A 56,896-nucleotide genomic window follows, 5' to 3' on the forward strand; every position below is an offset into this window, starting at 1 on the left:
GCTGACCGTTGGTTCGCTGGCGATTGCCGTGGTGGCGTGCGTGTGGCTGGTGGAGCGGGTGGCCGATATCAAGCTGATTTCGGCCTGATGCCGGCTCGCTAGCGTTGCTGGCCCGCCACTGCCGGGCCACAAGTCGCGGCAATCGGGCTACAATACGAACAATTCTCAATCGCATCAAGGCCTGTCTGTCCTGTGGACCGTGGCATGGAAAGGTTGCATGCTACGCCCCGAACTGGAACTGCACCGGCAAATCGAAATCCTCTACAGCGACCACCATGGCTGGCTGCAGGGCTGGCTGCGCCGCAAGCTGGGCAACGCCTTCGATGCGGCCGACCTGGCGCACGACACGTATCTGCGCATCCTCGCGCGGGGCCGCGCGCCCGAATCCGGCGAATCGCGCCAGCATCTGGCGCAGATCGCCAACGGCCTGGTGGTGGACCTGTTCCGCCGCCGGCATATCGAAGCCGCCTACGCGGACGCCATCGCCGCGCAGCCGGAAGCGACCGTCCCCACGCCGGAAATGCGCGCGCTGATCGTCGAAGCGCTGCTGGAAATCGACGCCATCCTGGCCAGCCTGCCCACGAAAGTGCGCGACGCCTTCCTGCTGTGCAAGCTCGAAGGCATGGCCTACGCCGACATCGCCGCGCGCCTGGGCGTGTCCGTCTCGTCCGTAGAAAAATACATCGCCCGCCCTGCTGGCCTGCTGCGCGGCGCAATGCGCATGAGCCAGCAATTGGACGGCGCGCCCATCGCCCCCGCCGCGTTGCAACGCGCCGCCGAGTGGATGGCGCGGCTGTGGGCGGAAGATGCCAGCGCGGCCGACGCGGATGCCTGCGCCGCCTGGCGCGCCGCCCACCCCGAGCACGAGCGGGCCTGGGCCCGGCTGCAGCGCTTCTCCCGGCAATTCGACGCCCTGCCCCGCGAGGTGGCGCGCGGCGCGCTGGCGCCGGTTCAGCCCCGTACCACCGGCCGCCGGCGCGCCTTGCAGTTACTTGGTTTGATCGCGGCGGGCGGCGGCACGGCGCTGCTGGCACACGAAGCGGGCCTGTGGCAAAGCACGGGCATGAGCATGGGCAGCGATTACCGCACGGCCGTGGGCGAGACGCGCGCCATCGTGCTGGCCGACGGCACGCAGGTGGTGCTCGACACGGCCAGCGCCATCGACGTGCGCTACGGCGCCGGCGAGCGGCGCATCGTGCTGCGCGCCGGCGCCATCCTCGTCACCAGCGCCCACGAACACGTGGCAGTCTACCGCCCGCTGCTGGTGGCAACGCCGCAGGGCACGGCCACGGCGCTCGGCACGCGCTTCTCCGTGCGCCTCGGCGATGGCGTCAGCCAGGTCGCCGTGTTCCAGGGCGCCGTGGCCCTGCAGCCTGCCCGCGCCGGGGCAAAATCCCTGCATCTGCAGGCGGGCCAGCGCGCCGGCTACACGCGGCAGGACGTGCAAGAGGTAGCGAGCGTGGAAGACAGCGCCGCCGCCTGGGCACACGGCAGCCTGGTGGCCGAGCGCATGCGCCTCGATGACTTGCTGGCGGAGCTGGGGCGCTACCGCCACGGCGTGCTGCGCTGCGACGAGTCCATCGCCGGCCTGCGCGTGACGGGCGTGTATTCGCTGCGCGACACGGACCGCTCGCTGGCCAACCTGGCCCTGAGCCTGCCCGTGCAATTGCGCTACCGCACGCGCTACTGGGTCAGCATGGGCCCGCGCCAGGCTTCCTGAACAAGACATGCAAAATAAATGAAAAAACCTTGAGGGTTTTGGCTTTTCGTTCGGAATACGGGAAGAACGAATTTTTTCCCGCCACTTTCCAAGGATTTGCACCATGCCCCCTCGCCTGACCGCTCCCGCCCCCAAGCTGCGCCCGTTTCCCCTCGCCGCCGCCATCCAGGCCCTGTTACTGGCAGGTACCGCCTTTGGTACCGTGGCCGTCACTGCCCCTGCCGCCCGCGCCCAGGCGCTTGAGAATGCGCAAGCCAAGCGCCAGTACGCGGTTCCCGCCGGCCCGCTGGAGCGGACCCTGACCGCGTTCGCCAGCGCGGCCGGCGTGGAACTGTCGGCCGATGCGGCGCTCCTGCAGGGCAAGCGCAGCGCCGGCCTGGCGGGCAGCTACACGGTGCGCCAGGGCTTCGAGGAACTGCTGCGCGGCCACGGCGTGCGCCTGGTGGCGGGCGCCAACGGCGCGTATGCGCTGCGGGCAGAGACAGCACCTGCAGCAGCCGGCGCCCAGGCCAGCGCCACCCTGCCCGCCATCACCATCCATGCCAGCAGCGAACGCGAAACGGCGACAGGCCCCGTGCGCGGCTATGTGGCGCGGCGCGCCGCCTCGGCCACCAAGACCGATACGGCGCTGAACGAGAACCCGCAATCCGTCTCGGTGGTCACGGCCGATGAAATCAGCGACCGCAATGCCGAATCGCTCGACGAAACCCTGCGCTACACGGCTGGCGTGACGCCGAACCAGCGCCCGCTGGGCAGCGACGATTCCTCGCTGCTGCGCGGCTTCACCATCGAGACGAACGGCATCCTGCAGGACGGCTTGCGCAATTCGGGCCGCACCTTTGGCGCCTCGATCGAGCCGTATGGCCTGGAACGCCTGGAAGTGCTGCGCGGCCCCGCGTCCGTGCTGTACGGGCAGATTCCGCCCGGCGGCATGGTCAACGCCGTCAGCAAGCGCCCCAGCGCGGATGCCGTGCGTGAAGTGGGGATTGAGTACGGCAGCTACCAGCGCCGCCAGCTGAAAGCCGACGTGGGCGGCGCCCTCGACGCGCCAGGCGCCTGGACGTACCGGGTCGTCATGCTGGGCCGCGAAGCCCATACGCGGCTGGAGCGCGACCGCGACAACCGGCTGTACTTCGCGCCTACGCTCACCTGGCAGGCAGGCCCCGCCACGCGTCTGACCCTGCTGGCCCGCTACGAGCAGGACAACCAGCAGTACGCGTTTCCCAACCAGCTGCTGCAGCCTGGCCCGCGGGGCCAGGTCGACCCAAGCGTCAACCTGATGGGCGATGATAACCGCTTCAAGCGCCGCAATACCATGCTGGGCTACGAATTCGAGCACAGCTTCAACGATACCTGGTCGCTGCGCCAGAACCTGCGCTATACGCGCCTGAAGAACGACCGCACGGACATGTTTCCCCTGGGTCTGAATGACGATGGCACCGTGGAGCGCTATTTCATGCCCGTCGATACGGCGTCGAAGAGCCTGTTCGCCGATACCCAGCTGCAGGCGCGGTTTGCCACCGGCGGCCTGGCGCACCAGGTGCTGCTGGGCGCCGATTACGCGAACATCCGCAACACGGACGAATACCGCCACCAGAAAGGCTTTATCGCGCCGATCGACCTGTACCAGCCCGTGTACGGCAAGCAGCCGCTGGTGCCATCGAAGGCGCCCACGCGCGCCGATGCGCCGTCGCGCCAGCTGGGCCTGTATGCGCAGGATCAAATGAAATGGGACCGCTGGGTCGTGACGGCCGGCCTGCGCCGCGACAAGGCCACGCAGTCGCGCGACGTCACCGACCTCCACAGCGGCGCCATCAAACCCGACTTCCACCAGTCGCCATCGGCCACCACGGGCCGCGTGGGCGCCGTCTACCTGTTCGATGGCGGCTGGGCGCCGTATGTCAGCTACGCCACCTCGTTTTCGCCCGAACTGGGCATCACGGCCACCGGCGACGCCCTGAAACCGTCGCGCGGCAAGCAGTTCGAAGCGGGCGTGCGCTATGAACCCGCGGGCCAGCGCGCCAGCTACACGGCCGCCGTCTTCGACCTGGTGCGCGACAACGTCACCACCTCCGACATCGGCAACCCGGGCCGTTTGCAGCAAACGGGCCAGGTAGGCTCGCGCGGCGTAGAACTGGAAGCGCGCACGGAGTTCGCCAGCCGCCTGAGCCTGATCGCGCAATACACCTACCTCGCTACGGAAGTCAGGAAGAGCAATAACGGCGACCTGGGCTTGCAGCAAGCGGGCGCGCCGCGCCACAGCGCCTCGGCCTGGGCCCGCCAAGCGTTCAACCTGGGCACGGCGCTGCCCGCGTATGCGGCGCTGGGCATGCGTTTTCTCGGCACCATGCGCTCGAACTCCGACGGCGAGAACCTGAACATCCGCAATGGCGGCATCACGCAGTGGGACGCGGCGCTGGGCGTGTCGCGCGGACCGTGGCAGTTTGCCCTCAACGTCAACAATGTGCTCAACAAACAGACCCTGTATGACTGCGGCTACCTGCCCAACCTGTGCTACCGCAATGCCGAACGCACGGCCAACGTCAGCGCCATGTACCGGTTCTGATGCCATCGCTGCAAATACGGCCGGCATTGGCGGCCATGCACCGCTATGCCGGCCTGCTGATGGCCGGCTTCCTCATCGTGGCCGGCGTCACGGGCAGCGCGCTCGCGTGGAAGGATGAACTGGAAGCGGCCCTGCTGCCCGCCGTCTTCCGCGCGGCGCCGCCAACGCCGCGCGCCGCGCCGCTCGACGCCCTGCTGCTGCGCGAACGGGTCGCCGCGCGCTTCCCGCAGGCGCAGGTCAGCTACGCGCCGCTGTCCGCGCCAACAGGCCACAGCATGGTGTTTTACCTGCGCCCGGGCGACGAATCACCGCTGGCCAGCGATGAAGTGTTTGTCGATCCGTACACGGGCGCGCTACTGGGCCAGCGGAAATGGGGCGAGATCGGCCAGGGCGCCATCAACCTGCTGCCCTTCATCGAGCGCCTGCACTATGCGCTGGCGCTGGGCGATACGGGCTTGCTGATTTTCGGCCTGATTGCCATCGTCTGGACCATCGACTGCTTCATCGGCGCCGCCCTCACCTTCCCCGCGCGCCTGAAAAAACGCTCGCCCGGCAGCAAACCGTGGCTGCTGCGCTGGCGCCCGTCGTGGCTGCTGCGCCGCCATGGCGGCAGCTATAAACTGGTGTTCGACCTGCACCGCGCGGGCGGCCTGTGGCTATGGGCCATGCTGCTGGTCTTCGCCTGGAGCGGTGTCGCCTTCAACCTGTACGGCGCGTATGCGGCCGTGATGCATCCGCTATTTCCCCATCAGCCAGCCGAGGAAGTGGTGGCGCGGCACACGCCGTCGCCGGGGCCGCGGCTGGACTGGCCAGCGGCGCGCGCGCAGGGCCGCAGCCTGATGGCGCAACTGGCGCGCAGCGGGCACTTTGCCATCCTCGAGGAAAACGCGCTGGCCTACGAGCGCGGACTGGGCGTCTACAGCTACAGCGTGCGCAGCAGCCGCGACGTGCGCGAACACAAGGGCCTGACCACCGTCTTCTTTGACGCGGCCAGCGGCCGGCAACTGGCCGCCTGGCTGCCCACGGGCGAGGCCAGCGGCGACACGATCCGCAGCTGGATCAGCGCCCTGCACATGGCCTCCATGTGGGGCTGGCCCTTCAAACTGTTCATCTGCGCCATGGGGATGCTGGTGGCGGGCTTGAGCGTGACGGGGGTGCTGATCTGGCGCCGCAAGCGCCAGGGCAAGGCCAAGATTCATTAGCATGACTTATAAGACCATGCCGATTACAACGGCTTATCAACGGGTGGGTGACGCCGTAAAGTAGCTCCTGTCAATTACCGAAGGAGCCAGCCATGCATCGCGTCACCCTGAACAACGGCATCAGCATGCCCGTCGCCGGCTACGGCGTCTTCCAGATACCCGACCCGGCCGAGTGCGAACGCGCCGTGATCGACGCCATCGCCGCCGGCTACCGCCTGATCGACACGGCCGCGTCCTATCTGAACGAGGCGGCCGTCGGCCGGGGCATCCGTCACAGCGGCGTGGCGCGCGAACAGCTGTTCGTCACCAGCAAGCTGTGGGTGCAGGACACGGGCTACGAGCGCACGCGCGACGCCATCGAGCAGTCGCTGCGGCGCTTGCAGCTCGATTACCACGATTTATTCCTCATCCACCAGCCATTCGGCGACGTGCACGGCTCCTGGCGCGCCATGCAGGATGCGTATCGCAGCGGCAAGCTGCGCGCCATCGGCGTGAGCAATTTCCAGCCCGACCGCCTGATGGACATCATCGCCTTCAACGACATCGCGCCCGCCGTCAACCAGGTCGAAGTGAACCCTTTCCACCAGCAGGCCGACAGCGTGGCCTTCATGCTCGAGCACGGTGTGCAGCCGCAGGCGTGGGCGCCGTTCGCCGAAGGCCGCAACAAGCTGTTCACGAACGAGTTGCTGCTGGGCATCGCGGGCAAGCACGGCAAGTCCGTGGGCCAGGTCGTCCTGCGCTGGCTCACGCACCGGGGCGTGGCCGTGCTGGCCAAGACGGTGCGCCGCGAGCGCATGGCGGAAAACCTGGCGATTGACGATTTTGACCTGGACGAAGCCGACATGGCTGCCATCGCCCCCCTGGAAACGGGCGCCAGCAGCTTCTTTTCGCACCGCGATCCCGCCATCGTCAAGTGGATGGCCGAACGCAAGCTTGATATTTAAGGGAAAACACACATGCCAACAAAAGATACAAGCACGGGCCGCCGCGGTTTCCTGCTGGCGGCGGGCAGCCTGGCCGCCACGCCATTGATCGCCCAGGCGCAAGGCCAGGCCGCCGCAAGCGCCCCGCTCCCCCTCGCAGGCAAGCGCAAGCTGGGTACCCTGGCCGTGTCCAGCCTGGGCCTGGGCGTGCAAAACATGAGCCGCACCTACCAGACGACGGTGCCCAGCCGTCCCGAAATGCATAAAATTATCCGCACGGCCTGGGAACGGGGCGTCACCCTGTTCGACGCGGCCGAGGCCTACGGCCCGCACGAGGTGGAGAGGATACTGGGCGAAGGCGTGGCGCCATTTCGCAACGAGATCGTCATCGCCACCAAGTTCGGCTGGAATATCGACCAGCAGACGGGCGAGCGCCGTCCCGGCACCAACAGCCGCCCCGATCACGTCAAGCTGGTCGTCGACGGCATGCTCAAGCGCCTGCGCACGGATCGCATCGACTTGCTGTACCAGCACCGGGTCGACCCGCACGTGCCGATCGAAGACGTGGCCGGCGCCGTGCAGGACCTGATGCGCGAAGGCAAAGTGCTGCACTGGGGCCTGTCCGAGATGGGCGCCAATACTTTGCGGCGCGCCCATGCAGCCCTGCCCGTTTCCGCCGTGCAGAGCGAATACTCGATGCTGTGGCGCGGGCCGGAAGACGGCGTGCTGGCCCTGTGCGAAGAGCTGGGCATCGGCTTCGTGCCGTGGAGCCCGCTGGGCGTGGGCTTCCTGGCGGACGCCATCGACATCAAGACCCGCTTTGCCGAGGGCGACATCCGCCAGGTGGAATCGCGTTTTTCACCGGAAAACCTGCCGCACAACCTGGCGCTGGTGGAGTTGGCGAAGACGTGGGCGGCGCGCAAGCAGGCGACACCGGCGCAGATCGCCCTGGCCTGGCTGCTGGCGCAGCGGCCGTGGATCGTGCCCATCCCCGGCACGACGCAGATGGCGCACCTGGAAGACAACCTGGGCGCGGCTGGCGTGCGTTTTACGGCGCCGGAGCTGGCCGAACTGAACCAGGCCGTCGCCGCCATCGCCATCCGGGGCGCGCGCCTGCCCGATGCCGTGCTGGCCTACTCTGGCGTGGAAGCGGCAGTGCGGCCTATCCTCAGGGAAAACCGATAAACGCCTGCGGCACGGCCTGCGTCAGCCACACGCCGTTGTCCGACACATAAAACACGTGGCCCTGCGCCTGCATGGCGGCCGCATCGACCGTCAGCACGACGGGCTTGCCATGGCGCGCGCCCACGGCCACGGCCGTTTCGAGGTTGCTGGACAGGTGCACGTGATTGCGCGCTCCGGGCAGCAGGCCTGCCGCGAGGATCGCCTCGACAAAGCGGCTGGCCGTGCCGTGGTACAGCATGGCGGGCGGCGTGGCGGGCGGCAGATCGATGTCGACGGCGGCCAGCGAGTGCCCCTGGTTGGCGCGGATGCGCAAGCCGTCGCCGCTGATGGCGTAGCGCGACTTGCTGTCGCGCGCCACCACGTCATCCAATTGTTCACGCGAAAGGCGGCGGCCATGCTGGGCCGCTTGCGCCAGCAACTGGCCGATGTCGGCCCAGCCCTGGGCATCGAGCGCGAGGCCGATTTTCTCGGGCGCGTGGCGCAGTATGAGGGAAAGGAATTTACTGGTTTGTACTAGGTGATCGATCATGCCCCAGTTTAACGTTGTCAGAACGCATATGACAAGGTCAGGCGCGCGGAACGCGGTTCCACCGGATGAAAATGCCGGTCGTTCACCCCGTCCGCCCCCTCCCCGGGCAGGCGCGACGCATAGTAGTAATCGATGTCGCTGGCGCGCTTGTTGAACAGGTTGAAGACGTCGAGCGACAGCCGCGTCTTGCGGTTGAGCTGGTAAGCGAGGCGCGCATACGCGAGCGTCGTCGAGGCGGAGCGCACGCTATTGTCCTCGATCAAGGGACGCGGGCCAAAATAGCGCAGCTGCAAGGCGCCCGACCACGGTCCCCGGTCCGTCACCGTCACGCCGAACGACGCCACCTTGCCGATCGCGCCGGGAATGAAGTTGCCGGCCGTATCGTTTTGCGTGTAGCGCGAGCGCGAGGCGGCCAGGTCCAGGTCGAATTGCAGCCACGGCGCGGCAACATAATGGTTGTTCCACTCGATGCCATGGCGGCGGCTGGCGCGGCTGGGCTGCGTTTCGCCCGCGTCGCCGACGAACAGCAGTTCCGACGCGAGATCGAGGCGCCACAGTGCCAGCGACTTTGCAGGCCCGGCAGCCATTCCGTGCGCGCGCCCAGTTCCATGCCCCTGGTCGGCACCAGGGGCGTGACGGGAGCGGAAGGCGTGCCATCGGGCAAGCGCGTCTGCGTCGTGCCCCGCGCATCGTTGCTATGGAAACCCTTGCCGTAGTTCACGAAAAATTCCGTCTGGCTCCACGGACCGAGTATCAGGGACAGCTTCGGCGACACCACGTGGTCCTGCGCCGTACCGCTGTTGCCGGCTATGCTGCTGGCCACCTTGAAACGGTAGGCGTCGTAGCGCAGGCCCGCCACGGAACGCAGCCAGGGCAGCCATTGCATCGTGTTTTCGCCGTACAGGCCGATGCTGACCTCGCGCACCTTGTCTTCGCGCACCGTGCTTTGCCGCACTCTATCCACCGTGTTGTACAGACCCACGGGCGACAGGCGGTCATAACGGGCCTGCACGCCGAGCTTGTTGCGCATGGAAAACCCCGCCAGCTCCGTGGTCCAGCTTTCGCTGGCGTTCACGCCCGCCACCGTGCGGCGCTCGCTTTGCTGGAACTGGTCGCCGGTGGCCGGGTTGGCCAGGAAATACGTGAAATCGCTGTCGAGTTCCAGCTGCGAGCGGATCAGATAGGCGTCCAGTTCGAACAGCCGGTTTTCCGTGCGGCGGCGCTGCGCGTACGACAGGCTGGTGCGCGACGTGTCGCCGCCGTCGCTGGGCGCCAGCGAGCCGAAGCGGCCGATCTGGCCGGACGCTATGGCGCGCAGCGGCACCTGGTCGGTGGCGTTCCAGCTATTCTTGTAGGCCATGCCCGTCACGCTGTATCCGTCGTCTTGCGTGCCCTGGCTGTAGCGCAGCACGCCGCTGACCTTGCGCACGCGCTCCGGCACGTCCCACGGACCGTTGTTGCGGTTCACTTCCAGTCCGTACAGCAGGGTGCCGGGGCCGGCAGCGACGGAATCGGCCACGACGCCCCGCACATAGCCGTGCTGGCCCACGGACACGCTGGCCTGGCCTTGCGGCAATCTGTCGGCCAGGCGGATGCGCGCCGCGCCCGCCGAGGCGAAATCGCCTTCGCCCGCGAAATACGGCCCCTTCTTGTAGTCGATGCGCTGCACCAGCTCGGGAATGAGGAAATTGAGGTCGGAATAGCCTTGCCCATGCGCATGCGTGCGCATGTTGACGGGCATTCCGTCGACGTAGGTGGCGAAATCCGTGCCGTGGTCGAGGTTAAAGCCGCGCAGGAAATACTGGTTGGCCTTGCCGTCGCCGCTGTGCTGGGTGACGATGAGTCCCGGCACGAATTCCAGCAATTCGCCCGTGCGCAAGGCGGGCCGGTTGACGATCAGGTCCCGGGTGATGACGCCCTGGCTGGCCGCGTCCGAGGTGCCGACGGCGTTGTCGTAATGGCCCGTCACGCGCACGGTGCGCGACGCATCCGTGGACGATGCGGCCTCCGGCGCCGCCGCCTTGCCGGCGCCGGCCAGCAGCAACAAGGCACAAGCTGCCATCTGTTTTGCGTTTTATCAATTGCATCGCGCCTCCCCTTTTTATGATGTCAGTACAGGCTCCTACGGGATATATACGCGGCAGGCCGGCTGCCTGGATTCAGTCTTTTTCAAGGAGCGACCGTGGACCTGAACGACAGCGCCGACAAGGCGGGCAAAACGGCCACGGCGGCCGTGCGCAAGCGCGACGTGCTGCCGTATATCCTGCTGTTCATCTTGCTGGCGGGCTTGCTGGCCGTGCTGGCGGGCGCCCTGCTGCCGCCGTACTACCACGCCGTCCCTGCCCTGCTGTGGAGCCTGGGCTTTTGCGTCAGCGGCATGCTGCTGGGCTTTTTGTTCGGCATACCGCGCAGCCTGCCGTCGGGCACCGTCAATGCCGCGCCGCCCGACGAGCGGGCCAATGGCAAGGGCCGCCCCACGGACGAACCGCCCGCCGCCGGAGCCGAGGCGGCGGCCGGCAACCCCAGCAATACATTGTTCCTGGGCACGCCCACGCCCATGGAAATCAATTCAAACCTGGTGGAAGTGTCGGACTGGCTGACGAAAATCATCGTCGGCGTGGGTTTGATCGAGCTCAAAAGCCTGCCCGGCAGCGCGCGCAGCATGGCCGCCTTCATCGCGCCCAGCCTGGCCACGGACACGCCCACGGCCATGGCCATCGTCGGCGGCATCATGCTGTTCTTTTCCGTGCACGGGTTTTTGATCGGCTACCTGCTCACGCGCATTTACCTGTCCATCATGATCAAGCGCGCCGACAGCCTCGTCAAAAACGAATCCGTGCGTCTGGAAAGCGGCAAGGAAATCGAGGTGACGGAACTGAGCCGTTTGCAGCAAAAGTCGCTCGACGACATGCAGGAAGCCGTCACCCAGCTGCTGCTGGCCCATCCGCCGGACGGCGGCGCCACCGTCACGGCCCTGGCCGGCATGCCGACGGCGGAAAAGCCGTCCAGTCTCGTGCTGTGGCTGGACGACCACCCGCGCAACAATACCTTGCTGGTGGAACAGCTGGAACGGGAAAACATCAAGGTGGACCAGGCCGTCTCGACGCGGCAGGCACTGACCATGCTGCAACAGAAGCCCTATGCGCTGCTGATCACGGACATGGCGCGGGTGGAAAACCGCCGGCGCATCAAGGATGCGGGCGTGCGCACGGTGCGCGAAGTGCGGCAGGCACAGCCTGCATTACCGATCATCGTGTATTGCAGCAAGGATACGTTGGCCAGCTACGGCACGGAAGCGGAAGCGGCCGGCGCCCGCTTCATCACCACCTCGGGCACCAGCCTGCTGGCCAGCGTCAACAAGCTATTGCACGAAGAACGCGGGAATGGCGGTCAACCGTCTAGCTCGTAATGGTAGCTGCCCACATAATGCAGCGAGCTGCGCTGCGGGTGCGCCAGTTGATTGGGCGCAAACACGCACACGGCCGTGTCGGCCAGCACTTTCTGCCCATCCGCGTCCGCGCAGGCCTGCGCCAGCCAGCTATCGCCATACGACGCGCCGTCGAGCAACTCTCTGCCAGCGGCGCGGGCGCGGCCAGCAGCGCGCTCTCGATGCAGGCCGGCTCGTACTGCGTGAGGCCCGTTTCCAAGAAGAATGGCGACGGCACGGCGTCGCCATCTTCCGTGTAGGCGGGCGCCAGATAGGCCTGCAGCGCTTCCCAGCTGGCAAAGCGGCCGCTGCAGGCAAACACGTGGACGGTGGACACGCTTACAGCTTTTCCATCTTTTGCCGCACGGCCGGCGCCGTCGAGGCCGTCGGCGCCAGTTCCAGATAGGTTTTATAGGCCGCTTTCGCCTTGGCGGCATCGCCGGCCTTGGCATAGGCATCGCCCAGGTTCAAATAGGCAATGGCGCGCGACGGATCCATCTTGACCGTGTTTTCAAACCAGCGGGCCGCTTCGCGGTATTTTTCCTGCTTGTAGAAAACAAAGCCCAGGTTGTTGGCGGCCAGCGCGAAGTCGGGGCGCAATTTCAGCGCTTCCGTAAATTGCGCTTCCGCCTGCGCGTACTGTTTCTCTTTGTACAACTGCAAGCCCCGGTCATTGGCCCGCTGCGCCAGCTGGCGCGTCGAGGTCGGTACGGCGCCCGGCGTGACGATCTTCTGTTCGCCGCCCTGCAAATCCTTCACCGTCACGCTGGCCGCTTGCGGTTTGGCATCGAGCTTGCTGTTCAGCGCGATGGCTTCCGTCGACAGCTGCGTCGTGTTCGGGCTGAGGAATTCCGTCTCGCCCGGCAATTCGAAGACGAAATCGCCCCCTTCCGAACCGGGCAGGCTGCCGAACGCGGGCGTCTGGTTCGATACGCTGGACACGGCCGGCGCCACATACGCCGCCAGTTCCGTGGCCGTAATGAGGCCGTCGCCGTTCAGGTCGCCTTTGCCCGCCAGGCCTTGCAGCAGGGTCCATGTAAACACGGAATGCCCGTTCGGCCCGCCGTCGGCCACCAGCTGGTCGCCGCCGCCGGCCGTCAGCATTTGCCGGCCGATGCGCTTGGCGTTGTCGCGCAGGAAAGAACTGGAACCGGCGCCGCGCGTGAGGCCCAGGCCGCTGTAGCAGGCGTCCATGACGAAGAACGCATGCTTGGCCGTCAGGCTTTCCGCAATATTCTGGATTTCCGTCATCGGAATCGCATCCGTGGCGAACTGCGCCGGGTCGGAATCGACGGGCACGATGTAGCCGAGGTCGCGCCCGGAACTGAGCTTGCGCGTGGCGCCGTGGCCGGCGAAGAAGACGAAGATGCGGTCATTCTTTTGCACGCCGCCATGGGCCAGCTTGTCGTGGAAGGCGGCCAGAATATTGTTGCGCGTCGCTTCGCCATTCTTCAGGGTCACGACGCGCTCGGGCGCGAACGCGAATTTCTCGATCAGGGTTTCACGGATGCCTTGCGCATCGCGCACCGCATATTGCAATTTCGGCCACTTGGCGTAATCGTCGATGCCGATCACGACGGCCCAGGAATTGGCGTAACCGGTGGTCACAGGCACTTTCTCGGGCGCGGGCGCCGTGCTTTTTGCCACCTGGAAACTGGTGCCATCCCAGCCCGCGAATTGATAGCCTTCGGCGATCAGCTTGTCGAGCACGGCCGGCAAGGCTTTCACCGTGCGTTCGTGGATGTCGTGGAACAGGACGATGCCGCGCCCTGCCTTGTCGACGGACGCCAGCACGCGGTTCGTGATCGAGCTGGGCACGGGGTCGGCCCAGTCCAGCGAATCGATATTCCACATCACGGATTTCAGATGCGCATCGGCCAGCGCGGCCATGCCTTCGCTGTTGCGCGCGCCATACGGAAAGCGGAACAGCGCGGCCCGCTCGGGGCTGATGGCTTTTAGTAAGGTGTCCGTGCCGAGGATTTCGCCTTTCAGCTTGTCGCCCGTCTGCTTCGATAACTGTGCGTGGCTGAAACTGTGGTTGCCCACGGCATAGCCCTCTTTCATCAGCTTGCGGCTCACTTCCGCGCCCGCGTTCAGCTTGGCGCGGCCTTCCGCGTCCAGGCTTCCTAGGTTGCGGCCCACGTTGAAGAACACGGCCGGCACGCCATACTGTTTCAGGATGGCGCTGATTTCTTCCGTATAGCGGCGGTGCGGGCCGTCGTCAAAGGTCAGCACGATGGTTTTCTTCGGCAAGCCGAGGCCGAAAATTTCCGCCTCATCTTTTTTTGGCGCCGGCTTGGCTTCGGGCACGGAACCGGCCGGAGGCACTGCATACGGTACGACGATGCCGTTTTCCTTCAGAATCTGTTCGCGGCTGTACAGTTTTTTCAGCTGCGCCACGTAATCGTCCCACCGTTCGCGCTTGAGTTCGATTGCGCGCTGGCCCAGGTTGCCGAAGATTTGCCGGATTTCCTTCTCGTAATTGCGCTCGATCTCGCCCAGCGCATCGAGGTCTTCGGAAATGCGCTTATGCAGCTTGATGGCCGGCAAGGACGAATCCTTGGCCACGTCGGCCAGCATGCTTTGCAGCAGCTCGCGGAAAGCCAGGCGGTCCGCATCGTACAGGCCGGGATCGGATTCGATATACGTCAACAGACTGTCGAGCGCTTCGAAGCGGCCCGGATTGATGGGTGCCGTCAATTGATCCAGCGCAGCATCGAGCCTGGCGATCCGTTCCTGGTTTTCATGGAACAGCGCCTGCCCCACTTTACGGGCTTCGTCGCGCGCGCCTTCGGGCATGCTTTGCTCGTCGGCCAGCAGCACGATGATCTTGCGGAAATTGCCCAGCAAATCGCGGAACTGGGCGGCCACGGCGGCCGTATCGACGGTGGATTGGGGCGCGGCGGCCGGGCTGCCCGAGGCCGGGGCGCCCGGCGTGGCGGTGGCGGCGGGACGGGTGTAGCTATAAATGCCGGCCCCAGCGGCGAGAGCCACGACGACGGTGGCGGCAATCTTGATCGGCTTGGAAGTCACAGGCTTGTCATTCCCTTCACATACTATGCATACAATTCAGATGGCGCGGATGCGCTCGATGCATAATTGTAAAGCACGCCTGGTACAAGCCCGGCCCGCACACATGAATTTCGGGCAATAATATCGCTGCACACCTTCATAGATAGTGAAAACGGAAAAGACGATGCACAAGAAACTCTGCGCCGCGGCGCTGATGCTGGGCGTGGCCCTGATGCTGCTGCAACTGCGCGCGCATGCGGGCGACGGCACGGACAAGGTCGTGGCCGGGCGCGTGTGCCTGCCGCACTGAGCCACGCCCAAGCTTCCGCTACACTTTCGCAGGCTCCCAGTAATTGGCCAGGCCCAGCTTTTTCAAGCCGGCCGCCACGAAGCGCGGCTCCAGCAATTCTTCCGCCGTCAACGGTAGTCGGATCAGTTTTTGTTCCTGCGCAAACGCCAGCACCCGGCGGTAATGGCGGTACACGGCGTCGTCGTACAGCGGCGACCAGCGCTCCTTCCACTGCAGGCCCGGATCGTCGTAGCTGCGCCGCACCACGCTGTCGGGCGTGCCGTTGCGCGTGCCATCCTTGATGATCGCTTCGCGGTTGCCATCGAGCGCCGCCCAGTGCTGGGCCCGCAGCCAGGCCGTGGCGACCAGTTCGGCGATGTCGGGATGGGCTTGCGTAAAGTCGCGCCGCGCCCACAGCTCCGCCCGCATCTTGCGTTCCGGCAAGCCCTTGCTGGACCAGATGATGCGGCCGATGCCCTTGTCTTCCAGCGGATAGCCATTGATCATGAACAAGGCGTCGACGGCGCCCGTGGCCAGCGCGGCAGTGCCCGGCTTCAAATCCATATTGATCAGACGAAAATCCGTGGGCGACATGCGCTGGTCGGCGATCAGCTGGCGCAAGCCCAGTTCCCACGGCCGGCCCCGGTGCACGCTGATGCGCTTGCCCTTCAGGTCGGCCAGGGACGTGGCACGCGAACCGGTGGGCACCAGCAGGAACTGGTCCGTGCCCCGCCCCGCCGGCACGATCACCTGCGTGCGCACGCCGCCCGCGTTGAGTATGACGGACGGCAAGTCGCCATACGCGGCCATGTCGATGCGCCCGCTGGCGAACGCTTCGTTCATGGTCGCGCCCGTGTCGCCCGTGACGGGCAGCCATTCCAGCCGCACGCCCCGCTGCCTGAGCTCGCGGGCCAGCCAGCCTTCCTGCTGCACGCGGTAGGCGATGCCGCCCAGTTCCGCCTTGCCGTTTTCCGCAAAGCCCGTCGAGGCGATGCGCAGGGCCGCCGGCTGCGCCCCCGCAGCTTTCGCCGCCGAGGCCGCCTTTCCCGCCAGGGGCAGCAAGGCCAGCCCGCCCATCACCGTGCGTCGCCGCATCGCATTCTCCTCATCATCGAACATGGCCACCGTTGACGTGCTTCCCGCTCAGGCCGCGCGGCGCGTCTGCGCCAGCGCCGCGTCGAAAGGACGGGGATCGATCCAGGCGCGCACGTCGACCTTGCTGGGCAGAAAATTCCACCGGAACAAAAAGTCGCTGAAATCCTGCAAGCCGGCGACCGACGTTTCCGCCAGGTCCGTGTCCAGGCGCAGGTGGGCATCCTTGCCGTAGGCCACTTGCACCCAGTGCTCGCTGGCATTCGATTCGCGCGCCAGGAAGCGCCGCGTCTCGTCCGCATGACCCCGTGCCCACGCTTCGGCCCGCAGCACTTGCTTGACCAGGGTGACGGCCGAGCTGAAATGGTGGTCGAGCAGGTGCGCATCGACGCTCAAGGTGCGCGGCGTGCCGTTATTGGCGCGGATCAAGGGTTCCGGATGGCTGCCCGTGTCGATCACCGTGTGCAAGCCGAATTGCTGGGCCAGCTGGGCGGCAGAGGCGCCTTTCAGGAAGATGGCGTCCACCTCGCGCCGCAGCAAGCCCAGCAGCTCAGGGCTTTGACCGCCGCGCCGCGCGCCGCTGAACAGATTCGTTGCCGCGCCCCGCTCCGGCGCCGTTTCGCTCTGGCCCGCCTGAATGACATAATCGACCAGTTCCACGTCGGCAACCGTCAAGCCTTCCAGGCTCAGCGCGTTTTCCAGCCCCCGCAAGGCTTGCGCGCGCGCAAAGTCGATCTGCGCCCTGGCCCACAGGGGCAAGCCGAAGCGCCGGCCCTTCAAGTCGCGCACCGTCTGAATGCCGCTGTCTGGCAGGGTCAGGATCAGCTGCGTCTCGTCCGACCACGACAGGCCGATCACGCGCGTGTCGCGTCCCGCCGCGCGCGCCCACAGGGCGGGAATATTACCGCCGTGGCGGACGGAATTCTGCAGGGTATGGTCGAAATGCGATTCGCGCACGGCTTCCTGGTCCGACTCGCGCAAGGAGCGCAAGCTGGTGCCGCCGGCGCGCAATGCCTCTTCCAGCCAGCCTTGCTGCAGGGAAATGCCCAGGCCCGTCGGGACGGGGCAGCGCGTGTACCACAGGGTGTCGAGTGCTTGGTTTGCTGCCTGACTTTCATTGCTCATGCTGTCTCTCCAGGTTGATCGATATCAAAAAAACTACAGCGCCATTCTGCGCGCCCATTCATTGCCATCCCACAAGCTGCTGGGATCCACTTCCTGCGCCACGGGCGCATGCGTGTCGTCCAGGTCGCTGAAATCCCCATGCAAGCCGTCGCGGATGGCGACAAAGCCAGCGGAACCTCGCTGGCGCGGGTGGGCCAGCGGCACGTCCTGCACGCGGCGCACCTTGCCCGGACGCGCATCGAGCACGACGATGCGGTCGGCCAGGTAGACGGCTTCATCGATGTCATGCGTGACCATGACCATGGTGATGCCCTCGTCCTGCCACAGGCGGCGCAGCTCTTGCTGCAGGCGCAAGCGGGTCAGCGCGTCGAGCGCGCCCAGCGGTTCGTCCAGCAGCAGCACGTCGGGCCGCCCGACGAGGGCGCGGGCGATGGCCGCCCGTTGCGACATGCCGCCCGATAATTGATGCGGGTACGCATCCGCATAGCCGTCGAGGCCCACGCGCGCGATTTCCGCCGCCACGCGGGCGTCGCGCTCGGCCTGCGGCACACGGGTATTGCTGAAGGCCACGGCCACGTTTTGCTGCACCGTCAGCCAGGGAAACAGGCGGTGGTCCTGGAACACGAGGCCCCGGCGCAAATCCGTGCCGCGGATCGGCACGCCGTCGTGCAGCAGCAAGCCCGTGTAATCCGTATCGAGGCCAGCCAGCAGGCGCAGCAGGGTTGATTTACCGCAACCGGACGCACCGACGATGGCGACGAATTCACCGGGCACGATGGTCAGCGAAATATCGTCGAGCACGGGCAGCGGCGCGCCTTTCAGGGAAAACGACTTGCTCACGTGCTGCACTTGCAAGCCGCCGCTCAGCTGCTGCTGTTGCGGCGACAAGGCCGAAGGGGAAACAACATCATTCATGGCGCACTCTCTGCGGTGGGGGCGAGGGAAGGAATGGTGGCGGGCGGCGCCCGGCGCAGCCAGCGGCTGCCGTGGAAAACCAGCCAGGCGGCCAGCCAGGGAGCCAGCCAGATCAGGAACACATTGCGCAAGCCCGTCAGGTCGGCCAGGCGGCCCGCCGCCAGCGCGCCGGCCGTGCCGCCCACCATGCCGAACAGGGTCAAGTGGGCGGAAACGCGGGCCTTGTCGACGGGGGCGCGGGCGATATAGTCCGTATTGACGAGGTTATTCACGCCCAGGCCCAATCCCAGCAGCACGGAGGCAGCAAGGTAAGCGATGCTGGAGGGCCACAGACCCAGGATCAGCAAGGCCCCCATGATGGCCAGGTGCGCGCCGCCATACAGCTGATCGCGGTAGCGGCTGGCCAGCACGAAACGCCCCAGGAACAGCAGTACAAGCACGCAGCTGAGTCCCTGCACGGCCATCAGCCAGACGGAGTGGTGCGCAGGCCAGTGCAACACGCGGATGGCCAGCAGGATGGAAAACACGCCCACGCTGGATGCCGTGAAGCTGGCAAGGATTTCAAACAGGTAAGTCACGCGCACGATGGGCAGGCGCAGCAGTTCACGCAGGCTGGCCGCACCGGGCAGCGCACCCTGTCCCGCCTGCTTGCGGGGTGCCGTGTTGTCAGGCAACACTTGCCAGCCCAGCACGGCCAGGATGGCGAACATCAGGGCCGAGATCAAAAAGCCGGCCTTCAGCCCCAGCTGGGCGATCAGGTAATTGCCGCAGAGGGGCCCGAGGAACTGCATGCCGAGGATTAATGTACCCTTGTACCAGCCCGCCTTGCCCTGCCCCAGTTCCGGCAGGCGCACGAGAAACACCGTGCTCATGGCCACGATGCGCAGCGAGATGCACAGTCCCACGAGAAACATCAGCAGGGCCACCCATTGCCAGCCGGGCAGCCACGGCAGCACGCAAAAGGCCAGCGCCAGGCTCAGGCTGACGCCCGCGTACAGGTGCTTCGGATTGCCGCGCGACAAGATATAGCCGGCAGGAATGGTGCCCAGCGCCATGGCCAGGGTTTCCGCACTGCTGATCGCGGCCAGCTGGAAATTGCTCACGTGCAAATGCAAGCCCAGCAAGGTGGCCAGCACCTTGTTCATGCCGATGGTCACGCCCGACAGCAGGGTCAGGCCGATAAAGCGCAGCAGGAAGGCGCGCAACTCCCCTTCGCGGGCACTGACGGCCGCGTCTGGCTGGAATGGCAGGGATTTACTCACTGCTGCGCCCCTTCACCAGCAAACGCGCGAGACGCGCAAACGCCACGTTCATCGCCTGCGCCAGCAAGGCGACCACGAGCACGGCCGGCCAGCAGCACGACATCCATGCGCCCCGACACTTCGCTGTTGAGCAGCAAGGAACCCATGCCGGGGCCGGCCGCAAACAGCAGTTCGCCGCCCAGGCAAGCGAGCCAGGCGAACGCCAGCGCATGCGTGACACCGGTGACGATGGCAGGCATGGCGCCTGGCAACAGAATCTGGCGCAAGGTCTGCCAGCGCGTCAGGGTCAGCACCTGTCCCACCTCGCGCAAGCGCCCCTCGACCTGGCGCATGCCCGCATACGTGTTGAGCACGGTAGGATAAAAGGCGGCGATGGCGATCACCAGCAACTTGGCGCCGTCGCCATTGCCCACCCACAAGCCCAGCAGTGGAATCAGGCCCAACAGGGGGACCTGACGGATGCTGTGGAACAGCGGGCCGATGAGGCGGTCCGCCAGCGGCGACTGCGCCATCAGCGCGCCCGTGACGATGCCGGCGCTGCCGCCCAGCAACAGTCCGGCCAGCGTGCGTCCCAGGCTGGCGCGCAGATGCACCCACAGCTCGCCCGTCAAGACCAGGTCGCGCAGGCTGTGCGCCAGATCGCCCAGCGAGACGAAGATGTAGGCGGCCGCCGCGCCTTGGCCCGATGCCCATTGCCAGGCGCCCAGCAAGGCCAGCGGCAGCAGCGCGCCCTTGATGATTAACACTAAACGCTGCCTCATGCGGCGCCTCCCTTACCATCCCCATTACGCTTCCAGCGCATCAATCTTGCCTCCAGCGCATGGCAAAGCCGGTCCAGGCCGAAGCCGATCACGCCCGTCAGCACCACGCCCACCATCACCACGTCGAGGCGGAACATTTGCCGGCCCATTTCCATCATCTGGCCCAGGCCGCTGTCGGCAGCCCGCAATTCCGCGCCCACCAGCACCATCCACGAGCGCGACAGGGCGATGCGCATGCCCGTCAGCGCGGCCGGCACGATGGCGGGCAGGACGATGAAACGGATGCGCTGCCAGCGCGAAAAGCAATACACTTGCGCCACCTCAAAGTAGCGCTGCGACAGGTTGCGGATGGCGTCATGCACGGCCAGCGCCACGATGAAAAAACTGGCCTTGGCCACGATAAACACCTTGAAACTCTCGCCTATGCCGAACAGCAAGATAAACAAAGGGATCAGGGCCACGGTCGGCAGCTGGCGCAGGATATTGAACGTGGGGTCGACATAGCTGCGCAAGCCTGGAGACAGGCCCAGCACGACGCCGAAGGCCAGGCCGGCGCTGGCGCTCAGGCCGAAACCGGCCAGCAGGCGGAACAGGCTGATGCCCAGGTGCTGGCCCAGTTCGCCGCTCTCGGCCAGGTCCGCCGCCGTCAGCAATACTTGCCAGGGCGACATCAAAATGTGCGCGGGCATCCACTCGAAGGTGGTGGCGGCCGTCCACAGCAGCAGCAAGGCCAGCGGCGACGCCCACACGGACCAGGGCGAGCGCACAAAGCGCCGCAGCCAGGGAATGGACGCCGCATGCGCTGGCGCTGGCGCGGGAGCGCGCGGCAAGGCGATAGTGAGGGAAGTCATGGCGACCAGTACGCTTGCAATTTCAGCTGCGCCAGCGCCTGGTTGACGAACTGGGGCGCGAACAGGCTGTCGACTTGCAGGGGACGCCCGATCAGCCCCGCGCTCTTCGCATACGCCGCCTCGCCCACGTAATGCTGGCGCAGGCTGGCCGTAAACAGGGGCGACCAGCGCGCCTGCCATGGCGTATGGTCGCCCGCCAGTTCGCGCCGCACCACGCTTTCCACCTGGCCAGCGGATGCCTCCGTGCGCACGTACTCGTCTTCGCCACCGGCGCCGACGGCCCGGTGGTGCTCGCGCACATACGCCGTCACCACCAGCTGGGCCAGCTGCGGCCAGCGTTGTTGCAGGAAGCCGCTGTCGGCCCACAGTTCGGCGCGCATCTTCCAGTCCTGCGGCGGCGCCTTGCTGGACCAGATGATCTTGCCCACCTTTTTATCTTCCAGCAGGAAAGCATCGCTGAGGGTGAAGAAGGCATCGGCGCCGCCCGTCGCCACGGCCGCCGCGCCCGCCTGCGGGTTCAGATTGAGGATCTTGACGTCGCGCAAGGTCATGCCATTCGCTTCGAGCAGGCGCGCGAATGGGTATTCCCACGGCCGGCCCCGGTGCAGGGCGATCTTCTTGCCCTTCAAGTCCTTGATCGAGCGGGCCGTCGAGCCGTTCGGCACCACCAGATAGGTGTTGCTGAAGCTGCCGCCAGGCAAAATCAGCCGCGTCTGCAAGCCCGAGGCATTGGCGATGATCGATGGCAGGTCGCCATACTGGGCCAGGTCGATCGAACGGTTGGCAAACGCCTCGTTGACTTGCGTCGCCACGGAATTGGTGGTGACGGGCACCCATTCCAGCTTCACGCCCAGCTTGCCCAGTTCGGCCGCCAGCCAGCCTTGCGCGGCCACCTGGGCGGCAGAACCGGCAAACACGGTCTTGCCGGACGGTGCCGTGCGCGCCACGACGGCGATGCGCACGGCGGCCGGCAGCGGATCGGCCGCCGACGCGATGGCTGGCGCCAGCACGCTGGCCGCCAGGGCGGTAGCGAGTACCTTGCGCCAGCTCAAACGTAAGAATTTCAATGACATTGCGAGCCTGTTCTTGTAAGGGTTACACCAGGTCGGTGGCAGGCAACAAGGACAGCGCGCGCGCCGTGTCGATCAGCTTGCTCATCTTCCATTGCTGCAGCAGCACGCCGGGACCGAAGTCGCGCGAACCGCCGATGGCTTCGGCCGCGATCTGGATCTGCGCGCCCTCTTCCAGCAGCAGGATGAATTCGGCCAGCTGCAGCAAGCCCTGCTTGCCCCACACGGTGGCGCCGCCGTTCGCTTCCAGGATGGCCGTGGCATGCGTATTGCGGGCGATTTCGCCGAGGATGAAATCGACTTCCGGCTGGCGGCGGTCGATATAGATGGGGATTTCGCGGACCAGCTGGTAGCGCTGCACGGGCACGTAGCGGATCGGCAGGGTGCGGTGCGTCTGCGCCCACGCGCCCAAGGACGGCGAATGCACGTGCGAGATCGACGTGACCTCGGGCCGCTCGCGGAACAGCTTTAAATAGCGCGCGCCGCCGTTGTTGGCGTCGCCGAGCAGCACCGTGCCGTCCAGCGCCAGCACGGCCGCCTTCAGGGGCTGGCCGCGGCGGAACGGGCCGGGATCGTTGACCACCACCACCTTGTCGCCAGCGGGCGTGCGCTCGACAAAGCCCACCGTGCCGTTGGCCGTCAGACTGCCCGTCTCGCGCAAGCCGTCGAAGGCGGTCTGCGCATCGCGCCGCACCTGCTCCACGAAGGCCAGTTCGGCCGCCGTCAACTCCTGGGTTTGTACTTGCTCTGGTGCTTGTGCTTGTGCCACGTCCGTCATGTCATGTCATGCTCCATTCGGTAAAGAGGTTGAGACCGGGTTTCGTCTACCGTCTACTTTCGCAAGACGCGTGCCAGCGCCGGGGCCGCAAAAATGGCGGAGCGCTGCTGCCTGCGCAACAGCGGCTGCTGGCGCGGCAGCAGCGTTGTGCGCAGCGGCTGTCGGCAAGCCAGCAAGCGGCGCGGGCACGTTTCCTGCACGGTTACAGGCTCCACCCACCACGAAAGAATCCCATGACTACCGCAACCGCCCCCGCCGTCGATGCCGTCTGGTTCACCCGCTGCCCCGTGCCCACGGCCACGGGCCTGGCCTATAAACTGGGCTGGCTGGACGAGGAATTCGCCCGCGACGGCATCGCGTTAAAGACGCTGCAGGAAGTGGGCGGCGAGCTGGCGCGCCACCATTACGACCATGGCCTGTCCACGCTCGTGCGCGAAGGCGGCAACCTGCTGGCCCTGCCCGCGCGCGCGCAAGGGGCGCCCACGCGTCTGATCGGCCTGACCTGGATCGACGAATGGCAAGCCATTCTCGTGCGCCCCGGTTCCGGCATCGCCACGCCAGCGCAACTGCAGGGCAAGCGCCTGGCGCTGCCCGTGTTCCGCGCCGAAGACTTGCGCGAGAACCGGCGCGGGCGCAGCATCGCGCGCGGCATGAGCCTGGCCGGCTACAAGGGTGTGCTGGCGTCGGCCGGACTCACGCTCGACGACGTGCAACTGGTGGAGGTGGGCGGCGAGGCGCCAGCGCAAGCCAATCTCGGCGCGGGACTGTGGCAAGGCATCGCGCCGCTGCTGCGCGGCGAAGTCGACGCCGTCTACGTAAAAGGCGCGGCGGCGGCCGAGGCGGCCCGCGCGGCGGGGCTGGAAGTGGGCATCGACATCGACGCCCTGCCCGACCGGCGCTTCCGCGTCAACAACGGCACGCCGCGCCCGATCACCGTGCATGCATCCATGCTGGAACAGCATTTCGAGCTGGTCGTGCGCTTCCTGACGCAGACCTTGCGCGCGCCGCGCACTGGGCGCGCAGCCACAAAGAAGAGGTGCTGGCCATCCTGCAGGGCGAGACGCGGGCCGGCGCCGACGCCGTGGCCGAAGCCTACCGCGACGGTTTTCACCTGACCCTGGCGCCCGACCTGTCCGACGACAAGGTGGCGCTGTTCCGCCTGCAGAAGGATTTTCAATTGCAGCACGGTTTTCTCGACCGCGACGTCGATATCGACAGCTGGATCGACCGCCGGCCATTGGAAGAGGCGCAGCGCAGGCTCGACGCGCTGCTGCGGCAGGCGGCATAAGGAAATGGGGCCAGCCCATGGCAACATGTGCTGGCCCCACAGGCACTATCGATTCACGGCAGGCCGGCTGCTAGGCTAGGCTGCCAGCGCCGCCTGCGGCGCGCTGGCCGGTTGCGCCAGCCGCTGCAGCGAATGGATGGTGGCGGCGCAGGCCGTCGCCAGTTCCACGCCCTTGACCTTGAAGTGCTGGAAGTAGAATGCCTGGTGCTCCTGGCCCGCATGGAAGTGGTGCGGGGTCAGCACGGCCGACAGCACGGGCACGCCCGTCGCCAGCTGCACCTGCATCATGCCGGAAATGACGGCATCGGCGACGAAATCATGGCGGTATATGCCGCCGTCCACCACCAGGGCGGAAGCGGCAATCGCCGCGTACCGGCCGCTTTTGGCCAGCACTTGCGCATGCAGGGGGATTTCAAAGGCGCCGGCGACGTCGATGACGTCGATATCGCTCTCGGCGAAGCCCAGCGCGGCCATTTCCGCGATAAACGACAGCCTGCATTGCGCGACGATGTCGCGGTGCCAGCCCGCCTGGATGAAGGCGATGCGTTTGGCTGGTGTTGCGTGTGATGCTTGTGACATATAAAAGACTCCTGTTTTCAAGAATGATAAAAACAGGGCATCGGATCGAAGGGGATATGACGGGCGCATGAAAGCCACGCCCAACTGCGCATGCAGGCACGCGCGCAGACGCACCGACGGCAAACGCAGGCCGTCCATGCGCCGGGCGGATGCCGGCGTCGACACAATGATGCCATCCCGCTCTCTCTTTATCCGGACTATACCGTCGGCCCCGGAATCACACCAGGTCTGCTGACCTTGCCGTCATGGCCCGAAGACCGTGCCGGCAAGCGCTCGCGGGCTAGGCACGCATGCCATTACCGCCGGTGGGGAATCGCACCCCGCCCTGAGAACGTTGCATGGCCAGCGCAGCGGGTGCGGCAGCCATGCCCGGCGACTATAGCATATCGCCCCTGCCTCTGCCCTGCGCGGTCAGAACTGCAGCGTGTACGACGCGCCCACCGTGCGGCCCTGGCCGATGATCACCGTGTCGCCGTTGACGGCGCCGGGCACGAAGCTGGTAAGCGTGTGGTTGCGGTAGACCTTGTCGGCCAGGTTGTTCGCATACGCCGTGATGCGCTGCTTGCCGCCCGGGAGCACGTACGACAGGCGGGCGTTGGCCAGCGCGAAGCCGCCCTGGTTCAGCAGGTCGCGCGCGGCATTTTGCGGGTCGACATAGTAGTACTGCTTCGACGTGTAGCGCACGTCGCCGCTGAAGACCAGTTGCGCGCCATCGCCCAGCGGGTAGCGGTAGTCGGCCGCCAGCAGGGCCGTCACGTGGGGCGAGCGCACGAATTCATTGCCGGAGCGGTCGCCGCCATTGTTCTGGATGGCGAAATCGTCGAATTCCGTGCGCAGCAGGCCCAGGTTGGCATTGACGTGCAGGTTGTCCGTCGGCTGCGCCTCGATCTCGAATTCCGCGCCGTTGACGTGGGCCTTGCGCACGTTCTGCAGGTAATTGACGCTTTGCGTGGGGTCGCCGTTGTACACGCCCGTGATATTCACCTGCACGTTCTTGTAATCATAGTGAAAAACGTTGGCGTTGAAGTTCAGGCGCCCGTCCAGCCATTCGGACTTGATGCCCGCCTCGAACGAGTTCAGGGTTTCCGGCTTCACCGTGTTCAGCACCCGCACGTCCGTGGCGCTGGTGTTGTAGCCGCCGGACTTGATGCCGTGCGCGTACTTCAGGTAGCCGCGCAGGGTGCGGCTGAAGCGGTATTCGGGCGTCACGTCATACGTCAGCGCGTTCCACGTGGTCGATGGATTCGACGTGAAATTGTTGTTGGCCACGGAGGCGGCCGTGTAATTGCCGCCCCGGACCGTGTTCCACCAGTTGGCCGCATCGCCGAACGTCACCGTGTTCGAGACGGCCTGCACGCGCTGCAAGTCCAGGTCCTTGGTTTCCGTCGTCCAGCGCAAGCCGAACGTGGACAGCAGCTGCTCGCTGAAGTTGACGGTGGTGCTGCCGAAGATGGCCGCGCTGCGCGCCTTGTGCCGATAGATGGTGCGGTTGTAGCCGACGGGCTGCGTGCTGCCCGCCAGCGCCGGCACGGTGCCGTTGGGCAGGCGCGCGCCGGCCGAATCGGCATCGATCTTTTCATTGAAGTAGAACAGACCCGCCACCCAGCTCACGGCGCCGTTCTGCGGAGACGTCAGGCGCAGCTCCTGCGACACTTGCCGGCTGCTGGCCTTGGAACGGCTGCGGCCCACTTCCAGCGGCGTATTGTCGCTGTCGCCCGTGGCTTCGTTCCTGAAATTTTCATAGCCCGTGATGGAAGTGAGGGTCAATTCGCCCAGCGCATATTCGAGGTTCAGCTGGGCCCCGCCCTGTTGCACGTCGCTGTCGGCCGGCGCATTCGTGCTGACGTCGTCGGGGTTCGTGCTGGGGACGTAGCCGTTGCGGTAAATGCCATTGGCGCCATAGCTGGCCACGGTCGTGGTGGCGCCCTTGGTCGTGTAGTCGCGGTAATGCAGGTTCAGGTTCGCCGTCAGGTCGCGCCCGATCAGGGCCTTGAGCTGGCCGCGGATGGCGCTGTCCTTGAGCTTTCCATCGCGTTCGCCCGTAAACTGGTTGTGGAAGCGGCCCTTGTCCTGCTGCTCCGTATGGAAGGACAGCCGCCCCGCCAGCACCTCGTCGATCAGCGCGCCGCCGATGGCGCCCTTCGGCCACGGTGGTGTCGTAGCTGCCGTAGTCAAGCTTGGCGTAGCCGCTGGATTTGAACGAGGGTTTGCGCGAGATCACGTTGATGGCGCCGCCCGTCGTGTTCTTGCCCCACAGGGTGCCTTGCGGGCCGCGCAGCACTTCCACCCGGTCCAGGTCGAACAGGGGAAAGCCCGTGGCGCTGGAATTGCTGATGTAGACGTCATCGAGGTAGAAGCCGACGGGGTTCGGGAAATCCACCTGCTGCTGGCCCGCGCCCACGCCGCGTATCCACCAGCGCGGGCGGCCGTGCTGCTGCGTGCCGGCCGAGGCATTCGGCACGTAATTGAGGATTTCGCTGGCCGAGCGGCCGATGCCCGTGTCGAGCAGCTCCTTGCCGCCTAACACCGTGATCGCGCTGGGCACCTTCTGTGCCGATTCCTCGCGCTTTTGCGCCGTCACCGTCACCGATTGCAGCGAGGCTCCCTCGCCGGCGCCATTCGCGTCGGCCGCGGCAATGACATCGGCGCCAGGCGTTTCCGCATGGGCCAGACCTGGGGCGAGCATCAGGCCGCCGATGGCGAAGGCCGAGCGCAGCGCGCGGCGCACTGGCGTCAGGTGGAAAGGAAATGGGGAAGAGTCGGCGGGAGCAGTCGAACGGCGCATGGGTGATTATCCTTGAGTAAAGTCAAAACGCGAGATGGTGATGACCAGTATTGCAAGGCGCATGCCCGCTGCCGCAGCGCAGCAAAACAGAACGTAAGTATTTGATTTCAAAGGAAGACTAACGTCATGATAGCGCTGTTGATTTGGCAGCAGCGCCGGTGCCGCGTGCTGCCTGCGCGACAGCAGGCGGTGGCGCTGCTGTCGCGGCAACAGGGGAAAGGATCAGGCGGCGCGCAGCAGTGCCGCCGTGTGGCCGCGCACGAGGGGCAGCACTTCCTCGCCCACGCGGTACGCTTCTTCCAGGTGCGGCGTGCTGGCCAGGATGAAGGCGTCGGCGCCCAGTTGCACCAGTTCATCGAGGCGTTCGGCCACCTGCTGGTAGCTGCCGACGATGCCCTGCGTCTGCCCGCCGCGCAGCAGATTAAAACCGGACCAGATGTTCGGCGCCGTGATCAAGTCCTTGTAGCTGTTCAAGGTAGTCGGGCGGTTGCCGCGCTGGCGCGCCGCGCCCACGGAGTCGCCGCCATCGGCACCGAGGAACTGGCGCAGGGTGGCGGCATCGACGGCGTCAAAACCCTTGCGCACCTCGTCCCACGCCTCTTCCTCCGTGGCGCGGGCAACGATGTCGACGCGCACGGCGCACTTGATCTTGCGCCCCAGCAGCGCCGTCCTTTCATGCACACGGGCGAATTTTTCGCGCAGCTGCTCGAACGGTTCCAGCCACGTCAGGTAGTAATCGGCGTGCTTCGAGGCCGAACCGAGGGCCGCGTCGGAGGAACCGGAAAAATAGATCTCGGGGAAGTCCTGCTCCGACAACGGCGTGGCCAGGCCCGCGTCTTCCACCTGATAGAACTTGCCCTGGTAGGAAAACGGCCCGCCGCGCCACACGCCGCGCACCACGTCGAGAAATTCCGTCGTGCGCGTGTAGCGGTCGTCGTGGCCGGCCGCATCGCCCCACCACAGCTGCGCCGGGCCGCCGCCGCCCGTGATGACGTTGTACAGGGCGCGCCCGCCCGTGGCCCGCTGCAGGCTGGCCGTCATGCGCGCGGCCACCACGGGGTTCAGAAAGCCGGGCTGGAACGGGATCATGAAGCGGAAGGTGCGCGTCTCGCGCGCCAGCAGCGCGGAAATGGCCCATGGTTCATCCGTCATGGGGAAGGACGGAATCAGGCCGCCCTGGAAGCCCGATAGTTCGGCCGCCCGGGCGATCTCCGCCAGGTAGTCGATATACGTAAAACCGTCGGCGCCGCCGCCACCGAGGCCGGCCTGGCGCAGGTTGTCATTGCCGGGGAACCAGTCGCCGCGAAACGGCGTACGGGCGCGGTGCGAACCCGGTTCGCCATGCGTGGGGATGCGCCAGAAAAAATCGATTGCCATCAGGGGTACTCCTTCAAATAATGTGGATTCAAGCCGCTTGCAGCGCGGATGCCGTCAACGATGCGCGCAAGGCTGGCAATACGTGTTCGCCGATGCGGTAGGCCTCCTCGAAATGGGGGATGGCCGCCAGCACGAAGCTGGAAACTCCGGCCTGCGCATACGCTTGCAGCGCGGCGGCCACCTGCGCATAGCTGCCGACCAGGGCGCCGTGGGCGCCCGTTTGCGCTTGCGCAAAGCCGGGCCAGAAGGCGGCGGCACGGTCATCGAAGGGCGCATCGTCAGGTAGCCCGGCGCCGCTGCGGTAGCGCCGGGCGTCGCGCAAGGCTTCGTCGAACGTTTCACGGGCCAGCACGTCGATGCGCAAACCCGCCGCCACGGCGCGGCCCAGCTGGCGCGCCTGCGCTTGCAGGCTGCCGATGGAAGGCTGCAAGTCCGCCACGGGCGCCGCATCGAAGACGTGCACGTCGGTCGGCCTGGCGCGCCGACAGGGCCAGCGCCTCGGGGCTGTCGCCCGTCAGGTAGATGCCGTTGACGGGGTGGTCCGCCAGCGGACCCTTGAAGCCGCCATCCTGCACTTCGAAGAACCTGCCCTTGAAGCTGAACGGCGACGTACTTTGCACGCCGCGCGCCACCGTGATGAATTCATCGATGCGGGGCAGAATGTCGGCGTCGGGCGCCGCATCGCCCTGGCGGCGGTGCGCTGCCGCATCGCCGCCGTGCCCGATCTGCCAGGCGAAGCGCCCGCCCGTGAAGCGCTGGAAGCTGACGGCGTTCTTCGCCGCGTACACGGCCGACCCCCAGGCCGCGTCGAATTCGGCGATCAGTTTCAGATGGCGCGTGCTGCGGGCCAAATACCCCGCGACGATCCAGCTTTCATCGCCCTGCGTATCGTGGCGTATCTGGATGCCGTCGAAGCCGGAAAGGTCGGCCGCGCGGGCGATCTGGTGCAGGTAGTCGAAGTAAGTGAAGGGCGGCGCGCGCCGCGCGGGTCGCTCACGCCCGCCTGCAGGGGGCTGGGCGCGCCAGCGGCCCGTTCGCCCCTGCGCGTGATGCCGGGTGCCGCGTAACGGCCATCGCCGCTGGTGGGCAATTGCCAGATGAATTCTATGGTCATGCATGGACTCCTGTCGTGGGTCGAAGAAAACACCGCTATGCGCTTTGGATATCTGCGCGCAGCGGCCTGCCCTTCCCTCCTCGCAGAAAACATGCCATGCCGCATACGCCGGCCAGCCCCATTCGCTGTTGATTTGGCAGCAACCGGCTGCAGCCAGGGCAGCAGCATGCTGCGCGCGCAGCAGCCATGAAAAAAGCCGGAGCCGCATCGCTGCGGGTCCGGCTCCAGGAAGGGCATCATGCGCCTAGTCGATGGCGCCCGCCTTTTTCAAAAAGGTGCGCAGGATATTGCGGCTCAGGTTCAGGTGCCTGGCCGTGCGCACCTGGTTGCGCTCATTGCGCTCCCACGCGCGGCGCGCACCAGTTCCTCCTGCTGCATCGCTTCGAATTCCACGGCCTCGCCCGAGTCGAGCAAGGCTTGCCAGGCGCGGGCAAAGCGCTCGGCGGCCAATAAATCGTCCTGGCCGGCCGCACCGTGGGCCGCGTAGGCGATGTCGGCGCCGCCGGCCCAGGCGTCCGGCACGGGTACAGGGGCGGACGCGGGCGCCGGAGCGCGGTGACAGCCCGACAAGCTCAGGTCCTCGGCGCGCACGACGCCGCTGCGGCAGACGAGCAGCGCGCGGTGGATGACGTTTTCCAGTTCGCGGATATTTCCCGGCCATGGATAGGCCAGCAAGGCTTGTTGCGCATCAAGATCCAGCTCGACCTCGCCCAGGTGCAGGCGCTGCGCATAGATGGCCATGAAGTGGCGCGTCAGCGGCATGATGTCGCCCGGGCGTTCGCGCAGGGGCCGCAGCGGCAGGCCGATCACCTGCAGCCGGTAATACAGGTCTTCGCGGAAGCGCCCGGCCCGTACGGCTTCGGCAGGTCCACGTTGGTGGCGGCGATCAGGCGCACGTCGATGGGGATGGCGCGCCGCGCGCCCAGGCGCACCACTTCGCGCTCCTGCAGCACGCGCAGCAGCTTGACCTGCATCGCCAGCGGCAAGTCGCCGATCTCGTCGAGGAACAGGGTGCCGCCGCTGGCCGTCTCGAACCAGCCCGGTTTGCCCTGCTGCGCGCCCGTAAATGCGCCCTTTTCATAGCCAAACAGTTCGCTCTCGACGAGGGTTTCGGAAAACGCGCCGCAGTTGATCGCCACGAAAGTCTGCTCGGCGCGCCCGCTCAAGCCGTGCACGTGGCGCGCAATCAGCTCTTTTCCCGTCCCCGTCTCGCCCGTGATCAGCACCGTCGCCTCGCTGGGCGCGATGCGTTCGATCAGTTCATGCAACTGGCGCGAACGGGGGTCGGCAAAGACAAAGGCCGTGGCGCGCACCAGCAAGCTCATTTGCTGCGGGTCGCGGAAGGCGACGAGCGCACCATCATCGTCGGCGCTGGCGCCACGGGCAAGGTGGGCGCTGCGCGCGAAATCGCTGCTGAAATTGTGGGCTAAGAGTTCCATGGGCCGACTATACCGCGCGCCATCTGCAGGCGTGAACGAATGGTGCCGCGCTAGCTTATCCGGATTTTGCATATGCGGGCGCTGGCCCCTTGCTGGCCCGAAGCTTGCATCGGCATTGACGCAGATCATGTTGCCACCCCACCACGGAGCTTCCCCCATGCCAGCACGCCAGCTCGTCCTGAACGTCTTTTTGCAGCGCCACGGCCACCATCCGGCCGCCTGGCGCCATCCATCCGCCAGCGCCAGCGGACGGCCCGACCTGGCCTGGTGGCTGCGCGCCGCCAGGCTGGCCGAGGCGGCCAGGTTCGACAGCTTTTTCATCGCCGACTTCATCGGCCGCTCGGGCGACGTCACGCCGGACACGGGCCGCGCCGCCATCGGCCTGCCGTTCGAACCCTTCACGCTGCTGTCGGCGATTGCCGCCGTCACCAGCCACATCGGCCTGATCGCCACCGTCAACACGAATTACGAGCACCCGTATCACGTGGCGCGCAAATTCAGTTCGCTCGACCACCTGAGCGGCGGGCGCGCGGGCTGGAACGTCGTTTCCTCGTTCGCCGAGCATACGGCGCGCAATTTCGGCATCGATGCGCCGCGCAGCCACGCGCAGCGCTATGCGCGCGCCGATGAATTCGTCGCCCTGTCCAAGGCCCTGTGGGACAGCTGGGACGACGATGCCTTCGACCGGCCAGACCGCGCCGGCGGCCAGTTCTACCAGCCGGCCGCGAGCCATGCGCTCGATTTCCGGGGCGAGTATTTTGCCTCGCAAGGCTTGCTGGACTTGCCCCGCCCCGTGCAGGGCCACCCCGTGCTGGTCCAGGCGGGCAATTCCGAGACGGGCCGCGAATTTGCCGCGCGGCTGGCCGAGATGGTGTACTGCTCCGCCACCTCGCTGCCCGTGGCGCAGGCGTATTATGCGGACGTGAAAGGCCGCATGGCGAAATATGGCCGCGCCGAAGATCAGTTGAAGGTCACGCCGGGCCTGTCCGTCGTGGTGGCGGAATCGGACCAGCAGGCGCAAGACCAGTTCGGCGAGCTGCAGGACCTGGTCGACTTCAGCAACCTGGAATTTGGCGGCTTCGACTTGTCCGGCTATCCGCTCGACGGCCCCCTGCCCGACCTGCCCTACCAGGCGGGCGACAACGGCAAGGGACGTTTTCAACAGCAGCTGGAGCTGGCCCGCCGCGAGCACCTGACCTTGCGCCAGCTGGTGCTGCGCTTTCGCGTGGCGCGCGGCCACCTGCAAGCGATCGGCTCCGTCAGGACGGTGGCCGACGTGATGGAGCAGTGGTTCGTGGAACGGGGCGCGGACGGCTTCAACGTCGTGCCGCCCCTGCTGCCGCAAGGCTTCGAGGACTTTACGCGGCTGGTGGTGCCGGAACTGCAGCGGCGCGGCCTGTTCCGCACCGAGTATGCGGCCAGCACCCTGCGCGGCCACCTGAGACTGGCGCGGCCCGCCAACCCGCATACGCGGGCGCGGGCCATTTGAGCTGGACCTGGCTAAGCTTGATCCGGATCAAAATGCTTGCGCAAGCCTTGCCAGCACTCGAAATAGTCGCTTTGCAGCAAGCCGCCGTCCAGCGCGAACGGCGTGGGCTTGAGGATGGTGCGCGTCTCGAACATGAAAGCCATGGTGTCGCCCACTTTCACGGGCGCGGACGTGTCGCTGTGCGAGGCCTTCTCGAACGTCTGCGCATCGGGGCCGTGGCCGGACATGCAGTTGTGCAGGCTGGCGCCGCCCGGCACGAAACCGGCCGCCTTGGCGTCGTACACGCCATGGATCAGCCCCATGAATTCGCTGGCCACGTTGCGGTGGAACCAGGGCGGGCGGAACGTGTGTTCGGCTGCCAGCCAGCGGGGCGGGAAGATGGCGAAGTCGATGGCGCCGAACAGCGGATTTTCGCTCGGCGCCTGCAGCACGAGGAAGATCGACGGGTCGGGATGGTCGTAGCTGATCGAGCCGATGGTATTGAAGCGGCGCAAATCGTATTTGTAGGGCGCGTAATTGCCGTGCCAGGCCACCACGTCCAGCGGCGAATGGTCGAGCGTCGTGCGCCACAGGTGGCCGCCGAACTTGGCCAGCAGTTCGCATTCGCCGTCGATATCCTCATACGCCGCGTGCGGCGTGAGGAAGTCGCGGCTGTTGGCCAGGCCGTTCGAGCCGATCGGCCCCATGTCCGGCAAACGAAAAGCCGTGCCGAAGTTTTCGCACACATAGCCGCGCGCCTGGCCGTCCGGCAGGGTCACGCGGAAGCGCACGCCGCGGGGAATCACGGCGATTTCCTGCGGTTCCAGTTCGATCAAGCCCAGTTCCGTGGCAATCGCCAGCCTTCCCTCCTGCGGCACCACCAGCAATTCGCCGTCGGCCGAGTAAAAGAAGCGCTGCATGGAGCGGTTGGCCGCGTAGACGTGAATGGCGCAGCCGCTCATCGCTTCGGCGCTGCCATTGCCGGCCATCGTCTGCCAGCCGTCGATGAAGTCCACCGCCGTGGCACTGTCGGGCAGCGGCAGCGGGTTCCAGCGCAGCTGGTTCGGCGGCGTCGGCGGCATGGCGTGGAAATCGCTGACGATGCGCGTATTTTGCAGCAAGGTAAACGGCGGATGCTGGCTGGCGGGACGGATGCGGTACAGCCACGAGCGCCGGTTCTGCGCGCGCGGCGCCGTGAAGGCCGTGCCAGACAATTGTTCCGCATACAGGCCCAGCGGCGCCCGCTGCGGCGAATTTTGCCCCTGCGGCAAGGCGCCGGCGATGGCTTCCGTGGCAAATTCGTTGCCGAAGCCGCTTTGGTAGCCGGCGCCTATCATGCGCTCTCCGCCAGGCCGTCGGCCGCGTCGCGCAGCAAGCCCTGCACCACGTCGGCCCGGCCGATGGCGCCCATGGCCAGCAAGGCGAAACGGGCCAGGAACAGGGGCGAACGCTGTTCGCCAGGCCGCCCATGGTGTGGCACAGCTCCGTGTACAAATTATCCAGTTCGATATCGGTCATGTTGTCTCCTTGTTACTTCGATTGGGCGATGCCGACCGCCGCCAGCGCTGCCGCCACCTGCCCCGCCTGCACTTGCCGCCAGCGTCCCAGCACGTGCCCATCCGGGCGCACCAGATAAAACGTGCCGGGCTGCGCGTCGAATAGCGAGCATACCTGCGCCGTGTGGCCCCAGGCGCCCCCTTGCTCCCCGCTGCGGGCGATCGCCACGGTCGTCAGCGGCAAGCTGTCGCCCAGCGCCAGCAGTTCCGCGGGCACGGCGCCATCCTCGCTGAAGTACAGTCCCGAGAAATGGCCATCCGCGCGCTTCACCAGATCGGTAATATACCGCGCTTTTTGCCCGCCGTTGTGCGGCAGCGCCAGCGGGCACTCGGGCAAGACCGTGCCCGGCGCGGGGCCGGCGGCAAACGCCTCGCTATCCGGCGCATTCAAGGCCGACTGCGCATACGCGATGGCGCTGGTCTGGCGCGGGTTGATCAGCGAGCGCACATGCGCATGCCTGCCCGCCAGGCCCAGCACGGCGGTGCGCATCAGCTCGAAAGCGAACGTGGGCGGCGCCATGAATTCCGTGCTTTTGGTGCCGTGGCGCAGGTTTTCACGGGCGGCGAATACGCGCTCGTCCGAATAGCTGTCGAGCAAGCGATCCGGCGCCTGGCCCTTGACGACGTAGGCGAGCTTCCAGGCCAGGTTGTCCGCGTCGTCGATGCCGGAATTGGCGCCGCGCACGCCGAAGATGGGCACCAGGTGGGCCGCATCGCCCGCGAACAGCACGGCGCCGTGCCGGTATTTGTCCAGGGTCAAGGCGTTGGCCTTATAAATGGTGATCCACACGGGATGCCACGGGGCGGTTTCTCCCATCATGGCCAGCAGGCTGTCCACGCGGGGCGCCACGTTTTCCAGCAGCACGGCCGCCTGCACATCCTCGTCGTCGCGCAATTGGTATCGATGCGCCAGATATCGTCGGGCTGCTTGTGCACCAGCACGGTCGAGCCGGGATTCGACGGCGGGTCGAAATATGCGAGGCGCTCCGTCGGACGCTCGCTTTTCAGGTGGATATCGACGATGACATAACGGCCTTCATAGCTGGTGCCCTGGAGTTTCAAGCCCAGCGCCTCGCGCACGGCGCTGCGCCCGCCATCGGCCGCCACCAGCCAGTCCGCGTCGATAGTGTAGGTTTCATCGGGCGTGGCTACCGTGACCGTGGCGCCGTCGGCGCGCTGCTGCACGCCCGTGACGCGCGTCTGCCAGCGGATATCGATCAATTCCGGCACGCGTTCGGCCGCGTCGAGCAGGAATTGCTCGATATGGTATTGCGCCAGGTTGACCATCGGCGGCAGCTTCTGGTTCGAGTCTTGCGGCATCGTAAAGTGCAGCACTTCCTCGTCGCGGTAAAAGCTGCGCCCGCCCGCCCACGCCAAGCCTTTGCTGATAAAACCGTCGAGCGCACCGAGGCGGTCGATGATTTCCAGGCTGCGCCGCGAAATGCAGATGGCGCGGCTGCCCGTGCAGACGCCGTCGTCCGCCTCGATCAGCACCGAGCGCACGCCGTGGCGCGCCAGGCCCAAGGCCGTGGCCAGGCCCACGGGACCGCCGCCGACGATCAGCACCGGGACGTGCTGCGTGCCGGCGCCCACCGGCTTGCCGGGCGGATAGACTTTGGGCACATGGGGATAAGGGTGGAATGTGTCGCTCATGATGTTTCCTCTTCAACAATATTATTTGCTGCTGCGCGCAATCGGCAGGGTCAGCACGATGGCCGCGCCCGCCACCAGCAGCACGCTGGCGTACAGCAAGCCCGTGGCAAAGCTGTGCGTAAAGTCCTTCAGCCAGCCCACGACGACGGGGTTCAGCGCTGAGCCGATATTGCCCGTGGCATTGATGACGGCGATGCCGATGGCGCGCGCCCCCAGGCTCAATGCCCGGTCCGGCGTCGTCCAGAAGACGGACATGGCCGTATAAGCGCCCGTCGACGCCATGCACACGCCCAGCAATTGCACCACGGGATTGCTTGCATAGGCCGTGAACAACCAACCGGCGGCCGACAGCAGCATGGGCCAGACGATGTGCCAGCGGCGTTCCTGCAGGCGGTCCGAGCGGCGGCCCCACAGGACCATGCCGACGACGGTGCACACTTGCGGAATGGCCGCCAGCAAGCCGATTTGCGTGTTGCTGGCGTTGCTATTGAAACTTTTCACGATCAGCGGCGTCCACACGGCCACCATGGCCAGGGTGTTGACCAGGCAAAAATAGGCGACGCCGAATTTCAGCACGGTGGGCGACAGCATTTCCGCCAGCACGGACGTTTTTTGCTTCGGCGCAACAGGTTTCTGCTCGGCCACCAGCATGCGCGCCAGCACCTGTTGCTCCAGCTTGCCCAGCCAGTTCGCCTTGTTGGGCGAATCGTCGAGATAGCCATACACGGCCAGGCCCAGCAGCACGGACGGGCATGCCTTCGAGCAAGAATAGCCATTGCCAGCCCTTCAAACCCCAGTGGCCGTCCAGACCCAGGATCAGGCCGGACAAGGCCGAACCGATGGCGGCCGTGACGGGCATGGCGATCATGAACAGGGCGTTGGCGCGCGCCCGGTAGGCGCTGGGAAACCAGTAGGTCAGGTACAGCAGCATGCCGGGCAAAAAGCCCGCCTCCGTCACGCCCACCAAAAAGCGCAGCGCATACAGGCTGGCCGGACCGCTGGCGAACAGGGTCGCCGTCGAGGCCAGGCCCCAGGCGATCATCATGCTGCCTATCCATTTACGGGCGCCGATGCGGGCCAGCACGATGTTGCTGGGAATGCTGCAAGCGATGTAGGCGATATAAAACAGGGTGGTGGCAAAGCCGAACTGGGTGCCGGACAGGCCCAGGTCTTGCATCATGGTCAGGCCGGCGAAGCCGATATTGATGCGGTCAAGAAAGGAAAACACGAACAGCAGGAACAGAAGAAAACCCAGCAGATGGCGCGATACCTTGCGCATCACTTGCTGTTCCATTTGGTCGTTGGCCGCGTCGAGGACGGGCGCAGTGGTGGCTTGTGTGGCGGGGGGCATGCTTGTCTCCATAAGGTGTCGCCCTCCCCTTGTTGATTTTATTGGGTGAGAGCGGCCGGGTGATCCCGGCTTGCAACACAGTATGCAGACGACGATGCCGGCGGCTGTCCCCATTTTGGGGACGTTTCGCGGCGAACACAGTCAAAAAGGCGGAGCCGTCCCTACGTCCAAGGGACTAGACAGGCGCTGGCGCCATGCACAGCGCAAACAGTTGCCGCTGGCTGGAAATGCCCAGGCGCTTATAGGCGCGCTTCTGGTACGTGATCACGCTGGATGGCTGCACGCCCATGGTCTCGGCGATTTCCACGGCCGTCAGCCCCTCGAGCACGCCGCGCAGCACGTCGAGTTCGCGCTTGCTCAGTTGCGGGCCATGCAGCCGCAGCCGGGCCAGCAGCATGGGCGCGACGCCCTGCGTGGCTTGCCCCTTCAAGCTGTAGTGATGCTTGACGGCATGGGCAAACAGCGGTGACAGGGTTTCGATGCCGGCGATCTCGGCGGGCTGGAACTGGCCCTGGCTGCTGTCGCGGTAGAAATTGACGGACAGCCAGATATCGCCGGCCGGCTGCACCAGCAGCGACAGCCGGTCCGACACATTCGGCTTTTGATAACAGACGGCGCGGTAGCCGGGATGGCGGATCTCGTCGCTCGCTTGCTGGTGCAGCACGATGGCGGGGTCCAGCTTCGGCTGGCGGGCCGGCGCGATGACGCTCTGGTTGCCGTCGAGGGCATAGTAATGGCGCGCGTAGCTGTCGGCAATATCCTGCAAGAAACGCCCGCCCCGCCGGTCGGCCACGGCCACCGTGCGGGGCCGGTTGCCGAACTCATAGGCAAAGATCGTGCACTGGGCGATGGAGGCGGCCGTGCCGGCCGTTTTCAGGATGGCGCCCGCCATGGCATTCACGTCGGCATGGCCGATGGCCGCCACCAGATCGAGGGCGCGCCCCAGGTCCAGCTGCCCTTCCGCCTGCCGCCGTTCCACCTGCCAATAGCGCATGGCCGTCTCCCCCGGCGCTTATTGTTGACGCTGCGGCAAGACCCAGTCCGGCCGGATGTAATGGCAGGTGTAGCCGTGCGGCAAGCGCTGCAGATAATCCTGGTGCTCTGGTTCCGCTTCCCAGAACGGGCCGGCCGGCGCCACTTGCGTCACCACCTTGCCGGGCCACAGGCCGGACGCGTCGACGTCGCGGATGGTCTCTTCTGCCACCAGCCGTTGTTCTTCACTGGTGTAGAAGATGGCCGAACGGTAGCTGGTGCCGCGGTCGTTGCCCTGGCGGTTCTCCGTGCTGGGGTCGTGGATCTGGAAGAAGAATTCCAGGATCTTGCGGTAGCTGATGGCGGTCGGGTCGAAAATGATCTCGATCGCTTCCGCATGCGTGCCATGGTTGCGGTAGGGGCGGCGACGTCGCCACCGCTGTAGCCCACGCGCGTGGCGATCACGCCCGGATAGCGGCGCAGCAAGTCTTGCACGCCCCAGAAGCAGCCGCCGGCCAGGATCGCGGTTTCGTTGTTTTGTGTCATGTTGATCATTCCTTGAGCTGAGATACTGGTATGTATCGTCCATCTTACCCTGTCGCGGCGTTTTCTTCAGCGGGCCAGCAAGCGCTTCAGTTGCGCCGCCTGGTAGGCGCCGATGGCGTCGTTGAACAGGCAGCGGATCAAGGGGTCGTCGACGATATCAGCCTCTTCCAGTGCGGCCCGCGCGGCCGCATCGAAAGGACCATCATTGATGCGCATGTACATCGACGTCAGCGATTCGCCCAACACCAGCGCCGCGTGGCATTTCACCAGCGGCACTTCGGTGGTCCAGCCGGGCGCTTCGTTCGTCTGCGGCACGAGGTCGATCAGGTCGCCATGCGTGCGGTAATGCAGGATAGTGGCGGCGCCGTCAGGCCGTACAGCGACAATCGCCACAGGCGCGGTTGCTGGAAGTAGCTGTCGTCGGGCAGTTCCATGTCGCGGTAGCGCTCAAGCAAACCGTGGCGGCAGAAATCGAGCACCAGCGCCGTGTCGGCGGCGCTCAAGGGGGCGAAACGGCGCGCGATGTCCGCCGTGGCGGGCGCAAGCGCATCGGGGCGGTAGTCGAAATCCACGTCCTGCGGCCCCACGGGGAGCACCCAGGGCAAGGGTTCGGCGCTGCTCATTCCGTGCGCATCGAGCAGCACGGCCGTCGACGGGTCGAGGCGGAAGATGTGCGCATCGGGCAGCGCGGCGCCGATTTCATCGGCAAAGCGGCGGTAAGTGATCGGGAACATCGCGTGGTTGTACCAGGACCAGTCTTCCTGCACGAACTGGCAGGAACTGGGCACGATGTAACGGGGCGCCAGCGCGCGCAGCTGCGGCACCCAGTCGTCGGGCAGCTCGACCGGGCCAGGCTGCGCCTGCGACGGCGCGATGACGGCGATCTCGCGCATGGTCTGGAACGGCCACAAGACCATGTCCCAGGGCGCATAGGCGGCCAGCTGGGCCAATGTCTCCGGGCCGATCCAGGAATCGACGACGTTGAGCACATTCAGGCCGGCGGCGCGCACCTGGAACAGCGAATCGACGTCGTCGTCCAGCGCCCGGCGCGGGATCACCTCGATGGCGCCCACGCGCACGGGCACGTCCACCTGCAGGCGCTCGACGGACATAAAGCCGAGCGCGCGGAGCATCGCGAACAATTCGTCGAAGACGCAATACAGGTAGATGGGCGTGGCGCGATCCAGCGCATCGAGGCTGTCGAGCGAGCAGTGGTCGTCGTGGAAGTGCGAAATGAAGACGGCATCCCAGCGCAGCCGGCGCACGGCGTCGAGGTCGAAGCGCACGGACGGAAACGCGTGGCAGTTGCGGCTGAACGGGTTTTCGACGATGGGGTCGAAGGCGATGGCCGTGCCTTCGCATTCGAAGACATAGCCGGCGTGCAGGATGCGGGAGATTTTCAGGGGCATAAGCTAGTTCAGGTTGGGCAGCGCGCCATGATAGCTGAAAAGGCGCCTGCCCTGCCCCATGCAGAATTAATACGGATTATTCAGCACATCCATCGCAAAATACGTAAAGATCATGTCCGCGCCCGCGCGCTTGATGGCGCCCAGGGTTTCCTGCACCACGCGGCGCTCGTCGATGGCGCCGGCTTGCGCGGCGAACTTGATCATCGCGTATTCGCCGCTGACCTGGTAGGCGCCGATCGGCAGACGCGTCACTTCGCGCAGGTCGCGGATGATGTCCAGGTAGGCACCGGCCGGCTTGACCATCAGCGCGTCGGCGCCTTCGGCTTCGTCGATCAAGGATTCGCGCACCGCTTCGCGGCGGTTCATCGGGTCCATCTGGTAGGTCTTGCGGTCGCCTTTCAGGGTGCTGCCGGCCGCGTCGCGGAACGGGCCGTACAGGCCCGAGGCGAATTTGGTCGAATACGCCATCACGGGCGTGTCGTGGAAGCCGGCCGCATCTAACGCGCTGCGGATGGCCGCCACCTGCCCATCCATGGCGGCCGATGGCGCAATGATGTCGGCGCCCGCCTGGGCCGCGATGACGGCTTGCTTGCCCAGGTTCAGCACCGTGCTGTCATTGTCGACCGTGTCGCCATGCAGGATGCCGCAATGGCCGTGGTCCGTGTATTCGCAGAAGCAGGTGTCGGACATGACCACCATTTCCGGCACGGCGTCCTTGATGATGCGCGACATGCGGGCCACCAGGCCGTCCGGGTTCAGGGTGTCCGTGCCGTGGCTGTCCTTGTGGTGCGAAATGCCGAAGGTCATGACGGAGCGCAAACCGGCGCGCGCATAGCGCTCGACTTCCTGCGCCAGCTTCGCTTCGGGAATGCGGCGCACGCCGGGCATGGACTTGATGTCGATGAAATCGCTGGAACCTTCGTCGACGAAGATCGGCAGGACCAGGTCGCGCGGGTTGATCTCGGTTTCGCGGAACAGCTCGCGCAGTTGCGGGGTCGCGCGCAGGCGGCGCATGCGCGAAGTGGGGAATTGTGCTGGCATGGGGTGACTGGCTTCAGGTTAACAACGCCGATAAGTATACGCCCATCGCGCCGATTGCGCCGGGCTGCCCGGCAAAAAAGCCGCGCAGGTCAAAAAATGCCGCCCCGCGCCTTCATTGCGGCTGCAACAGGGCCGACACTTGCCAGCGCATGTCCGCCGCCAGCTGCACCAGCATGGCGCCGCGGCGGCGCGCGTCGGACCTTTTTTTCGATGGCAGCAGCTCCAGGTCGGGCATCCGGCACGGGCCGCACGGCAGGCGGAAATTGCCGTCGCCGGTGGGCAGCGCATGCAGTTCGCGCCACGCCAGGTCGTAGTCGCAGGAGATGTGGCGGCGCCGGCGCCAGTTCAGCGCGATGCGGTTGGCGTTGCTGACCAGGTCCAGGTGCCCGCAGCCGAAAAAGTCGCCCAGGTCGCGCAAGGCGGCCACCATCAGGTTTTTCGGCCGGCAGCCATGCAGCGCCCGCGTGGCATCCTTCACCGCCTGCGCCCCCGCCTGCGAGCGCAAGCCCTGCAAGGCGCCCAGCTGGATGGCGGCACCGCCGGGCTGGGGACGGAACAGGAAACTGGCCAGGTACAGCGAGACGCCGTCGCGCGTCAGGCGCAGGCACAGCTCCCCTTCGCGGTGGCTGTCGTGGATGGCCGTCAGCTGCAGGCGGTAGGTGGCGCCATCCTTGCCCTCGATGGCGGCCAGCACCAGCGCGCGGCGCGCCGCGTATTCCACCAGCGGCCGGGCGCCCGCCTGCCACAGGAAACGGTAATGCCCGCGCAGCAGCTCCACGCGCGCCGCGCAAGCGAGCTGGCGGCTGGCGTAGGGCCGGTAAATCTTGTACAGCAGGCTGGGATGGGCTTGCGCCAGCGCCGCCAGTCCCGGCGTGCCGGCGATGTAGGCTTGCCAGCGCGCGCGCTGCAGCGGGAAGACCAGCGCGCCCAGCGCGGCCTTGAGGCGGTGGCCATGCTGGCGCGGTGCTGCCCGTTGCGGCGCGGCGTTGTCGCCGGTGGCGGTAAAAGTAGGCATGAAAACGGCTCTGCGACGGATCGGAACAGACAAACCGCGGCAGGCCGCGGGCAGCCCGGAACAGGCGGCCGCGCGCACGCAGCCGCTCTACGCCGGGTAGAGGGGATGATAGGGGGAGGCGAAAACGAAGGGGGTTACAAGTTGGTAATGTGCCGTCTGGCTACACTAGCGCGGCATCCGCAAACGCAGGCGCAGGCCCGGCGCCGCATCCTCGATCTCCAGGCTGCCGCCGTGCAGGGCCGCGATGGCCGCCACGATGGACAGGCCCAGGCCATTGCCGGGCAAATGGCGGCTCTTGTCGAGGCGGTAGAAGCGCTGCGTCAGCTTCGGCAATTCCTCGGCAGGCACGCCGGGGCCGTTGTCGCGCACGGCCAGCCAGCTGCCCTGCTCATCGCTGCCGGCCGACACTTCCACCGTGGCGCCCTGCCCCGCGTACTTGATGGCGTTGTCGACCAGGCTGGCCAGGGCGCTGCCCAGCAGGTTGCGGTCGCCGCGCGCCGGCACGGCCTCGCCATACATCTGCACCAGCAGCACGCCCTGCTCGTCGGCCGTGGCTTCATACATTTCCACGATGTCGGCGCCGATCTGATGCAGATCAATGTCGTCGAAATTCTCGGGACGCATGCCCGATTCGGCCGCCGCGATCTGCAGCAGCTTGTCGAACACGCGCGTCAGGTCGTCGATGTCGTCGATGGCCGCCTGCGCCGTGCTCTCGTAGCCGGCCACGCCCTGCTGCTGGCGCAAGGCGCCATCGAGCTTGTTGCGGATGCGGCCCAGCGGCGTGCGCAAGTCGTGCGCGATGGCGTTCGACACGTGGCGCACGCCTTCCATCAGGTGTTCGATGCGGTCGAGCATGCGGTTGATGTCGCGGCTCAGCAAGCCGAATTCATCCTCACTGGAGACGGAATGCGCCGGCTCAGGTCGCCCGCCTCGATCTCGCCCGCCGTGCGGCGGATCTGCCCGATGCGCGCCTCGAGCTGGCGCCGGAACAGCCAGGCGCCCGCCACCACCAGCAGGATAGCCACGCCGCCGCCATAGGCCAGCGAGCGCAGCACCAGGGTGCGGATCGACTTGCCCTCTTCCATGTCGCGTCCGACGAACAGGCGCGCGCCGCCCGCCAGATCGCGGATCAGCATGCGCGCGGGCACCCTGCGGCCTTCGCGCGTGACGTCGCGGTGCAGCAGGTGGCCCACGGGGCTGCCCAGGTCGGGCCAGGACGACAGATTGCCCGCCACGCGGCGCCCATCGGCGCCCACCAGCAGGAAGATTTCCGTATCGCTGTCGGTGCGGTCGGTCAGCAGATGGGCGATTTCCGCCGTCGTGCGGCTGGCATCGTCCTGCTGGTACAGCGCGGCGAGGCGCTCCGAGAGCAGGGTCAGCTTGCGGTCCACGCTGCGATCGAGCACGCCGATGGTGCCAAAATAGAACACGGCGCAGACGATGCTGATCGACACCACCACCAGCACGCCATAGCCGAGCGCCAGCCGGGCCGCGATCGAGCGGTGCAAGTTACGCACTGTCGAGCACGCCCAGGGTGTAGCCGACGCCGCGCACCGTGTGGATCAGCGGCGGTGAAAATTCCTTGTCCACCTTGGTGCGCAAGCGGCTCACCTGCACGTCGATGACGTTGGTCTGCGGGTCGAAATGGTAGTCCCACACGGCTTCGAGCAGCATGGCGCGCGTGACGGACTGGCCCTGGTGGCGCATCAGGTATTCCAGCAGGCGGAATTCGCGCGGCTGCAGGGCGATTTGCCGGTTGGCGCGCGTCACGCGCATGGTGCGCATGTCGAGCACCAGGTCGGCCACCTGCAGCTGCGTCGATTCGGGCACGGGCGCGGCGCGGCGCAGCAGCGCCTCGATGCGCGCCAGCAGTTCGGCGATGGCAAACGGTTTCGACAGGTAATCATCGCCGCCGCCGCTGCGCAGGCCGCGCACGCGCTCGTCGACGCTGGACAGGGCCGACAGCACCAGCACGGGCGTGTTGCGGCCCATGCCGCGCAGGCGCGCGACGATGGCCAGGCCGTCGATCTCGCCGGGCAGCAGGCGGTCGAGCACCAGCGCATCCCAGTCCTCGCCGCAGGCCAGGCGCATGCCGTCGATGCCATTGTCGCAAGAGGTGACGTCGTGGCCCGCTTCGCGCAGGCCGGCACAAATGTAACGGGAAGTTTCGGCTTCGTCTTCGATGACCAGGCAGCGCACGGGGGATTCCTTGTAAGTTCAGGCAGCAAATACGCGCAGCATACGCCAGGCGCGCGCCACTTGCCAGCCCCGGCGTGCAGGATCGGGCAATCAAGAGAGCAGCATTCGTGCGCGCCGGGGCGTGCGGCGAACGTTGACGGGGTCGGGTACAATACAGCCTCGACAATGTTTGGCCGCGCCCGCGCGCGCATGTTTTATCGGCGCCGCCCGGCTTGCCGCGGCCTGCATCGCCACCCCTGCCATTAACGAACATCAGGCACGCCCGGCGCGCGCCACAGACAAATATAGCCATGAAATCGACCCACTCTCTCGCACTGGCGCTGGCCATGGCCATCACCTGCGGCGGCGCTGCCGCCGCAGACACCAAGCAAAGCATGCTGTTCGATGAAATCCCCATCGGCAGCTGGAGCACTTCCGCCGAACTGGGCGCCATCACCACCTCGGGCAATACGGTCGGCACCTCCGTCACGGGCAAGATCGACGCGCGCCAGGAACTCGACGACTGGAGCAACCAGTACATCTTCAGCGGCTACTTCAAGGAAGACGAAACTACCGACGACGACGGCAAGAAGGTGCGCGAGCGCTCGGCCGAACGCTTTTCCGCCTCCGCCAAGGCCGCCTACAAGCTGATGGCCGACCATGAAAAACTGTTCGTGCTGGCCTCGCACGTGAACGACAAGTTCGGCGCCTACACCAAATACTCGACCCTGGCCGTCGGTCATGGCTCGCGCTGGTACCAGTCGAGCGACAAGAGCGTCGACGTGGAAGTCGGTCCTGGCTATTTCAGCGGCACCAACGACGCGGGCGAATCGGAACACGGCCTGACAGTGCGCGGCGCGGCCGCCATGAAGTGGAAAATCAGCCAGTCGGCCATGTTCACCCAAACGGTCAGCGTGGAACGGGGCACCTCAAACACCCACTCGATCGCCGAAACGGCCCTCAGCACGAAGATCAACGGCACCATGCAGATGAAGGCCGCCTTCAGCGCCCGCAACGACACGCGCGTACCGGACGACAAGAAGAATACGGATACGCAAACGTCGCTGACCCTGGTCTACTCGTTCTAGGCGCGGACCGGCCATGCTGATGCGGCGTCTGCGCGTATGCGCCCTCCTGTGCGCGGCGGCGCTGCTGAGCGGCTGCGCCGCCGTCACCGTCAGCGCCATTTCCCCTGCAGACTACCTGCAGCAACGGCGCGGCGACATCCTCACCACGGGAAAACTCAGCGCCTCGGCCAGCGAGGTGCTGCGCATCATCGGCAGCGACATCGCCGCCTGCGAAGCCAATACGGGCAGCTGCCGTGCCGACCTGGCCCGCTCCGAGCTGCTCAGCGACGAGCAGCGCCTGGCGACGCTCTCCGAATTATGGCTGGAAAGCGCGCTGGTGGAAGAAAAACAGGGCGGCCACCCCAGCGCCGAGCGCCTGGCCGCCTGGCTCGAATCGGCCCGTTACGCGTATGCCTACCTGTTCTACACGACGCGCACGCCGGGCCAGCGCGCGTTCGAAGAGCGCCAGACGCAGATCCGCGACTACTATAACTATGCCGTGCAAAAGGCCGTCGGCAACCTGTTCCGCCACCGCGGCGAATACCGCCCGGACGGCCATGTGATCCGCGTCGCCGGCTGGCAGATCGACAGCGAACTGTCTGCCCTGCGGCTGCCCGCAGACGGCACCCTGCCGGAAGAACTGCTGCCGGCCACCTCGCGCTGTCGTTTTTCCGGCCTGCGCAATGTGTACCGGCGCGACGGCTTCGGCGCCGACCTGGTGGCCGTCATGCCCAAGCCCCAGGCGCCGCGAGGCGAGTACGTGCCCTACCAGGAGACGCGCTTCCCCGTCGTCACGGCGCTGATCCGCTTCGACGGCAACAGCCTGCAAGAAGTACTGGCCACGCAGCAGCTGCTGGTGATGCTGGTCGACCCGACGCGCAGCGAATCGACGCGCATGGCGGGCCAGGAACTGCCCGTGGCGGCCAATTTCACGGCCGGCTATGGCCTGTGGCTGGCCCGTTCCGGCTTCGGCGTGCAGGCGCTGCGCACCCTGTTCGGCCGCGCCGACGGCATTTCGCGCCCGCAGGTGCACCTGATGCAGCCGTATGACCCGAACAAGCGCACCATCGTCATGCTGCACGGCCTGGCCAGCAGCCCGGAAGCGTGGATCAACGTGGCGAATGAACTGATGGGCGACGAACAGCTGCGCCGCCGCTACCAGATCTGGCAGGTGTACTACCCGAGCAATGCGCCGCTGGCCGCCAACAATGCCGCCATCCGCAAGGCGCTGGCCGCCACCCTGGCGCAGTTCGACCCGGCTGGCAAGGCGGATGCCGCGAACGAGATGGTCTTGATCGGCCACAGCATGGGCGGCGTGCTGGCGCGCCTGATGGTGTCCGACGCCAGCAACACCCTGCTCGACGCCATCACGGAAGAATATAATTTGAAGGGCAAGAAGGCGGAAAAAGTGCGCGCCGGACTGGCGCCCTATCTCAATTTCACGGCCATGCCGCAGGTGAACCGCGCCATCTTCATCGCCGCGCCGCACCGCGGCACCTCGTTCGCCAACCACAAGGTGGCGCGCTGGATCGCAAACCTGATCACCTTGCCCATCAACATGCTCGAGCAGCTGTCCGACGCGGCCGGCAGCCTGGCGCAGCTCGACACGGGCAGCAGCGAGCCGCTGCGCATCCCCAACAGCATCGATAACCTCAGCGACAAGGCCCCGTTCGTGCGCCTGGTGGCCGACCTGCCCATCAGCCCGAAAGTGCGCTACTACTCCATCATGGGCAACGACACGCCGGAGCTGCCCCTGGCAGAATCGAGCGATGGCGTGGTGCCGTATGCCAGCGCCCACCTCGACGGCGCCCTGTCGGAAAAAGTCATCCCCTCGTGGCACAGCGTGCAGGAAAGCCCGCAGGCGATCCTGGAGATACGGCGGATTTTGCGGCTGCCGGACAGCTTGCCCTGATCGGCCGCGTATATCTCGCTGTCTGATGCAGGAAACATGCACTTCTCGCTTGATAAAGTTGCGAAACATGATAATCTTGTGTGTAATACGCCTGGCGCATATACCCGAGGAGCGAACATGACAGCGCATCTGCATCACGACACCCTGGCGCCCGAGCGCCAGGAATGGACCGACAATGACCTGCGGGTAGTGGAGCAATTCTCGCAATTGGTGAGCGCACAACTCGACATAGTGGCGCAAGGTCCCGAGCGCGAGCGCCTGATCGAGCTGGCCACACGCGCGCTCGATGCGGCACGCGCCTCGCTGCGCGCCGCCCCGCCATCGATACCGCTGCAGCTTCCCGTGGCAAAACTCAAGGTTTCCGATGTCATTGGGCAAGGATGGGTGGCACTGTCGCAAGCGTCGCTGTATCGCGCCGTGGAAAGCCAGCGGTTCTATTGCGTGACGCCCAAGGGACGCAGTATCGGCAAGGAGTTTCCGGCGTGGCAATTTGTCCAGCCCGTGCCGGAACTGATCGCGCCCGTGCTGGCCATCCTCGCCGGCCAGCCCGGCAGTGACATCCATGCCTTCTGGGTCAGCAGCGCAGACGAACTCAACGAACTGTCGCCGGCAGAGCTGCTCGCAGGCAAATCGTTCGAAACGCGGGCCGAAGTGCATCCCAGTCAGCAAACGCTGCTGGATTTGCCAGCCAGCGAGAGATTGCGCAAGGTGCTTGCGGCAGCGAAGTGGCAGCATAGGGGCATGGCCGATATCGTAGGCTAGCCCCGCATGACGCTGCAACTGAAAGATACGCCTGTCCCGCCAGAAATGACAGCACGCCTGCCGACCGCCTGCGCGTGGCCCCGCCCTGAGCTGATGCTCCCTACGCCGGCTCGCGCCACTTGTCCTTGATTTCCAGCATGGCCGGCAACTGTTCGATGAACAGCGCCAGCAGCTGCGGATCGAAGTGCGTGCCGCTGTCGCGCTGCATGGTGGCGATCGCGTCCGGCACCGTCCAGGCGGGCTTGTAGGGGCGCTCGCTGGTGAGGGCGTCGAAGACGTCGGCGATGGCGACGATGCGGCCTTCGTGGGGGATTTGCTCGCCTTGCAAGCCTTGCGGATAGCCGCTGCCGTCCCATTTCTCGTGGTGCGTCAGAGCGATGGTGCGCGCCATTTTCAACAGGCCGCCCGCGTGCTCGCCGATGATGGCCGCGCCGATTTCCGCGTGGCGGCGCATGACGTTCCATTCTTCCGCATCGAGCTTGCCCGGCTTTTGCAGGATGGCGTCGGGGATGCCGATCTTGCCCACGTCGTGCATGGGCGCCGCGTTCAACAAATCTTCCGCCCTGGCCGCGCTGTAGCCGGCCGCCAGCGCCAGCTGGCGCGCGTAATAGCTCATGCGGATGACGTGCATGCCCGTCTCGTTATCCTTGTACTCGGCCGCCTGGCCCAGGGTCTGGATCACCTGCAGGCGCGAGCGGCGCAATTCCTCGGCGTCCACCAGCGACAAATGCGTGCGCACGCGGGCGCGCACGATGGGCGGGCTGACGGGCTTCGTGATGTAGTCGACGGCGCCGGCGTCGAAGCCGTCCGCCTCGTCCTTCACGTCACACAGCGCGGTGACAAAAATAACGGGGATGGAGGCCGTGGTCGGCATGGCTTTCAGCTGGCGGCACACCTCATAGCCCGTCATGGCGGGCATCATGATGTCGAGCAGGATCAGTTCGACAGGGTTGTTCTGCGCCAGTTCCAGCGCCTTCTCGCCATCCTTGGCATACAGCAGGCGGTAATCGTCCTGCAAAATCTGGCGCAGCACCTGCAGATTCGTCGCTTCATCGTCGACCAGCAGCAGGATCGGTTTGTCTTCGTGTAAGGTCATCGTCAGTCCAATATCAGGAAAGGTCGGCAGGCGCTGGTGCTTCCAGCCACGCCAGCAGCTGGCGCAGCACGCCCGCGGCACGCGCAAATTCAAAGTCGTCGATGGCGCTGGCCAGCGCCTGCAGGCGCTGCTGCTGGCCGTGCGGCGCCAGCATGGCGGCGATCTGCGCCATCAGGGCATCGTCCAGCTGCCCGCCTTCCAGGCTGGCGATGGCTTGCCGCAGCAAGGCGCCAGCGGCAGGCGCATCGAGCGGCGCGCTGGCGGCCGGCGCCTGCATGGCCACGGCGGGCATCCCAACTTCTTCCAGCTCGCCGGCCAGCGCCAGGAAGGCGGCCGCCAGCTGCAGCAGCAATTCGGTGGCCGGCAGCTGGCGCGCAATCGCCTGCTCGATGCGTCCCAACAGACTTTCGACCTGCACCAGGCACAAATTGCCCGCCGCGCCCTTGATACGGTGCAGCAGGTGGCCCGCCACGCTGCCGTCGCCGCGCTCCAGTTCCGCCGCCAGCATGGCGGCGCAATCGCCATTGGCCTGCACGAAACGGCCGATAGCCCGCTGCAAGGCTTCGCGGCCGCCCCACAGAGCGATGCCGCGCTGCCAGTCGACCTGGCCGTCGGCCGCACGCGCCGCCGCGCCGGTCGCCGGCGGCGGCTTGGCCACGGCGAGATCGAGCAGACGGGCGATTTCCGCCGTCAGCTTGTGCATTTCCAGCGGCTTCGAGGCAAAACCGTTCATGCCGGCCGTCTGCGCGGCGCGCCGGTCCTGTTCCAGCACGCTGGCCGTCAGGGCGATGATGGGCGTCGCCTTCAAACCCTGCTCGCGCTCGAACACGCGGATCAGGCGCGTCGCTTCCAGGCCATCCATGCGCGGCATCTGCACGTCCATCAGGACGATGTCGAAGCTGCCCTTGCTGAACTCGCGCACGGCGCTCTCGCCATCGCTGGCGGCGATCACCTGGTGGCCGGCCGCGCCCAGGCTGATCAGGAGCAGCTCCACGTTCTGCGGCACGTCGTCGGCCGCCAGGATGCGCAGCGGCGGCAAGGCCACCACGGGCTGCTCGCTGCGGCGCGCCACGGCCTTGCCCGGCGCCAGCGGCAGCAGCACGTGGAACACGCTGCCCACGCCCAAGGTGCTTTCCACGGTGATGGTGCCCTTCATCAGCTCGACCAGCTGCAGCGAAATCGTCGTGCCCAGGCCCGTGCCGCCAAAACGCCGGCTCATCGAGGAATCGGCTTGCGTGAATGGCGCAAAGATCTTGTCCAGGCGGTCGGCGGGGATGCCGATGCCCGTGTCGTGCACGGCGATGTGGACTTGATCTCCCTGCATGTCGACGGCGACGCGCACATGGCCCACTTCCGTGAACTTGACCGCGTTGCCGATCAGATTCGTCAGCACCTGCTGCACGCGGCGCGCGTCGCCCAGGAAGAACTGGCCCATGCCGGGATCGACATCGACGTGCAGCACCAGGTCGCGCGCATGCGCCGTGACGCGCAGGGACGCGGCCACGTGGTCGACCAGGTCGGGCAGCGAGAAGTCCACCAGTTCCAGCTCGGTGGCGCCCTTTTCCAGCTTGGCCGTGTCGAGGATGTCGTTGAGCAGTTCGAGCAACGAACGGGCCGACTGGCGCACCGTGCCCAGGTGGCGGCGCTGCAGGCTGTCCAGGGCCGTCCCCAGCAGCACTTCCGTAAAGCCGATGATGGCGTTCATCGGCGTGCGGATCTCATGGCTCATGTTGGCCAGGAAGCTGGTCTTCGATTCGGCGGCCAGCTCGGCGCGGTCTTTCGCCGCGCGCAGGTTTTCCTGCATGGCGCGCCGTTCGCTCACGTCGGTGGCCAGCTTGACCACCTTGAACGGCTTGCCGTCCGTATTGAAGATCGGGTTGTACGAGGCCTGTATCCACACTTCCCTGCCATCCTTGCCGATGCGCTTGTACTCGCCCGTATTGAATTCGCCGCCCGCCAGGTGCTGCCAGAACGCGATGTAGTCGGGCGAGGTCACGTGGGCAGGTTCGCAGAAGATGCTGTGGTGCAGGCCCAGCACGTCCTCGAGCCGGTAGCCGACCAGGTCGAGGAAGTTCTGGTTCACTTCCAGGATGCGCCCCTGCAGGTCGAACTCCGCGACGGCCGTCGCGCGCGAAATGGCCGTCACCTTGCCTTCGTATTCGGCGTTGCGCAATTCGCTTTCCGTGATGTCGAGGATGACGCCGTCGATCCAGCGCACCACGCCGTCGTTGTCGAGCACGGGGCCGCTGCTTTCGCGCACCCAGCGCTCGCGCCCGTCGCGGTGGAGCATGCGGTAGACGTTCTCGAAGTCGCGCTGTTCGCCGGCCGCCTGCACGCAGGTGTCGTTGACGCGCTGGCGGTCGTCCGGATGCACGAGGTCGAACAGCCTGACCGCCCTTCGATGAAGTCCTGCGGCATCCAGCCCGTCAGGTTGAAGACGGCGTCGCTGATGAAAATCATCTTCCATTCGGGCGCGAAGCTGCAGTGGAAGGAGACGCCGGGGATATTGCGGATCAGGGTGCGGTACTGGCGCTCGCTGTCCTTCAGCGCCTGCTCCATGCTGCGCGAAGAGCGCATGTCCGTGACGAAGGCCACGAACAGGGGCTGGCCCGGCGTGTCGATCTTGCCGATCGCCACGCGCATGGGCAGCACGGCGCCATCCTTGTGGCAGCCATCGAGTTCGCGTCCGCTGTCGAGGATGCGCGAGGCGCCCGTTTCCAGGTAGTCGCGCAGATAGCCCTCGTACTCGGCCGCGTCGGCCGGCTGCAGCAGCACGCTGGCGTCGCGCCCCACGATGTCCGCTTCGCGCCAGCCGAACAGGCTTTCCGCGGCGGGATTGAAGGAGCGCACCTTGCCCTGGCCATCGATGGTGATCAAGCCATCGGCTGCCGTATCGACAATGGCGCGCAAGCGCGATTCGCTGGCACTGGCGTGGCGCAGCAGCTGGCGGTAGCGCAGCAAGCCGTTCGCGGCGGCCACGAAGACGGTTAGCGTGACGGTGATCAGGGCCACGGCCAGGGCCACGAACGAGGCTTGCACGGTAATCGTATTGTCGCCCGCCGTGGGCGTGCCGGAAAAGCGCGCCGCCAGCATGCCGGTGTAATGCATCCCGGAAATGGCCAGCCCCATGACGGCACTGCTGGCAAACAAGGACGCCAGCGGCCCCAGGCGCAAACGCATGGCGCTCAGGCCGAAGCGTATCCACAGCGCCAGCATGGCCATGACGACGGCCACCAGCAGCGACAGCGCGAACAGCCAGGGCTGGTAATGCAGGGTCAGCGACGTCTGCATGGCGGCCATGCCGCTGTAATGCATGGAACCGATGCCCACGCCGACGAGCACGCCGCCCACCACCAGCTGGCGCCAGCTGATGCGCGGACGCGCCAGCAAGTGCAGCGCCACCCACGAGGCCGCCATACCCGGCAGCATGGACAGCAGGGTCAGGCCCGGTTCGAAGGAGACGCGCGTGCAGATGTCGAAAGCCAGCATGCCGATGAAATGCATCGACCAGATGCCGCCGCCCAGCGCGATGGCGCCCGTGATGATGGCCGTCTGGCGCTGGAATCCCCGCTCGCTGCTGCGCGCCATGCCGGCGATCTGCAAGGCCATGAACGAGGCGAAGATGGCGATAGCGATGGAAAACAGCACCAGCCAGACATTGTGCGTGCCATAGATATACGGCAAGGTATCGTCCGATACGGCAAAGATGGAACTCAGCATACTGTCGTGAACTCAATAGAGTGAAACGTGACGTCGCAAAACATGACGGCGCACCGCGCGCGCCGGCGCCACGCTTTTACTAAAGCGGCAACACAGCGGAAATGACAACGGTAGCAGTCGACCAGGGCAAGGCTCGGTCATCACGCCCGCGCCTGCCGCGCGGGGGAAAGGTGCTTTTTACAGAGTGAAAAAGCGGAATGCGTACGAACTCTGGCGCGGATGGCTGGCCGCCAGCGTGACGATGATTTTTTAAAGAGCCATGAGTATAGTTGCTTTGCGAACATATTCATAGGACTTCAGCAATATAGTTATCAAAAATGATAGTTATTGCGGCGGCGATGCGACACTGGCCCGTCTGCGCCTACCCCTGCGGCCAGCGCGCGCGGATGGCCGCGGATTCCTGGCTGATCGGCCCAGCCGTCTCGCGGACAGGGATACCGGCCAGTCTACAGCGGCGGCTCAGTTCCTCCTTGATCTGGCACAGCGTCCAGCGCTGCGGCACGGGCAAGTTCAGGCCCACCACGCGGATCAGCGGACAGTCCGCGAGAGTCGTGTAGAGCAGCAGCTCCACGCGCGCCAGCGGTGCCGGGGTCCGATAGACCTGCAATGCGCCCGCATACGTGACCACGTCCAGCCGCTGCAGCTGCGCCAACTCCAGCTGCACGCTTTTATCCCAGCCGGGCAGGCGCCGCGCATGGCGCCGCAGCAGCAGGCCCGCATCGCCAAGTTCCACATGAAAGAGCAAAGCGCGTCCGGGAAACAGCACCAGGCCCGCGATCCAGGCGGCCAGAGCCAGCGGACCGAACAACACTGCCTCGCCCGCGTACGGCACGTCGCGCCAGACGGCTTGCCCGACAAAGGCGAGGATCAGGGCGCAGCCGGCCAGCAGCACGCTGCGCGACAGCACGGGACGCATGTCCGCCATCAGCGCCGCCTGGGCCGCGGCATCGTCGGCTGGCGCAAAGCATATCCATTCCGCGCGCGCCGGCTTCAGCCTGGGTCCCAGCTCCCCGCTCAAGCGGTCGGCGCCAGCATGCCGCGGAACCACGCCAGTTGCTCGCGCGTCAGGTAATTGGCGCCATCGCCATGCAGGATGACGATTTCGATCTCGGCGGGAATCGAGGCGATCAGCTGTGCGCCCGTGACGGGAATCTTGGGAAAGTTGATGCCGACCAGGAAGGCCGGGTCTTCCGCCACCGTCACGCAGCGGCGCTCCGGGTTCGGCGACGGCACGAGGAACAGGTCGATCTGCTCGCTTTGCCCGCCGATAACGACGTGCAATTGCGCGGCCAGCAGTTCAGGCAGGATCAGCTCGATGTTATTTTCGGCGCGCGATTGCTGGAAGGCGCTTTTCAGGGGCGTAAGGACAGGGATGGCGGTCATGGCAGAGTGAAAAGATAAAGACGGCGGCAGTGTAGCAGAGGCGCCTGGCCGGGCGCGCTCTGCTGGCGCAGCCGCTACAGCTTGTAGTTCAGCGAGACCAGCACGCTGCGCGGCGCGCCGTAGCGTTCCAGCCCGCCCGACCAGGAATAGCCGAGCGCCTGGTAATAGCGGCGGTCGAGCACGTTATCGATATTCACGCGCAACTGCAGCTGCTCGCTGATGCGGTAGCCAGCCGTCAGCCCGACGATGGCGTAGCCGCCCTGCTGCGTCAGGTAAGCCTTGTCGCGGCGCTCGATCTTGTCCTGCGCAGTCACGGAGGCGCCCAGGTTCCATTTTTCCAGGCTGCCGCGCAGCTGCACAGTCGTGTACAGCTTGAACAATTGCTTCGGCTCGTCCGTGGCGATGCGCTGGCCGATGTTGGCGGCCACGCTGTCTTTCGTGTACTTGGCCAGCACATAGGTGTAGCCGCCCGCGATCTGCCAGCCCGGCAATGGCGAGCCCGAGAGTTGCAAGTCGACGCCTTCGCTTTGCACCTGCCCGGCAGCGCGGGCGCAATAGATGGCGCCGCCCGTGGGGCAATTGACTTCATCGGTCATGGCGCGGTTGTTTTGTTTGATGCGGAACAAGGCGCCGCTGGCGTTGAGCCTGCCGCCGAAATACTCCCCCTTGACGCCCGCTTCCAGGTTGGTGCCGCTCAACGGCGGCAAGGTATTGCCTTTTACATCGAGCACGCTTTGCGGCTCAAAGATCTGCGTGCCGCTCGCATACACGGAATGGTGCCGGTCCAGGTCGTAGACGAGGCCCGCGTACGGCGTAAACTTCGCGTTTTCCGTCAGGCTGCGGCGCCACGCCGGATTGGTGGCATACCAGCCCGTGACATCCTGCGCATACCAGCCGAAGCGCCCGCCCAGCACCAGGCGCAGCGGATCGGCCAGGCTGAAGTTGCCTGCCGCATAAATCCCCTTCTCGTCCGTCTTGCGGCCCCAGTTAAAGGGCTCGAATGGCGCGCCGCGCATCGGGTAGGCATAGGGATTCCAGTGGCGCAGATCGAACACGCGCGTTTGCGCGCCTTCCCAGCTCTGGGCCGCATCCGAATCGTCATGACGGTAGCTGGCGCCGACGATGACGTCATGCCGGCGGCCGAACCAGGTGACGGGACCGCTCAGGCGCCAGTCCGCCACCACCTGTTGCGTGTTGTATTTCCAGCCCGTTTCCGACTGTTCCAGCAAAAGCGTTTCACCGCCGACGCGGCCGTTGGTGGTATTGCGCGTGCTCGACGAGGCATCGATATGCGTGATGGCGAAGCGGCTGCGCCAGCCCTTCTCCAGCTGTGTTTCCAGGTCGGCGAAGACGACGTTGTTGTCGCGCTTCTGGAAGGAATCGGCATTGTTCAGGAAAGTCGAGCGGGGCAAGTCCATGTGGCGGCCATCGGGCAAGGTCGGCAAACCGACGAACACGCCGTCTGTGCGGCTGTGCTGGCGCGAAAAGCCGATGCCGGCCGTGCTCGACGGCGTCAGGTCCGCCTCCAGAATCGCATACACGGTGCCGTTCCTGTTGCCCACCACGTCGACAAAGCTGTCGCTGTCGCGCAGACTGGCCGCCACGCGCCCGCGCACGCTGCCCGACGCGTTCAGGGCATTGCTGGCGTCCAGCGTCAACTGCCGGTCCTGCCAGCTTCCCGCGTGCACGGACGCATTCAGCAGGGGCGTGGCCGTGGGACGCTTGCGTATCATGTTGATGCTGCCCGACGGCGCGCCCGCCCCTTCCATCAGGCCGGTGGCGCCGCGCACCACTTCCACCCGGTCGTACATCAGCATGTCGGCCGAGACGTTGCGCTCATTGAAATCCGTGACATCGAGCGGCAAGCCATCGACATTGATGTGGCTCAAGGCAAAGCCGCGCGCAAAATACCGGGTTTCCTGGTCGGACACGCCCTGCGTCTTGCCATAGATACCGGGCGTGGCGCGCGCCACGTCCTGCAAGGTGGTCATATCGAAATCTTCCATCTGCTGGCGCGAAATGACGCTGACCGTTTGCGGCGTGTGGCGTTGCGACAGGTTCAGGCCCGTGGCCGTCGACATATTGCGCGATGTGTACAAGCCCGTGCCTTCCGTGGCGCGGTCCGCCTCGGCGCTGACGACCACGGCGGGCATGCTGGCCAGGCCGCCATCGGCCGTGCTGGTCTTGATTTTTCGCAACAGGTAATTGCCCTTGCCGCCGTCCGCCACTTCGAGGCCGCTGCCTTGCAGCAACGTTTGCAAACCGGCCATGACGCCATGGCGGCCCTGCAAGCCCGGCGTCGCCAGGCCGTCCAGCGCCACGCCCTGCGTGGACAGGTTCACGCCGGCGGCGATGGCAAACGAGGCCAGCGCTTCGCGCAGATTGCCGGCGGGAATGCTGTACTCGCGCACGGTGGCGGCGGGGCTGGCCTCGGCCGCCAGCGCTGTTTGCGGCAAAGTGGCGCCGGCCGCGCCCATG

General features: G+C 66.1%; 47 protein-coding genes, 8 pseudogenes and 1 riboswitch (2 of these 56 only partly in view). Of the genes and pseudogenes, 14 read left to right on the top strand and 41 right to left on the bottom strand.

Going from position 1 to position 56,896, the window contains the following annotated elements; genetic code table 11:
* The 6 genes and pseudogenes from ACQVLG_RS24755 to ACQVLG_RS24780 form a co-directional block, all read left to right on the top strand.
* Window positions 1-88 (top strand): annotated as a pseudogene (locus ACQVLG_RS24755) (HupE/UreJ family protein); it begins 1,041 nt to the left of the window's first position.
* 129 nt (window positions 89-217) lie between these two features.
* Window positions 218-1,720 carry a sigma-70 family RNA polymerase sigma factor gene (locus tag ACQVLG_RS24760; protein WP_474291505.1) on the top strand — a complete coding sequence of 501 codons (1,503 nt, stop codon included), beginning with the start codon at window positions 218-220 and terminating at the stop codon, window positions 1,718-1,720.
* Window positions 1,721-1,823: 103 nt separating this feature from the next.
* On the top strand, window positions 1,824-4,286 hold the full coding sequence (locus tag ACQVLG_RS24765; RefSeq protein WP_474291507.1) for a TonB-dependent siderophore receptor: 2,463 nt from the start codon (window positions 1,824-1,826) through the stop codon (window positions 4,284-4,286).
* Window positions 4,286-5,488 (top strand): PepSY-associated TM helix domain-containing protein, encoded by a 1,203-nt coding sequence (locus ACQVLG_RS24770; RefSeq protein ID WP_474291509.1) that lies wholly within the window; start codon window positions 4,286-4,288, stop codon window positions 5,486-5,488. Before ACQVLG_RS24765 ends, ACQVLG_RS24770 begins: the two co-directional genes overlap by 1 nt.
* 92 nt (window positions 5,489-5,580) lie before the next feature.
* Entirely contained in the window at window positions 5,581-6,432 is an 852-nt protein-coding gene (locus ACQVLG_RS24775; RefSeq protein ID WP_474291511.1) for an aldo/keto reductase, read from the top strand.
* Window positions 6,433-6,444: 12 nt separating this feature from the next.
* Window positions 6,445-7,596 carry an aldo/keto reductase gene (locus ACQVLG_RS24780; protein ID WP_474291513.1) on the top strand — a complete coding sequence of 384 codons (1,152 nt, stop codon included), beginning with the start codon at window positions 6,445-6,447 and terminating at the stop codon, window positions 7,594-7,596.
* Here ACQVLG_RS24780 and ACQVLG_RS24785 read toward each other — a convergent pair.
* The 3 genes and pseudogenes from ACQVLG_RS24785 to ACQVLG_RS24795 all read right to left on the bottom strand — a co-directional run.
* Entirely contained in the window at window positions 7,580-8,125 is a 546-nt protein-coding gene (locus tag ACQVLG_RS24785) for an RNA 2'-phosphotransferase (RefSeq protein ID WP_474291515.1), read from the bottom strand. The genes ACQVLG_RS24780 and ACQVLG_RS24785 overlap by 17 nt on opposite strands.
* 17 nt (window positions 8,126-8,142) lie before the next feature.
* Entirely contained in the window at window positions 8,143-8,712 is a 570-nt protein-coding gene (locus tag ACQVLG_RS24790; protein WP_474291517.1) for a TonB-dependent receptor domain-containing protein, read from the bottom strand.
* Window positions 8,713-8,765: 53 nt separating this feature from the next.
* Window positions 8,766-10,187, bottom strand: a pseudogene (locus tag ACQVLG_RS24795) (TonB-dependent receptor); the annotation flags it as partial.
* Between the two features lie 120 nt (window positions 10,188-10,307).
* Here ACQVLG_RS24795 and ACQVLG_RS24800 point away from each other — a divergent pair.
* Entirely contained in the window at window positions 10,308-11,534 is a 1,227-nt protein-coding gene (locus ACQVLG_RS24800; RefSeq protein ID WP_474291519.1) for a response regulator, read from the top strand.
* Here ACQVLG_RS24800 and ACQVLG_RS24805 read toward each other — a convergent pair.
* The 3 genes and pseudogenes from ACQVLG_RS24805 to ACQVLG_RS24815 all read right to left on the bottom strand — a co-directional run bounded on the left by ACQVLG_RS24805 (window position 11,516) and on the right by ACQVLG_RS24815 (window position 14,585).
* Window positions 11,516-11,692, bottom strand: a complete 177-nt coding sequence (locus ACQVLG_RS24805) for a hypothetical protein (protein WP_474295901.1) — start codon at window positions 11,690-11,692, stop codon at window positions 11,516-11,518. The two genes, ACQVLG_RS24800 and ACQVLG_RS24805, sit on opposite strands and share 19 nt — an antisense overlap.
* 29 nt (window positions 11,693-11,721) lie before the next feature.
* Window positions 11,722-11,889: pseudogene (locus ACQVLG_RS24810) on the bottom strand (immunity 22 family protein); the annotation flags it as partial.
* A gap of 2 nt (window positions 11,890-11,891) precedes the next feature.
* On the bottom strand, window positions 11,892-14,585 hold the full coding sequence (locus ACQVLG_RS24815; RefSeq protein WP_474291521.1) for a polysaccharide deacetylase family protein: 2,694 nt from the start codon (window positions 14,583-14,585) through the stop codon (window positions 11,892-11,894).
* A 163-nt stretch (window positions 14,586-14,748) separates the two neighbouring features.
* On the opposite strand from ACQVLG_RS24815, the gene ACQVLG_RS24820 reads away from it, so the two are divergent.
* Window positions 14,749-14,874 (top strand): hypothetical protein, encoded by a 126-nt coding sequence (locus ACQVLG_RS24820; protein ID WP_474291523.1) that lies wholly within the window; start codon window positions 14,749-14,751, stop codon window positions 14,872-14,874.
* Window positions 14,875-14,892: 18 nt separating this feature from the next.
* On the opposite strand, the gene ACQVLG_RS24825 is transcribed toward ACQVLG_RS24820, so the two are convergent.
* The 8 genes from ACQVLG_RS24825 to ACQVLG_RS24860 are packed head-to-tail and all read right to left on the bottom strand — an operon-like array spanning window position 14,893 to window position 22,707.
* Window positions 14,893-15,948 (bottom strand): ABC transporter substrate-binding protein, encoded by a 1,056-nt coding sequence (locus ACQVLG_RS24825; protein ID WP_474291525.1) that lies wholly within the window; start codon window positions 15,946-15,948, stop codon window positions 14,893-14,895.
* Window positions 15,949-15,996: 48 nt separating this feature from the next.
* A complete protein-coding gene (locus ACQVLG_RS24830) occupies window positions 15,997-17,070 on the bottom strand; it encodes an ABC transporter substrate-binding protein (protein ID WP_474291527.1) in 1,074 nt (357 codons plus the stop codon).
* Between the two features lie 33 nt (window positions 17,071-17,103).
* Window positions 17,104-17,985 carry an ABC transporter ATP-binding protein gene (locus tag ACQVLG_RS24835; RefSeq protein WP_474291529.1) on the bottom strand — a complete coding sequence of 294 codons (882 nt, stop codon included), beginning with the start codon at window positions 17,983-17,985 and terminating at the stop codon, window positions 17,104-17,106.
* Window positions 17,982-19,247, bottom strand: coding sequence for an MFS transporter (locus ACQVLG_RS24840; protein ID WP_474291531.1), 1,266 nt, complete (start codon window positions 19,245-19,247; stop codon window positions 17,982-17,984). Before ACQVLG_RS24840 ends, ACQVLG_RS24835 begins: the two co-directional genes overlap by 4 nt.
* Complete coding sequence (locus ACQVLG_RS24845) at window positions 19,244-20,008, bottom strand: ABC transporter permease (protein WP_474291533.1); 765 nt, start codon at window positions 20,006-20,008, stop codon at window positions 19,244-19,246. The genes ACQVLG_RS24840 and ACQVLG_RS24845 overlap by 4 nt, the downstream gene beginning before the upstream one ends.
* Entirely contained in the window at window positions 20,005-20,859 is an 855-nt protein-coding gene (locus tag ACQVLG_RS24850; protein WP_474291535.1) for an ABC transporter permease, read from the bottom strand. The genes ACQVLG_RS24845 and ACQVLG_RS24850 overlap by 4 nt, the downstream gene beginning before the upstream one ends.
* Window positions 20,856-21,932, bottom strand: coding sequence for a PhnD/SsuA/transferrin family substrate-binding protein (locus ACQVLG_RS24855; RefSeq protein ID WP_474291537.1), 1,077 nt, complete (start codon window positions 21,930-21,932; stop codon window positions 20,856-20,858). The genes ACQVLG_RS24850 and ACQVLG_RS24855 overlap by 4 nt, the downstream gene beginning before the upstream one ends.
* 22 nt (window positions 21,933-21,954) lie before the next feature.
* Window positions 21,955-22,707, bottom strand: coding sequence for a class II aldolase/adducin family protein (locus ACQVLG_RS24860; RefSeq protein WP_474291539.1), 753 nt, complete (start codon window positions 22,705-22,707; stop codon window positions 21,955-21,957).
* 233 nt (window positions 22,708-22,940) lie between these two features.
* Here ACQVLG_RS24860 and ACQVLG_RS24865 point away from each other — a divergent pair, with 233 nt between their 5' ends.
* Window positions 22,941-23,822, top strand: a complete 882-nt coding sequence (locus tag ACQVLG_RS24865) for an ABC transporter substrate-binding protein (protein WP_474291541.1) — start codon at window positions 22,941-22,943, stop codon at window positions 23,820-23,822.
* On the top strand, window positions 23,789-23,995 hold the full coding sequence (locus ACQVLG_RS24870) for a hypothetical protein (protein WP_474291543.1): 207 nt from the start codon (window positions 23,789-23,791) through the stop codon (window positions 23,993-23,995). Before ACQVLG_RS24865 ends, ACQVLG_RS24870 begins: the two co-directional genes overlap by 34 nt.
* 75 nt (window positions 23,996-24,070) lie before the next feature.
* On the opposite strand, the gene ACQVLG_RS24875 is transcribed toward ACQVLG_RS24870, so the two are convergent.
* From ACQVLG_RS24875 to ACQVLG_RS24905, 7 genes and pseudogenes are all read right to left on the bottom strand, one after another.
* Window positions 24,071-24,574: a 6,7-dimethyl-8-ribityllumazine synthase gene (locus ACQVLG_RS24875; RefSeq protein ID WP_230537493.1), complete on the bottom strand. Its 504-nt coding sequence runs from the start codon at window positions 24,572-24,574 to the stop codon at window positions 24,071-24,073.
* A gap of 175 nt (window positions 24,575-24,749) precedes the next feature.
* A riboswitch (FMN riboswitch) is annotated at window positions 24,750-24,911 on the bottom strand.
* Between the two features lie 74 nt (window positions 24,912-24,985).
* Window positions 24,986-26,683 carry a TonB-dependent receptor gene (locus ACQVLG_RS24880; protein ID WP_474291545.1) on the bottom strand — a complete coding sequence of 566 codons (1,698 nt, stop codon included), beginning with the start codon at window positions 26,681-26,683 and terminating at the stop codon, window positions 24,986-24,988.
* 178 nt (window positions 26,684-26,861) lie between these two features.
* Window positions 26,862-27,359 (bottom strand): annotated as a pseudogene (locus tag ACQVLG_RS24885) (TonB-dependent receptor plug domain-containing protein); the annotation flags it as partial.
* A gap of 222 nt (window positions 27,360-27,581) precedes the next feature.
* The gene (locus ACQVLG_RS24890) at window positions 27,582-28,736 is read right to left on the bottom strand and encodes an LLM class flavin-dependent oxidoreductase (RefSeq protein WP_230537491.1); all 1,155 of its coding nucleotides are present in this window, start codon (window positions 28,734-28,736) and stop codon (window positions 27,582-27,584) included.
* A 28-nt stretch (window positions 28,737-28,764) separates the two neighbouring features.
* Window positions 28,765-29,166: a hypothetical protein gene (locus ACQVLG_RS24895; RefSeq protein ID WP_474291547.1), complete on the bottom strand. Its 402-nt coding sequence runs from the start codon at window positions 29,164-29,166 to the stop codon at window positions 28,765-28,767.
* On the bottom strand, window positions 29,075-29,854 hold the full coding sequence (locus ACQVLG_RS24900) for an LLM class flavin-dependent oxidoreductase (RefSeq protein WP_474291549.1): 780 nt from the start codon (window positions 29,852-29,854) through the stop codon (window positions 29,075-29,077). Before ACQVLG_RS24900 ends, ACQVLG_RS24895 begins: the two co-directional genes overlap by 92 nt.
* A 240-nt stretch (window positions 29,855-30,094) precedes the next feature.
* Window positions 30,095-31,175: pseudogene (locus ACQVLG_RS24905) on the bottom strand (sigma-54 interaction domain-containing protein).
* A 271-nt stretch (window positions 31,176-31,446) separates the two neighbouring features.
* Between ACQVLG_RS24905 and ACQVLG_RS24910 the strand changes: the two are divergent.
* Window positions 31,447-32,778 (top strand): LLM class flavin-dependent oxidoreductase, encoded by a 1,332-nt coding sequence (locus tag ACQVLG_RS24910; protein WP_474291550.1) that lies wholly within the window; start codon window positions 31,447-31,449, stop codon window positions 32,776-32,778.
* Between the two features lie 11 nt (window positions 32,779-32,789).
* On the opposite strand, the gene hmgA is transcribed toward ACQVLG_RS24910, so the two are convergent.
* From hmgA to ACQVLG_RS24980, 14 genes and pseudogenes are all read right to left on the bottom strand, one after another.
* Window positions 32,790-34,094, bottom strand: a complete 1,305-nt coding sequence (hmgA, locus tag ACQVLG_RS24915) for a homogentisate 1,2-dioxygenase (RefSeq protein WP_474291551.1) — start codon at window positions 34,092-34,094, stop codon at window positions 32,790-32,792.
* A complete protein-coding gene (locus tag ACQVLG_RS24920; protein WP_474291552.1) occupies window positions 34,091-34,237 on the bottom strand; it encodes a hypothetical protein in 147 nt (48 codons plus the stop codon). The genes hmgA and ACQVLG_RS24920 overlap by 4 nt, the downstream gene beginning before the upstream one ends.
* 50 nt (window positions 34,238-34,287) lie before the next feature.
* A pseudogene (locus ACQVLG_RS24925) lies at window positions 34,288-35,966 on the bottom strand (FAD-dependent oxidoreductase).
* 21 nt (window positions 35,967-35,987) lie between these two features.
* Window positions 35,988-36,557, bottom strand: a complete 570-nt coding sequence (locus ACQVLG_RS24930) for an MFS transporter (RefSeq protein ID WP_474291553.1) — start codon at window positions 36,555-36,557, stop codon at window positions 35,988-35,990.
* On the bottom strand, window positions 36,451-37,317 hold the full coding sequence (locus ACQVLG_RS24935; RefSeq protein WP_474291554.1) for an MFS transporter: 867 nt from the start codon (window positions 37,315-37,317) through the stop codon (window positions 36,451-36,453). Before ACQVLG_RS24935 ends, ACQVLG_RS24930 begins: the two co-directional genes overlap by 107 nt.
* A 175-nt stretch (window positions 37,318-37,492) precedes the next feature.
* Window positions 37,493-38,311, bottom strand: a complete 819-nt coding sequence (locus ACQVLG_RS24940) for a helix-turn-helix domain-containing protein (protein WP_230537484.1) — start codon at window positions 38,309-38,311, stop codon at window positions 37,493-37,495.
* An 18-nt stretch (window positions 38,312-38,329) separates the two neighbouring features.
* Window positions 38,330-38,835 (bottom strand): annotated as a pseudogene (gene msrA, locus ACQVLG_RS24945) (peptide-methionine (S)-S-oxide reductase MsrA).
* Between the two features lie 66 nt (window positions 38,836-38,901).
* Complete coding sequence (locus ACQVLG_RS24950) at window positions 38,902-39,228, bottom strand: hypothetical protein (protein ID WP_474291555.1); 327 nt, start codon at window positions 39,226-39,228, stop codon at window positions 38,902-38,904.
* On the bottom strand, window positions 39,159-40,244 hold the full coding sequence (locus ACQVLG_RS24955; protein ID WP_474291556.1) for an MBL fold metallo-hydrolase: 1,086 nt from the start codon (window positions 40,242-40,244) through the stop codon (window positions 39,159-39,161). Before ACQVLG_RS24955 ends, ACQVLG_RS24950 begins: the two co-directional genes overlap by 70 nt.
* Before the next feature lie 66 nt (window positions 40,245-40,310).
* Window positions 40,311-41,285: a porphobilinogen synthase gene (hemB, locus tag ACQVLG_RS24960; protein ID WP_035819309.1), complete on the bottom strand. Its 975-nt coding sequence runs from the start codon at window positions 41,283-41,285 to the stop codon at window positions 40,311-40,313.
* Window positions 41,286-41,397: 112 nt separating this feature from the next.
* The gene (locus ACQVLG_RS24965; RefSeq protein ID WP_474291557.1) at window positions 41,398-42,300 is read right to left on the bottom strand and encodes a VirK/YbjX family protein; all 903 of its coding nucleotides are present in this window, start codon (window positions 42,298-42,300) and stop codon (window positions 41,398-41,400) included.
* 165 nt (window positions 42,301-42,465) lie between these two features.
* Window positions 42,466-43,179, bottom strand: a complete 714-nt coding sequence (locus ACQVLG_RS24970) for a sensor histidine kinase (protein ID WP_474291558.1) — start codon at window positions 43,177-43,179, stop codon at window positions 42,466-42,468.
* Window positions 43,173-43,817: a hypothetical protein gene (locus ACQVLG_RS24975; RefSeq protein WP_474291559.1), complete on the bottom strand. Its 645-nt coding sequence runs from the start codon at window positions 43,815-43,817 to the stop codon at window positions 43,173-43,175. The genes ACQVLG_RS24970 and ACQVLG_RS24975 overlap by 7 nt, the downstream gene beginning before the upstream one ends.
* Window positions 43,810-44,499, bottom strand: a complete 690-nt coding sequence (locus ACQVLG_RS24980; protein ID WP_474291560.1) for a winged helix-turn-helix domain-containing protein — start codon at window positions 44,497-44,499, stop codon at window positions 43,810-43,812. The genes ACQVLG_RS24975 and ACQVLG_RS24980 overlap by 8 nt, the downstream gene beginning before the upstream one ends.
* 290 nt (window positions 44,500-44,789) lie before the next feature.
* Between ACQVLG_RS24980 and ACQVLG_RS24985 the strand changes: the two genes are divergently transcribed.
* From ACQVLG_RS24985 to ACQVLG_RS24995, 3 genes are all read left to right on the top strand, one after another.
* Window positions 44,790-45,566, top strand: a complete 777-nt coding sequence (locus tag ACQVLG_RS24985; RefSeq protein WP_474291561.1) for a DUF481 domain-containing protein — start codon at window positions 44,790-44,792, stop codon at window positions 45,564-45,566.
* A gap of 13 nt (window positions 45,567-45,579) precedes the next feature.
* On the top strand, window positions 45,580-47,457 hold the full coding sequence (locus ACQVLG_RS24990; protein ID WP_474291562.1) for an esterase/lipase family protein: 1,878 nt from the start codon (window positions 45,580-45,582) through the stop codon (window positions 47,455-47,457).
* A 117-nt stretch (window positions 47,458-47,574) separates the two neighbouring features.
* Window positions 47,575-48,219, top strand: a complete 645-nt coding sequence (locus ACQVLG_RS24995; protein WP_474291563.1) for a hypothetical protein — start codon at window positions 47,575-47,577, stop codon at window positions 48,217-48,219.
* 100 nt (window positions 48,220-48,319) lie between these two features.
* Here ACQVLG_RS24995 and ACQVLG_RS25000 read toward each other — a convergent pair whose 3' ends face one another.
* The 6 genes and pseudogenes from ACQVLG_RS25000 to ACQVLG_RS25025 form a co-directional block, all read right to left on the bottom strand.
* Window positions 48,320-49,315 carry a response regulator gene (locus ACQVLG_RS25000; protein ID WP_474291564.1) on the bottom strand — a complete coding sequence of 332 codons (996 nt, stop codon included), beginning with the start codon at window positions 49,313-49,315 and terminating at the stop codon, window positions 48,320-48,322.
* Window positions 49,316-49,328: 13 nt separating this feature from the next.
* Complete coding sequence (locus ACQVLG_RS25005) at window positions 49,329-51,689, bottom strand: PAS domain-containing hybrid sensor histidine kinase/response regulator (protein ID WP_474291565.1); 2,361 nt, start codon at window positions 51,687-51,689, stop codon at window positions 49,329-49,331.
* Between the two features lie 230 nt (window positions 51,690-51,919).
* Window positions 51,920-53,035: pseudogene (locus tag ACQVLG_RS25010) on the bottom strand (MHYT domain-containing protein); the annotation flags it as partial.
* A gap of 361 nt (window positions 53,036-53,396) precedes the next feature.
* Window positions 53,397-54,083, bottom strand: a complete 687-nt coding sequence (locus ACQVLG_RS25015) for a hypothetical protein (RefSeq protein WP_474291566.1) — start codon at window positions 54,081-54,083, stop codon at window positions 53,397-53,399.
* A complete protein-coding gene (locus tag ACQVLG_RS25020) occupies window positions 54,050-54,418 on the bottom strand; it encodes a hypothetical protein (RefSeq protein WP_474291567.1) in 369 nt (122 codons plus the stop codon). Before ACQVLG_RS25020 ends, ACQVLG_RS25015 begins: the two co-directional genes overlap by 34 nt.
* A 74-nt stretch (window positions 54,419-54,492) precedes the next feature.
* Window positions 54,493-56,896 carry the 3' portion of a TonB-dependent siderophore receptor gene (locus ACQVLG_RS25025; protein WP_474291568.1) on the bottom strand. 95 nt of this gene lie beyond the right edge of the window, so the window shows 2,404 of its 2,499 coding nt (coding positions 96-2,499); its start codon lies off the right edge, out of view — the gene reads right to left on this strand; its stop codon occupies window positions 54,493-54,495.

Source organism: Janthinobacterium sp. TPC_1, from assembly GCF_056037845.1.

What these genes read in the sequence shown, in the direction of transcription:
- ACQVLG_RS24760 (WP_474291505.1), top strand. Translation starts at nt 218, where the DNA reads ATGCTACGCCCCGAACTGGAACTGCACCGGCAAATCGAAATCCTCTAC.
- ACQVLG_RS24765 (WP_474291507.1), top strand. Translation starts at nt 1,824, where the DNA reads ATGCCCCCTCGCCTGACCGCTCCCGCCCCCAAGCTGCGCCCGTTTCCC.
- ACQVLG_RS24770 (WP_474291509.1), top strand. Translation starts at nt 4,286, where the DNA reads ATGCCATCGCTGCAAATACGGCCGGCATTGGCGGCCATGCACCGCTAT.
- ACQVLG_RS24775 (WP_474291511.1), top strand. Translation starts at nt 5,581, where the DNA reads ATGCATCGCGTCACCCTGAACAACGGCATCAGCATGCCCGTCGCCGGC.
- ACQVLG_RS24780 (WP_474291513.1), top strand. Translation starts at nt 6,445, where the DNA reads ATGCCAACAAAAGATACAAGCACGGGCCGCCGCGGTTTCCTGCTGGCG.
- ACQVLG_RS24785 (WP_474291515.1), bottom strand. Translation starts at nt 8,125, where the DNA reads ATGATCGATCACCTAGTACAAACCAGTAAATTCCTTTCCCTCATACTG.
- ACQVLG_RS24790 (WP_474291517.1), bottom strand. Translation starts at nt 8,712, where the DNA reads ATGGCTGCCGGGCCTGCAAAGTCGCTGGCACTGTGGCGCCTCGATCTC.
- ACQVLG_RS24820 (WP_474291523.1), top strand. Translation starts at nt 14,749, where the DNA reads ATGCACAAGAAACTCTGCGCCGCGGCGCTGATGCTGGGCGTGGCCCTG.
- ACQVLG_RS24825 (WP_474291525.1), bottom strand. Translation starts at nt 15,948, where the DNA reads ATGCGGCGACGCACGGTGATGGGCGGGCTGGCCTTGCTGCCCCTGGCG.
- ACQVLG_RS24830 (WP_474291527.1), bottom strand. Translation starts at nt 17,070, where the DNA reads ATGAGCAATGAAAGTCAGGCAGCAAACCAAGCACTCGACACCCTGTGG.
- ACQVLG_RS24835 (WP_474291529.1), bottom strand. Translation starts at nt 17,985, where the DNA reads ATGAATGATGTTGTTTCCCCTTCGGCCTTGTCGCCGCAACAGCAGCAG.
- ACQVLG_RS24845 (WP_474291533.1), bottom strand. Translation starts at nt 20,008, where the DNA reads ATGAGGCAGCGTTTAGTGTTAATCATCAAGGGCGCGCTGCTGCCGCTG.
- ACQVLG_RS24850 (WP_474291535.1), bottom strand. Translation starts at nt 20,859, where the DNA reads ATGACTTCCCTCACTATCGCCTTGCCGCGCGCTCCCGCGCCAGCGCCA.
- ACQVLG_RS24855 (WP_474291537.1), bottom strand. Translation starts at nt 21,932, where the DNA reads ATGTCATTGAAATTCTTACGTTTGAGCTGGCGCAAGGTACTCGCTACC.
- ACQVLG_RS24860 (WP_474291539.1), bottom strand. Translation starts at nt 22,707, where the DNA reads ATGACGGACGTGGCACAAGCACAAGCACCAGAGCAAGTACAAACCCAG.
- ACQVLG_RS24865 (WP_474291541.1), top strand. Translation starts at nt 22,941, where the DNA reads ATGACTACCGCAACCGCCCCCGCCGTCGATGCCGTCTGGTTCACCCGC.
- ACQVLG_RS24875 (WP_230537493.1), bottom strand. Translation starts at nt 24,574, where the DNA reads ATGTCACAAGCATCACACGCAACACCAGCCAAACGCATCGCCTTCATC.
- ACQVLG_RS24890 (WP_230537491.1), bottom strand. Translation starts at nt 28,736, where the DNA reads ATGGCAATCGATTTTTTCTGGCGCATCCCCACGCATGGCGAACCGGGT.
- ACQVLG_RS24900 (WP_474291549.1), bottom strand. Translation starts at nt 29,854, where the DNA reads ATGCATGACCATAGAATTCATCTGGCAATTGCCCACCAGCGGCGATGG.
- ACQVLG_RS24910 (WP_474291550.1), top strand. Translation starts at nt 31,447, where the DNA reads ATGCCAGCACGCCAGCTCGTCCTGAACGTCTTTTTGCAGCGCCACGGC.
- hmgA (WP_474291551.1), bottom strand. Translation starts at nt 34,094, where the DNA reads ATGATAGGCGCCGGCTACCAAAGCGGCTTCGGCAACGAATTTGCCACG.
- ACQVLG_RS24930 (WP_474291553.1), bottom strand. Translation starts at nt 36,557, where the DNA reads ATGCTGTCGCCCACCGTGCTGAAATTCGGCGTCGCCTATTTTTGCCTG.
- ACQVLG_RS24935 (WP_474291554.1), bottom strand. Translation starts at nt 37,317, where the DNA reads ATGCCCCCCGCCACACAAGCCACCACTGCGCCCGTCCTCGACGCGGCC.
- ACQVLG_RS24940 (WP_230537484.1), bottom strand. Translation starts at nt 38,311, where the DNA reads ATGCGCTATTGGCAGGTGGAACGGCGGCAGGCGGAAGGGCAGCTGGAC.
- ACQVLG_RS24955 (WP_474291556.1), bottom strand. Translation starts at nt 40,244, where the DNA reads ATGCCCCTGAAAATCTCCCGCATCCTGCACGCCGGCTATGTCTTCGAA.
- hemB (WP_035819309.1), bottom strand. Translation starts at nt 41,285, where the DNA reads ATGCCAGCACAATTCCCCACTTCGCGCATGCGCCGCCTGCGCGCGACC.
- ACQVLG_RS24965 (WP_474291557.1), bottom strand. Translation starts at nt 42,300, where the DNA reads ATGCCTACTTTTACCGCCACCGGCGACAACGCCGCGCCGCAACGGGCA.
- ACQVLG_RS24985 (WP_474291561.1), top strand. Translation starts at nt 44,790, where the DNA reads ATGAAATCGACCCACTCTCTCGCACTGGCGCTGGCCATGGCCATCACC.
- ACQVLG_RS24990 (WP_474291562.1), top strand. Translation starts at nt 45,580, where the DNA reads ATGCTGATGCGGCGTCTGCGCGTATGCGCCCTCCTGTGCGCGGCGGCG.
- ACQVLG_RS24995 (WP_474291563.1), top strand. Translation starts at nt 47,575, where the DNA reads ATGACAGCGCATCTGCATCACGACACCCTGGCGCCCGAGCGCCAGGAA.
- ACQVLG_RS25000 (WP_474291564.1), bottom strand. Translation starts at nt 49,315, where the DNA reads ATGACCTTACACGAAGACAAACCGATCCTGCTGCTGGTCGACGATGAA.
- ACQVLG_RS25020 (WP_474291567.1), bottom strand. Translation starts at nt 54,418, where the DNA reads ATGACCGCCATCCCTGTCCTTACGCCCCTGAAAAGCGCCTTCCAGCAA.